The sequence below is a fragment of the Streptomyces sp. NPDC012835 genome, assembly GCF_042900885.1.
Taxonomy (GTDB): domain Bacteria; phylum Actinomycetota; class Actinomycetes; order Streptomycetales; family Streptomycetaceae; genus Streptomyces.
Genome location: NZ_JBIBBW010000001.1, coordinates 1339890 through 1397560, shown reverse-complemented (window position 1 = coordinate 1397560; position 57671 = coordinate 1339890). Strand labels below are relative to the sequence as shown.

Genomic DNA, 57671 nt, shown 5'->3' with positions numbered 1-57671 from the left:
CTCCTCGGCCAGCCGCCGCCGCACCGTACGGGACGCGTCGCGCCGTTCACGTTCGACCGCGATCAGCTGGGCCACCCCCTGGAGCAGGTCCAGCCGCTCGCCGGGCCAGTCCGCCGCGTCCGCCTCCACCGCGAGCAGCCAGTCGTTCAGGGCGCTCTCCCTTACGTCCCGGCCGCCCTGGTCCGCGCCGGTGACCGGGAACAGCGAGTAGACCGTGGAATCGACGGTGGTACGGGTCGGACCGCGGCGCCCCGCGCGTACGGCGGCCAGCTGCTCGCCGGCGAGCGCGGCGGCCCGCGCGGGCGTCAGCGACCCGGCGGCGCCCGCGATCCGGCGGCCGGTGGGGGAGAGCACCCAGGCCCGCAGATCGAGATCGGAACCGAGCAGGTCGAGAACCACCTCGGGGCCGCCGCCCGCCGGGCCCGAGGTCATCAGCCTGCGGTGCCGGTCCACCACCGCCGCGAGGTCCCCGGCCCGTTCGCCGGAGACCTGGCGCACCACATGCTCGGTGATGGTGGCGAAGGCGACGTTCTCGTGGACGGCGAACAGGGGCAGCCGGTGGCGTACGCACGCCTCGACCAGATCGTCCGGGATACCGGCGAGCTCCGCCTCGCCCGCCGCCAGCCCGGCGACCCCGGCGCTCGCCAGAATCCGTACGAACGGTTCCGACTCCTCGGCGGCCCGCCGCCAGGCGAGCCCCGACAGGACCAGTTCGCCGCCCGAGAGATAGCGGCTGGGATCACGCAGATCGGTGGTCATCACCCCGCGTACGGTCCGGTCCAGCTCGTCCGCGCCACCGAGCAGCCGCAGCCCCAGCGCGTCGGTCTCCAGCAGTGCGCGCAGCCGCATGTCGTCGCCGCCGATCTCTCTTGTGGTTTCCGGGCTCCGACGGGCCCTCGGACGGCGTACGGACGCCGCTGGTTTCGGCCGGAAGACGGTTCGGTTACCGGCACCTCGCCTTTCGTTCGAATCTACAAGACTCCGGAGGAGGGCGGCCAATCCCTTCATGGTTTTGGTGACTGCCCGGCACGGAATCACTGCTTGTGTACTTGTGAGAACCCGCCTTTTCCCGGCTCCCGGCGACCGCGACCGGTCGGGACAGCGGAATTCCGAGAATGAAGAGGGGCCGCTCATGGACTTCCTTCGCCCCGCCAGCTGGGAGGAGGCGCTCGCCGCCAAGGCAGCGCACCCCGCCGCCGTGCCCATCGCTGGCGGCACGGACATCATGGTCGAGATCAACTTCGATCACCGGCGGCCGGAACACCTGCTCGATCTGAACCGCATCGGGGAACTGCGCGACTGGACCGTCGGCGAGCACACCGTCCGACTCGGCGCCTGCGTCCCGTACTCCCACATCATGGAGCACCTCCGGGGCCCGCTGCCCGGTCTCGCGCTCGCCGCGCACACCGTCGCCTCGCCCCAGATCCGCAACCGGGGCGGCGTCGGGGGCAACCTCGGCACCGCCTCCCCGGCCGGCGACGCCCACCCGGCGCTCCTCGCCGCGGGCGCCGAGGTCGAGGCCGAGTCGGTGCGCGGCTCCCGGCTCATCCCGATCGACGCCTTCTACACCGGGGTGAAGCGCAACGCGCTCGCCCCCGACGAACTGATCAAAACCGTGCACATCAAGAAGGCCGGCGGACCGCAGCAGTTCTCCAAGGTCGGCACCCGCAACGCGATGGTCATCGCCGTCTGCGCCTTCGGGATCGCCCTGCACCCCGAGTCCAGGACCGTGCGGACCGGCATCGGCTCGGCCGCGCCCACCCCCGTACGGGCGCGCGACGCCGAGTCGTTCCTCACCGCCGCGCTCGACGAGGGCGGTCACTGGGACAACGGCGCGGCCATCGCGCCCTCGGTCGTCGCGCAGTTCGCCACCCTCGCCTCGGCCGCCTGCGCCCCCATCGACGATGTGCGCGGCACCGCCGACTACCGCCGCCACGCGGTCGGCGTCATGGCCCGCCGGCAGCTCGGCTGGGTCTGGGAGCAGTACCGGGGCGCCCGGCACGACGCGGAAGGAGTCGCGTGACCATGCGGGTGAATTTCACCGTCAACGGACGCCGGCACGAGGCCGACGATGTGTGGGAGGGCGAGAGCCTGCTGTACGTGCTGCGCGAACGCCTGGGGCTTCCCGGCTCCAAGAACGCCTGTGAGCAGGGCGAATGCGGTTCCTGCACGGTACGGCTCGACGGCGTCCCGGTCTGCGCCTGTCTGGTGGCGGCCGGACAGGCCGAGGGCCGCGAGGTCCTCACGGTGGAGGGGCTCGCCCAGTACGCCGGTGACCGCGCGGACGGCCGCGCCCAAGCCCGTCCGCAGAGCCCGGCCGGCGCGGGCACCGGCGCCGACCCCAGCGGCGAGGCGGGCGCGCTCTCCCCCGTGCAGCAGGCGTTCATCGACGCGGGGGCCGTGCAGTGCGGCTTCTGCACCCCCGGCCTGCTCGTCGCCGCCGACGAGATGCTGGAACGCAACCCGTCCCCCTCCGACGACGACATCCGCGAGGCGCTCTCCGGCAACCTCTGCCGCTGCACCGGCTACGAGAAGATCCTCGACGCGGTCCGCCTCGCCGCCGCCCGCCAGGACGAGGGGGCCTGACCCCATGACCGCTCCCCGCCCCGGCCCGCCCGCCCGCGCCACCACCCCCCGCGCCCCCGTCGGCACCCCTTCCCGGCTCACCCAGTCCGCCGTCACCAGGGGCGGCATCGGCGAGTCCACGCTGCGCCCCGACGGCATGCTCAAGGTCACCGGCGAGTTCGCGTACGGCTCGGACATGTGGCACGAGGACATGCTGTGGGGCCACACCCTGCGCTCCACCGAGGCCCACGCCGAGATCAGGTCCATCGACATCGCCGAGGCCCTCGCCACCCCCGGCGTCCACGCCGTACTCACCTACGACGACCTCCCCACCGCCGTCAGGAACTACGGTCTGGAGATCCGGGACACCCCGGTCCTCGCCCACGGCAAGGTCCGCCACCACGGCGAGCCGGTCGCCGTCGTCGCCGCCGACCACCCCGAGACCGCCCGCCGCGCCGCCGCGAAGATCCGCGTTGACTACGCCGGGCTGCCGCTCGTCACCGACGAGGCGTCGGCCACGGCTCCGGACGCGCCGCTGATCCACGCGGACCGCGCCGACCACCACAGCGGCCACGTCCCGCACCCCAATGTCCTCCACCGCCAGCCGGTCGTACGGGGCGACGCCGCGCGGGCCGCCGGGCGCGCCGACGTGATCGTCTCGGGCGACTACGTCTTCGGCATGCAGGACCAGGCGTTCCTCGGCCCGGAGTCCGGCCTCGCGGTGCCCGCCGACGACGGCGGCGTCGAGCTGTACGTCGCCACCCAGTGGCTCCACTCCGACCTGTGGCAGATCGCGCCCGTCCTCGGGCTGCCCGAGGACAAGGTCAGGATGACGCTCTCCGGAGTCGGCGGCGCCTTCGGCGGCCGGGAGGACCTCTCGATGCAGATCCACGCCTGCCTGCTGGCGCTGCGCACCGGCAAGCCCGTCAAAATGGTCTACAACCGGTTCGAGTCGTTCTTCGGCCATGTCCACCGCCACCCCGCCAGGCTCCACTACGAACACGGCGCGACCCGCGACGGCAGGCTCACCCACCTGAAGTGCCGGATCGTGCTGGACGGTGGCGCGTACGCCTCCTCCACCCCCGCCGTCGTCGGCAACGCCGCCTCCCTCGCGGCGGGCCCGTACGTCGTGGAGGACGTCGACATCGAGGCGGTCGGGCTCTACACCAACAACCCGCCCTGCGGCGCGATGCGTGGCTTCGGCGCCGTCCAGGCGTGCTTCGCCTACGAGGCGCAGATGGACAAGGTGGCGGCGGCGCTGGACATGGACCCGGTGGAGTTCCGCCGGCTCAACGCCATGGAACAGGGCTCGCGGCTGCCGACCGGCCAGGTGGTCGACTCCCCGGCGCCCGTCGCCGAACTGCTGCGCCGGGTGAAGGCCAGGCCGCTGCCGCCCGAGCGGCAGTGGCTCGCGGCGGGGGAGGCGGCGGACGTACGGGCGCTGCCGGGCGGCCTGTCCAACACCACCCACGGCGAGGGCGTCGTCCGGGGGGTCGGGTACGCGGTCGGCCTGAAGAACGTCGGCTTCTCCGAGGGGTTCGACGACTACTCCACCGCGCGGGTACGGCTCGAAGCGATCAACGGGGTGCCGGTCGCCGTCGTCCACACGGCGATGGCCGAGGTCGGCCAGGGCGGTGTCACCGTCCACGCGCAGATCGCCCGTACCGAACTCGGCGTCGCCCAGGTCACCATCCACCCGGCGGACACCCGGGTCGGCTCGGCGGGCGGCACCTCCGCCTCCCGCCAGACCTATGTGACGGGCGGCGCCGTGAAGCACACCTGCGAGAACGTCAGGGCGAAGGTGCTGGAGATCGGCCGGCGCAAGTTCGGCACCCACCACCCGGCCTGGGCCACCGCCGAACTGCTGCTGGAGGACGGCAAGGTCGTCACCGACGGCGGCGAGGTGCTGGCCGCCCTCGCGGACGTGCTGGAGGACGAGGCGGTGGATCTGGAGCTGGAGTGGCGCCACCGCCCGACCGAGGCGTTCGACCGCCGTACGGGACAGGGCAACGGCCACGTCCAGTACGCGTTCGCCGCGCACCGTGCCGTCGTGGAGGTCGACACGGAGCTGGGTCTGGTCAAGGTGGTCGAGCTGGCCGTCGCGCAGGACGTCGGCAAGGCGCTCAACCCGCTGTCCGTCGTCGGCCAGATCCAGGGGGGCACGACCCAGGGCCTCGGGGTGGCCGTCATGGAGGAGATCATCGTGGACCCCCGGACCGCGAAGGTCCGCAACCCGTCCTTCACCGACTATCTGATCCCCACCATCCTCGACACCCCGGCCATCCCCGTCGACCTGCTCGAACTCGCCGACCACCACGCGCCGTACGGTCTGCGCGGCGTCGGCGAGGCGCCGACGCTCTCGTCCACGCCCGCGGTCCTGGCCGCGATCAGGGACGCGACCGGCCTCGACCTGAACAGGACACCGGTGCGCCCCGAGCATCTGACCGGCACCGGCACCGGCACATGAGGAGGCGGGCATGCTGGACATCGCCGACCAGCTGAACCGGTGGGTCGCCGGGGGCCGTGACGTCGCCGTCGCCACCGTCGTGGCGGTCAGCGGCAGCGCCCCCCGGCTCCCGGGCGCCGCGCTCGCCGTCGACGGCGGGGGAGCGGTGATCGGCTCGGTCTCCGGGGGGTGCGTGGAGGGGGCCGTCTACGAGCTGTGCCGGCAGGCCCTGCGGGACGGCGGCACGGTGATCGAACGGTTCGGCTACAGCGACGACGACGCCTTCGCCGCCGGGCTGACCTGCGGCGGTGTGGTCGACATCCTCATCACACCGGTACGGGCCGGCTCACCCGACGGCGCGGTGGTCGCCGCCGCGCTCTCCGCCGCCGTGCACGGGCGCGCGGCGGCCCTCGTCCGGGTCGCCGAGGGGCCGGACGCACTGCGCGGCCGGGCGCTGCTGGTGCGCCCCGACGGTTCGTACGAGGGCGGGTTCGGCGGCCACCCGGAGCTGGACCGTACGGCGGCGGCCGAGGCACGCGCCCTGCTCGACGCGGGCCGCACCGGGACGGTCGTCATCGGGGAGCGCGGCTCGCGCTGCGGGCAGCCGCTGACGCTCCTGGTCGAGTCGAGCACCGAACCCCCGCGCATGATCGTCTTCGGGGCCGTCGACCACGCCGCCGCGCTGGTCAGCACGGGCAGGTTCCTCGGCTACCACGTGACGGTCTGCGACGCGCGACCCGTCTTCGCCACGCGCGAGCGCTTCCCGGACGCCGACGAGATCGTGGTCGACTGGCCGCACCGCTATCTGGAGTCGACCCGGACCGACGGCCGTACGGTGCTCTGCGTGCTCACGCACGACGCCAAGTTCGACGTACCGCTGCTGAAGCTGGCGCTGGGGCTGCCCGTCGCGTTCGTCGGCGCGATGGGCTCGCGCCGTACGCACCTGGAGCGTGCGGAACGGCTGCGCGAGATCGGTGTCACGGAGGCTCAACTCGCCAGGCTGCGCTCGCCGATCGGCCTGGACCTCGGCGCCCGTACGCCCGAGGAGACCGCCCTGTCGATCGCGGCGGAGATCGTGGCGGCCCGGCGGGGCGGCAGCGGCGCCTCGCTGACCGGGGCCGGGACGCCGATCCACCACGAGGCCACCGGTGACGGGCCCGGGGAGCCGGGGCGCGAGGGGGAGCGGGAACGGGCGGGGTCGCACGAGAGCGGGCGGACACGCGAGAGCGAGCGGACACGCGAGCGTGAGCGGCGCCGGACGGCGCGCTTCGGCCCGGCCCGGTGAAGCGGCGCGCCACCACGGTCCGCGGCCGGCGCGATGACCCCGGCACCGAGGCGTACGGAGCAGCCGCCACCGCCGGATGAGGCGCCGTTGTGTGCCGTGTCCCCCACGGATACGGCACACAACGGCGCCTTCGCCCGCCTCATGGGCGGGGGCGGCGCTCCCAGCGCCGAGTTGCGGCAGCCCGAGCGGGGCGGCGAATGGAAGGAGCCGCCTCCTCCGGCGTGGGAGCGCTCCCATGAGTCTTGTCGAGCGGCCCCGCCCGCGTCAAGGCCGGTGACGCCGCCTCATGTCCCCGTCCGGAGCGGCCCGTTGGTCCGGGAGTCAGCCCGAGGCGCGCTTGACCAGTTCCGTACGGAGCACCACGTGCTGCCAGGCCGCCGAGGAGTCGGACAGCGTCTCCAGCAGGACCCGCGCCATCGTCCGGCCCATCTCCGCCACGGGCTGGCGCACCGAGGTCAGCTGGGGGTCGGTGTGCCGGGAGATGGGGGAGTCGTCGAACCCCACCACGGCCACGTCCTCCGGCACCCGGCGGCCCAGGGACCGCAGGGTGTGCAGGGCGCCCACGGCCATCACGTCGGAGGCGGCGAAGACCGCGTCGAGGTCCGGGTTGCGGGTCAGCAGCTCTCCCATCGCGCGCCGCCCGCTCTCCTCGGTGAAGTCGCCGTGCGCGATCCAGGAACCGCCGCCGGGCGTGTCCCCGACCGCCTCCTGGTAGCCGCGCAGCCGGCACTGCGCCACATACATGTCCAGAGGACCGGTGATGGTCCCGATCGCGCGCCGTCCGGACTCCGAGAGATGGCGCACGGCCGCCCGCGCGCCGCCCACGTTGTCCGAGTCGACGTACGAGACGGACTCGTCCCCCGACCTCCGTCCGCTCAGCACCGTCGGCATCTCCATCTCCGCGAGGAGATCGGGCAGCGGGTCGCTGCCGTGCACGGAGACGAGGAGGACGCCGTCGACGCGGCGGGCGCGGGCGTACTGGAGGAAGCGCTGGCGCTCCTTGTCCGTTCGGACGAGGGTGAGCAGGAGTTGCAGATCGGTGTCGGCCAGCGCGTCGCCCACGCCGTGCACGATGTCGGAGAAGTACGGCTCCGCGAAGAACCGCTTCTCCGTCTCCGGTATCACCAGCGCCACGGCGTCGGAGCGACTGCCGGCGAGAGCCCGCGCGGCCCGGTTGGGTATGTAGCCGAGCTGCGCGATCGCCTGCTCGACCAGATGCCTCGTGGTGTCCTTCACCCGGGGCGAGTTGTTGATGACCCGCGACACCGTCCCCCGGCCGACCCCCGCGAGCGCGGCGACCTCCTCCAGGGTGGGCTGGGCCGTGCGCGCCTTCGTCACCTTCGCCACCATCGTGGGACCTCCAGTCGGCCTGCGCCCGGCCTGATGGGTGAGCGGCGTACGGGCTGTTCGCCATCCAACCACTGGGAGCGCTCCCATGAACAGAAAAGGCCGGTCAAGAGGGCCTGGTGGTGCAAGAGACCGAACGGGTGACCCGAATTCACCGGCACTCACCGCTCCGTTCGACGGCAACGGATTGACAGCAATGGAATTGACGAAGCGTCAGTTCTCGTTTGTTCCCGTGGGGCCGTTCTCATTATCATCCGGCGATGATCATAAGTAGACGGTCGGCAGCCGCCGTGTGCGGTCTGGTGGCCACCCTGGCCGTAGGGCTTTTCCCTCCCGCCGCAGCCGCCGCCGATGAACCCACCGGGAATCCGGCGCCGAAAGTCGATCTCGTCCTCGATGTCAGCGGCTCCATGCGGACCCGCGACATCGACGGCAAGTCCCGGATGACGGCGGCCAAGCAGGCGTTCAACGACGTACTGGACGCGGTGCCGCAGGAGGTGGAGCTGGGCATCCGCACCCTCGGGGCCGACTATCCGGGGAAGGACACCAAGGTCGGCTGCAAGGACACCAAGCAGCTCTACCCGGTGGGTCCCCTGGACCGCACGGAGGCGAAGACCGCGATCGCCACCCTCGTTCCCACGGGCTGGACGCCCATCGGCCCCGCGCTGCTCGGCGCCGCCGACGACCTCGGGGAGGACGGCGAGGCCAGCCGGCGCATCGTCCTCATCACCGACGGCGAGGACACCTGCGCCCCGCTCGACCCGTGCGAAGTGGCCCGCGAGATCGCCGCCAAGGGCATCCATCTCACCATCGACACCCTGGGTCTGGTGCCCGACGAGAAGACCCGGCGTCAGCTGACCTGCATCGCCGAGGCCACCGGCGGCACCTTCACCTCCGTCCAGCACACCGATGAACTCTCCCGCCGCGTGACCCAGTTGGTGGACCGTGCCGCCGACCCGGTGGTCAACCCGGTCGCCACCGAGGGCGCGTCGCGCTGCGCCGACGCCCCGCAGATCAAGCCCGGTCTCTACAGCGACCGCGAGAAGTTCTCCGAACACCGCTGGTACCGCGTGGACGTCCTCCCCGGTCAGGAACTGCGCGCCTCGGTGAGCGTGGGCGCCGACCGCGCCGTCGACCCGGACTACGGTGTGCTGCTGCGCGCCGTCACCCTCAGCGGCCGGGAGATCGTCCGCGGCTCGGAAGCGGGCGACGGACGTACGGACGTGATCTCGGCCGGGCTGCGCTACCCGAAGCCGGAGCAGGACGACGTGGACGGCGACGACAAGCCGGCCGCCGAGACGGTCTGCCTCCAGGTCTCCCATTCCTTCTCCGCGCCCGCCTCCGTCAAGACCACCCCCGGGCTGCCCGTCGAGCTGACCGTCGACCTCGTCGACGCGCCCGCCGCCGCCTCCGACGTCGCCTCGTTCGGCCTCGGCCGGGGCTGGTGGCTGCTCGGCGCGCTCGCCCTGACCGGGCTGATCGCCGGAGTCCTGTGGGGCTGGATCTCGCGCCTGCGTCTCGTCTGGAGCAACTGATGCGTATCACCGGCAAGTTCACGGGTTCCCTGCTCGCCGCCGTGCTGCTCATCGGTACGGCGGGCTCCGCCGCAGCCGATGAGAGCCCGGACCCCTCCGGTACGGCCACGGGCTCCTCGGACGCGTCCGCCGACGGGTCCGACGACGCGGAGGCACCGACCGAGGCCGGTACGTCGTTCCGTACGGCCACCGCCTTCCGGCCCGGCCAGCGGGCCACGGCCGGAGCCTCGACGGGTGACTACCTCTACTGGGTCTTCCCGGTCGACGTGGGCCAGCGGGCCACCGTCGAGGCGAAGATCGAGCTGCCCGACTCCACCGCCGCCCGCAAGGGGTCGACGACCTGGCAGCTCGACGTCTACGACGGGCTGCGGCGCCGCCAGGCGTGCGTGTACGGCGCGCAGACCAGGACGCTCGCGGCGGACCAGCAGTCGGTCGAGCTGCGCTGTGTGCTGCGTACCGTGCGGGCCTGGGCCGAGCCGTGGTCCGACGACCCGCTGCCGGGCAGTTACTTCGTACGGCTGACGGTCCTCGACGCCCAGGAGCAGGACCTCGGGCTGCCGGTCCGTACGGAGATCGAGGCACGGACGCCCTCCCGGGGCGGCGCGTACGCGGTCGACGGCAAGCTGTCCGTACCGCTCACCCCTGGCCGTACCACCGTCTCGCAGAGCGGCGGCGGCGCGTCGGGCGACGGGGCGCGGCTGGCCGCGTCCGGCGTCGAGCCCGAGGGCGGCTGGTCCACCGGCCGGTGGACGGACCGCTGGCTGTGGACCGCGGCCGGCGGGGTGCTCGCCGCGCTCGCGGGGATCGCGGGCTACTGCCTCGCCCGTCCCGCCCGCCGCGCCACGGCGCCCCGGATGTAGGCGGACTGACGGCACGTCGGGGGCCGGTGGTCCGGGGGAGCGCCCTGGACCACCGGCCCCCGCCCCTTCGACCGGCGCCCGAATCTCAGGGCAGCAGCCCCGCCCGGCGCGCCGCCACCACCGCCTCCAGCCGGGTGTGCGCGCCCAGCTTCCGCATCGCCGCGCGCAGATACCCCTTCACCGTCTCCGGCCGCAGCCCCAGCACTTCGGCCGCCCCGGCGTTGGTCGAGCCCGCCGCGACACAGGCCAGCACATCCACCTCGCGCGGCGCGAGCGCCACCGGAAGCCGGCGGAGCGGCCTCTCGCCGGCCGGCTCCACCGCACCCGCCAGCCGTCCGCAGACGGCGAGCAGCTCCTCGCGCAGCGCCGGGTCGGCGATCCGGGGCGCCAGCGCCCGCAACTCGCCGTGCGCCGCCCGTACCTCCTCCCAGGCGCCGGGGCCCGCCACCGGCTCCCGGGCCGCCGAGAGCAGCCGGCGCACCTCGTCCCGTACGACCAGGGCCTGCTCCACGTCGCGGGCCGCGCTCACCGCCGCGTCGAAGACCCGCTCCCCGATCGGCAGCGCGCTGCGCAGCGCGCCGTACAGCACCCCGCGCACCTCGCGCCGTACCACCACGGGCACCGCCACCACCGAGCGCAGCCCCTCGGCGGCCACGGCGCCGTCGTACTCGTGGCTGATGTGGCGCGCCACCGGATAGTCGGTCACCGAGCAGGGGCGGGCCAGCGCGATGGACTTGCCGCCCAGCCCGTTGCCCGAGGAGATCCCCAGACCGCGCAGCGCGCCGGTCACGGCCCCGGTCAGCTCGGCGATCCGCAGCCGCCCCGCCTCGTGCAGCAGTCCGCCGAAGGCCACCGGCAGCCCGGTCGTCCTGCGCAGCCCCAGCAGCGCCGCCCGCATCTCGGCCGCCCCGGCCGCTCCGGTCGCCTCGGCCACACCTCACCCCTCTGTCCGTGGTGCCACCACCCCCGTCCGGGGCTGGTGAGACCTGTGTCACTGATTACACGATGTCAGTGCACGGTCCCGCAACGAGGAGGACACATGACGTCAAGGAAGCCGAGCGGCCCGACCGACCCCACCGAGGGGTTCCGGACGGCCCGGGACTTCCTCCTGGCGCACCGGGAGGACTACGCGACGGCGTACGAGGGCTTCTCCTGGCCGCGCCCCGATCGGTTCAACTGGGCGCTGGACTGGTTCGACCGGATCGCGGAGGGCGAGGGCGGGCGGGCCGGGGACCGCGAGGCCCTGCACATCGTGGAGGAGGACGGCCGGCGCACCCGCGTCACCTTCGCCGAGATGTCCGCCCGCTCCAACCGCGTCGCGAACTGGCTGCGCGAGCGGGGCGTACGGGCCGAGGACCGCGTCCTCGTCATGCTCGGCAACCAGGTCGAGCTGTGGGAGACCGCGCTCGCCGCCATGAAGCTGCGGGCCGTCGTCATCCCCGCCACCCCGCTGCTGGGCCCCGCCGACCTGCGCGACCGGGTCGGGCGCGGCCGGGCGGGGCATGTCATCGTCCGCGCCGAGGACACGGCGAAGTTCGCCGAGGTCCCGGGCGGCTTCACCCGGATCGCGGTGGGCGAGGCGGTGGACGGCTGGCTGCCGTACGACGAGGCGTACGAGCGGCCCGACCGTTTCCGGCCCGACGGCGTCACCCATGCGGACGATCCGCTGCTGCTGTACTTCACCTCCGGCACGACCGCCCGCCCCAAGCTGGTCGAACACACCCATGTGTCGTATCCGGTCGGCCATCTCGCCACCATGTACTGGATCGGGCTCCGGCCCGGCGACGTCCATCTGAACATCGCCTCACCCGGCTGGGCCAAGCACGCCTGGTCGAACCTCTTCGCGCCCTGGAACGCCGAGGCGACCGTCTTCATCCACAACTACACGCGGTTCGACCCGGCCCGGCTGATGGCGGAGATGGACGACGCGGGCGTCACCAGTTTCTGCGCGCCGCCGACCGTCTGGCGGATGCTCATCCAGGCCGACCTCTCCCAGCTGCGCACCCCGCCGCGCGAGGCGGTCGCGGCGGGCGAACCGCTCAACCCCGAGGTGATCGAGACGGTGCGGCGCGAGTGGGGGGTGACGATCAGGGACGGCTTCGGCCAGACCGAGACGGCCGTTCAGGTGGCCAACGCGCCTGGCCAGCTCCTGAAGGCCGGCTCCATGGGGCGGCCGACGCCCGGCTACAAGGTCGAGCTGCTCGACCCGGTCACCGGGGCGCCCGGCGCGGCGGAGGGAGAGATCGCGCTCGACCTCTCGGCCCGGCCCGTCGGCCTGATGACCGGCTACCACGGAGATCCGGATCTGACGGCCGAGGTGATGGCGGGCGGCTACTACCGGACCGGTGACATCGGGGCACGGGACGCCGACGGATATGTCTTCTACATCGGTCGAACCGACGATGTTTTCAAGTCCTCCGACTACAAGATCTCGCCCTTCGAGCTGGAGAGCGTGCTCCTGGAGCACGAGGCGGTCGCCGAGGCGGCGGTCGTGCCCGCGCCCGATCCGCTGCGGCTGTCGGTGCCCAAGGCGTATGTCGTGCTGGCCGAGGGGTGGGAGCCGGGACCCGACACGGCGAAGCTGCTCTTCGCCCACTCCCGGGCGCTGCTGGCACCGTACAAACGCGTCCGGTGCCTGGAGTTCGCCGAGCTGCCCAAGACGGTGTCCGGGAAGATCCGCCGGATCGAGCTGCGGGAACGGACCGCGCGGGGCATCGGCGTGCAGTACGACGAGGGGGAGCTGCGGTGACGGAACGGGGCGCCTCGTCGTACACGCACGGCACCGGCACGACCCCGCTGCTCGGTGACACCATCGGCGGCGATCTCGACCGGGTCGTCGCCGCCTTCCCCGACCGGGAGGCCCTGGTCGACGTTCCCTCCGGACGGCGCTGGACCTACGCCGGGTTCGGGTCCGCCGTCGACGAGCTGGCGCGGGCGCTGCTCGGGAGCGGGGTGGCGAAGGGGGACCGGGTGGGGATCTGGGCGGTCAACTGCCCCGAGTGGGTCCTCACGCAGTACGCCACGGCCCGGATCGGCGCGATCCTGGTGAACGTCAACCCCGCCTACCGGAGCCACGAGTTGGAGTTCGTCCTCAACCAGTCGGGGACCTCGGTGCTGATCGCGTCCCTCGCGCACCGCACCAGCGACTACCGGGCCATGGTGGACCAGGTGCGCGACCGGTGTCCCGCACTGCGGGCCGTGCACTACATCGGTCACCCGAGCTGGGATGAACTCCTGTCGCTCAAAGCCGATGTGACGAGCGATCATCTGGCCTACCGAGCGGCCGAGTTGTCCTGCGACGACCCGATCAACATCCAGTACACCTCGGGCACCACCGGCTTCCCCAAGGGAGCCACCCTCTCCCATCACAACATTCTCAACAACGGCTATTTCGTGGGGGAGACGGTCGGCTACACGGAACGGGACCGGGTCTGTCTGCCCGTCCCCTTCTACCACTGCTTCGGCATGGTGATGGGCAACCTCGGCGCCGTCTCGCACGGCGCGTGCGTGGTCATCCCGGCGCCGTCCTTCGAGCCGGAGGCCACCCTCCGCGCGGTCCAGGACGAGCGCTGCACCTCGCTGTACGGCGTCCCCACGATGTTCATCGCCGAACTGGACCTCGCCGGCTTCGCCTCGTACGACCTCACCTCGCTGCGCACCGGCATCATGGCGGGCTCCCCCTGCCCGGTGGAGGTGATGAAACGGGTCGTCGCCGAGATGAACATGGCCGAGGTGTCGATCTGTTACGGCATGACCGAGACCTCGCCGGTCTCCACCCAGACCCGGCGCGACGACGACCTGGAACGCCGTACGGGCACGGTGGGCCGCGCGCTGCCGTACGTCGAGGTCAAGGTGATCGATCCGGCGACCGGGGTCACGCTGCCGCGCGGCGAGCCCGGCGAACTGTGCACCCGGGGCTACAGCGTGATGCTCGGCTACTGGAACGAACCGGAGCGCACCGCCGAGGTCATCGACGCCGGGCGCTGGATGCACACCGGTGACCTGGCGGTGATCGGCGAGGACGGATACGCGCGGATCGTGGGCCGTATCAAGGACATGATCATCCGGGGCGGCGAGAACATCTACCCCCGCGAGATCGAGGAGTTCCTGTACGGCCACCCCGGAGTCGCGGACGTCCAGGTGGTCGGCGTCCCCGATCCGAAGTACGGCGAGGAGATCCTCGCCTGCGTGATGCCGCGCGACCCGGCGGCGCCGCCGTCCCTGGAGGACATCGTCTCGTACTGCCGGGAGCGGCTCGCCCACTACAAGATCCCGCGCCGCGTGGAGATCGTGGACGCCTTCCCGATGACGGTGAGCGGCAAGGTCAGAAAGGTCGAACTGCGCGAACGGTTCGCCGGGCCGCCGCCGGGGTGAGGCCCTCGACGCCGGGGCCCTGGATCGCGGCCGGCTCCTCCGCCGCCGGAGCCGGACGTACGGTCAGGGGCCGGCCGAGACGAGTTCGTCCGCGTGGCCGTTGACGGGTTGGGGGGTACCGGTGAGGTCCAGGACGAAGAGGGGGAGCCCGAGGGCGTCGGCGCGGCTGCGCGCGTCCTCCGCGTATCCGGCCAGCGCGAAGTAGACGCTCGCGGTCGACGCGCTGAGCCCGTTGAGCCAGAGGCACTCGACGGCGCGCAGGGTCGCCGGGCCGGTGGTCGGGTCGACCTGGGCGACGACATCGGGACCGCACAGGTCGACGCCTGTCTCCGCCGGCCCGCCGGGGGAGGGCGCGCCCTCGGCCCGTACGACGCTCTTGAAGCCCAGCCAGCGCAGATAGAGCGCGGCGGCGGTCACCACGTCCTGGGCCGTGCGGATCGTCGTCGGCCGGAAGGGCGGGCGCGGCGTCCTGGCGGTACGGGGCAGCGGGATGTGCGCGGGCCGCCCGGCGCCGGGAGCCCGCGCGGCCTCCGGCGCGCCGGAGGGCGCCGGCCGCGCACGCGCGTCCTCCACCGCGATCCGCAGCGCCGTACCGCACGGGCAGCCCAACTCCGGGCGCGGCCAGTCGCCTTCACTCCCGCAGGCCGCGCAGCGGACCGTCACCCACTCGTCCGCCCAGGCGCGGTGCGCGACCGGCTCGGCGGACGCGTCCGCGCGCAGCGACGGTGTCACGGGCGCGCCGCACACGCACGGGTGGGCGGCGGCCCTGAAGACATGGCGGCTTCCGCAGGACGGACAGCACACCGAAACGCTCTCTTCCATCGCGCCTCGCCTCCTCCGGTCCTTCTCGCTGGAGTTCCCCCGCCCATGGTCCACCAGGACCGGGCCGTCCGGGTAGGGTTTCCCGCCCGGCCGCCCATCGCGCGCCGGATGGTTACGCTGAGTCCGGCAGCCCGCGCCCCCCGGTCGCGCGGGACGCGGGGCCGGAACGGTACGGGGAGGCACAGTGCGTTTGCGAGTGGAGTTCACGACCGAACCCTTCGACCTGGAGGAGGCGCCCGCCCACGCGGTGGTGGCCCGCCGGGTCGTGCAGGACGCCGCGCTGGACGCCGTGGACGTCGGCCCGTTCGGCAATACGGCGGAGGGCGGCGCCGACGCCGTGCTGGCGGCGGTGGACACGATGCTGCGCCGGTCGCTGGCCGTGGGCGCGACGCGGATCTCGCTCCAGGTCAATGTGGTCGGGGAAGCGGCCGGCGAGAGGCCGCGCGAGGCCGCCGGCGAAGACGCGGGCCCGGAGGCCGGCCGGTGACCCCGGCTCCCGACCATCCGTTCGTCGCGGCCGTCAAACCGCTCGTCGACGCCATGGGCGGCGAGTTGTTGGCCCCGGAGGCCGCCGAGCCCGACGATGTCCTCCTCGACTGGGAGGGCGAGGCGGTGCTCGCCGTGCGCCTGCCGCAGCTCTCGGACTCCCTGGACCACATCCTGGCGGCGCTGGAGCGCCGGCACGGCATGCCGCTCGCCGACCTGGACCGCAGGGCGAAGCAGTCGGTCGTACGGAATCTGGAGGCGCGCGGCGCCTTCTCCGTACGGCACGGCGTCGAGACGGTGGCGAGCGCCCTGGGGGTCAGCCGCTTCACCGTCTACAACTACATCAACTACGCCAACGAGCAGCGGGCCAAGGCGCAGGGGAGCGACGAGCGGCCGGCGCGGGACGGCTGACCCCCCGCGGCCGGCCCCGCGCGCCCGGCGACGGCTGACCCCGTGCGGCCGGCCCCGCGCCGGCCCGGTCTACCCGGGGTAACCGGGCAGTTCCAGCGCCGAGTTGGCGATCTTCCCCGCGTCACCGGATTCCAGGGAAGGACCGAGCAGCGCCCGGTCGCGCCGCGCCAGCTCCTCGGCGGTGCCCGGGGCGATGGCGGCGAGTCCGTGCAGGGCGAGCGCCTGGTTCGTCTCCACGAACGCGCGGGCCCGCTCCTCGTATCCGGCGAAGGCCGTCCGGTGGTCGGGGGCCGTGGCCAGTTCACCCGCCAGGACGTAGGCGCCGACCAGCGAGATGCTCGACCCCTGTCCGGAGAAGAACGACGGCGCGTGGGCCGCGTCTCCGGCGAGCGCGACCCGGCCCGTGGACCACCGGGGCAACTGGATCTGGCCGGCGGCGTCGAAGAAGATGTCGTCGGCGCCGCGCATCGCCTCGATCATGCGGGGAATCTCCCAGCCACCGTCGGCGAAGACCGAGGCCACCAGCTCGCGTTGGGCGGCCGGGTCGCGGAAGGTGCCGGAGGGCGGTTCGGGCGCCGCGAAGGCCATGAGGGCGAACAGCCGGTCGCTGTCCCCGGCGGCGTAGAGGGTCGCGGACCTGCCCGGAGTGTTCCAGAGGACGGCCTCGTGCGAGAGCCCCCGGTCGTTGGGCAGGGTGAATCCCATGAAGCAGTGGCCGAGATAGCGGTGGTACTTCTCCTCGGGGCCGAAGGCGAGGCCCCTGGTGTGCGAGTGGATGCCGTCGGCCCCGACGACCAGGTCGAAGGTGCGCCGTGATCCGCCCCGGAACGTGACATCGACCCCGGCGGCGTGGTCGTCCAGGGTGGCGATGGAGTCATCGAAGAGGAACTCGACCTCGTCACGGACGCTGTCGTACAGGGCGAACGCGAGGTCCCCGCGCGGGACTTCGATGTCACGGCCCTCCACACCGCCGGTCAGGGCCTCGGGCCTGACGGAGCCGACCGAGTGGCCTGCGGCGTCGACGAAGGTGATCTTCCGGCTGTCGATGTGGGCGTCCCGGAGCCGGGGGAGCAGGCCCATGCGGTCCACGACGTCCATCGCGGTGCCACGGATGTCGATGGGATATCCGCCGCCGCGCACCGTGGCGGCCTTCTCCACGACCGTCACCTCGAAGCCGTACCGGTGGAGCCAGTGGGCCAGCGCCGGTCCGGCGATGCTGGCGCCGGAGACAAGGACGCTTCGCCTGGGTGATCCGCTCATCGGTCTTCTCCTCGGGTCCGGTCGTCGGCCTCCGCCATGTACATACCTCAGTCAGGTATCTGTCCTGCGGAGACGGGTTGCTCCGTGTGAGCGACGACAGAGGCAACTGTATACCTGACTTAGGTATGTAAAGTGTGCGGGGTGTGGCGGCTCATCGCCATCGAGTCATTCAACAAACTGTTGACGCGGCGTCGTGGGGGGCGTTAGCTATGGGGTGTCGCGCACCTGGCGCCGTCCGCCCTTCGGCGGGGTCGGGTGCCGGACACGCTCCGCCCCGATGCGGGCCCCTGTTCCCGCGCGCCGCCGCCCCTCTGTACGTACAGCCACGGAGGCTCCCGTGACGTCGACACCGGCTCCGCCCCCGGGCCTCGCCCGCTTCAACGCCGCGCCCGACCGTACGGCCCTGGCCGCGCTGCGGGATGTCTGCGCGGCCTCCGCGTGGGGGAGCGCCCTGCTCGCCGGGCGCCCGTACGCCACCTCGGCCGGCCTCCTCGCCGCGAGCGACGCGGCGACGGCCGCGCTGGACGGCGCGGATCTGGACGAGGCGCTGGCCGGGCATCCGCCGATCGGCCGACCGACGCCCGGAGACCCGGTGTCGGCCGGTGAACAGCGCGGGATGGCGGGCGCCTCCGAGGCGCTCAGAGCCGAGATGCTCGAATTGAACCTGGCCTACCAGGAGCGTTTCGGGCATGTCTTCCTGATCTGCGCCACCGGGGCGAGCGCGGAGCGGATGCGCGACGCGCTGCGCACCCGGCTCGGCCGTACACCGGAGCAGGAGCGCGAGACGGCGCGCCGGGAACTCGGCAGGATCAACCACGTCCGGCTGGCCCGGCTCGCGGAGGGGACCGGCGCCGACGGTCCGGGACCCCCCGCCGCCTCGGTCTCCACCCACATCCTCGACACCAGCGCGGGGCGCCCCGCCGCCGGTGTGCCGGTGTCGCTCGCCGCTGCGGCCGGTACCGACGACGCGCGCTGGGTGACGCTCGGCGGCTCCAGGACCGACCGCGACGGACGGTGCGAGGACCTGCCCGCCCTGCCGGAGTCCGCCACACGGGTACGCCTGCACTTCGCGACCGAGGAGTATCTCGCGGCGGAACACACCACCACGGACACCACGACGCACGACATGGGGAACACCGCTACGCACATCACCCAGGACGCCGACGGAGACACCGGCGGCGGTGCGCCGTTCTTCCCGGAGGTGACGATCACGTTCCGCGTCAGCCCCGGCGAGCACTATCACGTACCGCTGCTGCTCAACCCCTTCGGCTACTCCGTCTACCGAGGGAGCTAGAGAAGGCCATGCCCACGATTCTCGGCCAGAACCAGTACGGCAAGGCGGAGACCCGCGTCGTCAAGGTCGTGCGCGACGGCGCCACCCACCACCTCAAGGACCTGAACGTCTCCGTCGCCCTCTCGGGCGACATGCACGACGTCCACCACTCCGGCTCCAACACCCATGTGCTGCCGACCGACACCACCAAGAACACGGTGTACGCCTTCGCCAAGCGGCACGGCATCGAGTCGGCCGAGCGGTTCGGCATCCTGCTGGCCCGGCACTTCGTGACCAGTCAGGAACCGATACACCTGGCGCGTGTCCGGATCGAGGAGTACACGTGGCAGCGGCTGGGCGGACACTCCTTCGCCCGCTCGGGCCAGGAGATCCGCGTCACCGAGATCACCTACGACGGGACGGCGTGGCAGGTGGTGTCCGGGCTGAAGGACCTGACCGTGCTCAACTCGACGGACTCCGAGTTCTGGGGGTACGCGAAGGACGAGTACACCACGCTCAAGGAGGCGTACGACCGTATCCTCGCGACCGACGTGTCCGCCCGCTGGCGGTACGCATGGTCGGGCGACGACGAGGCGGCGGAGCCCGACTGGGACCGGTCGTACGGGGAGGCCAGGCGCCATCTGCTCGAAGCCTTCGCCGACACCTACTCCTTCTCGCTCCAGCAGAGCCTGTACCGGATGGGCGCGCGCGTGATCGACCACTGCGAGGAGATCGAGGAGATCCGGTTCTCGCTGCCGAACAAACACCACTTCCTCGTCGATCTGGAGCCGTTCGGGCTGACGAACGACGTCGAGGACGGTGCCGTCTACTTCGCCGCCGACCGGCCCTACGGCCTGATCGAGGCCACCGTCCTGCGGGAGGGGGCCGAGCCGCGCATCCCGTCGACCTGAGCGCGGTCCGCAGGGGGAGAGCCGCAGCGGGCCGCGCCGAACCGGAGGCGTGTGCCGTGCCGACGAGAGAGCCGACGAGAGAAGAGGAAGGGAACCACCATGGCGGTATCGCGCATCGTCATCGAGAACTGCGCCATCGCGACGGTGGACGCGCACGACACCGAGTACGCCTCGGGCCATATCGTCGTCGCGGACCACCTGATCGAGTCCGTCGGCGCGGGCGGCGCCCCGGCCGGTCTGGAGAACGTGGTCCGCCGTGTCGACGGCACCGGCCACCTGCTGACCCCCGGTCTGGTCAACACGCACCACCACTTCTACCAGTGGATCACCCGGGGGCTCGCCACCGACCGTCACCTCTTCGACTGGCTCGTCGCGCTCTATCCCACCTGGGCGCGGATCGACGAGCCCATGGTCCGCGCGGCGGCGGCCGGTTCGCTCGCGATGATGGCCCGGGGCGGTGTCACCACCGCGATGGACCACCACTACGTCCATCCGCGGGGCGCGGGCGATCTGTCCGGCGCGATCATCGGCGCCGCGGTGGAGACGGGCGTACGGTTCACCCTCGCGAGAGGCTCCATGGACCGGGGCGAGTCGGACGGCGGCCTGCCGCCCGACTTCGCCGTCGAGACACTCGACGGCGCGCTCGCCGCGACCGAGGAGACCATCGACACCCACCACGACGCCTCGCCCGACGCGATGACGCGGATCGCCGTCGCGCCGTGCTCACCGTTCTCCGCGTCCACCGAACTCATGGTGCGGGCAGCGGAGTTGGCGCGTCGCAAGGGCGTGCGGCTGCACACCCACGGCAGCGAGACGGCGGAGGAGGAGCGGTTCTGCGAGGAACTGTTCGGGATGGGCCCGACCGACTACTTCGAGTCCACCGGCTGGCTCGGCCCCGATGTGTGGATGGCCCACTGCGTCCATATGAACGACTCCGATATCGCGGCCTTCGCCCGGACGGGCACCGGCGTCGCCCACTGCCCGTCCTCCAACGCCCGCCTGGCGGCGGGCATCGCGCGCGTCCCCGACATGCTCGCGGCCGGCGTCCCGGTCGGTCTGGGGGTGGACGGCACCGCCTCCAACGAGTCCGGCGAACTCCACACCGAGCTGCGCAACGCGCTGCTCGTCAACCGCCTCGGCCCGCACAGGGAACGAGCGCTGACAGTGCGTCAGGCGCTGCGGCTCGGTACGTACGGTGGCGCCCGGGTGCTGGGCAGGGCCGACCGCATCGGCTCCCTCGAAGCCGGTAAGCTCGCCGACCTCGTGCTGTGGAGACTGGACACCCTGGCCCACTCCTCCATCGCCGACCCGGTCGCCGCGCTGGTCCTGGGGGCGGCGGCGCCCGTCACGCTCTCCCTCGTCCACGGCCGGGCGCTGGTCGAGGACGGCCGGCTGACCACGGTGGACGAGGACGCCGTGGCCCGGGCCGCACGCCACGAGGCGCGCCGGCTCGCCCGGATCGCCGCACAGGGCTGAGCCGGAGCGGGACCGCGCGAGCGCTGCCCGCCGCCCGTGGATCACCGCGTCAGGACGCCTCCGCTGGGCAGGCGTCTCCGCCCCGTAGACGTCTCGGCTTGACAAAGGGTGTTGCCGGTATGGCAAATGGAACCATGGCAGACGACGAGCTCTCGACCGTCCTGACGGCGGTCGGCCCCAGGCTGCGGTCCCTGCGCAGGGACCGCGACACCACCCTGAACGAGCTGAGCGAGAAGACGGGGATCTCCGTCAGCACCCTCTCGCGGCTGGAGTCGGGGCAGCGCAAACCCACCCTGGAACTCCTCCTGCCGCTGGCCAAGGCGTACGGGGTGCAGCTGGACGAGCTGGTCGACGCACCGCCCACCGGGGACCCGCGGGTCCATCCCCGCCCCATCACCCGCCACGGCATGACGTTTCTGCCGCTGACCCGCCACCTCGGCGGAGTGCAGGCGTACAAGCAGATCATCCCGGCCGGGCGGCAGCGGGGCCCCGAGCCGGAGCAGCGGGTGCACGAGGGGTACGAGTGGATCTACGTGCTGTCCGGCCGGCTGCGGCTGCTCCTCGGCGAACACGACCTGGTCCTGACCCCGGGCGAGGTCGTCGAGTTCGACACCCGCACCCCGCACGCGTGGACCGGCGCGGGACCGGAAGCGGTCGAATTGCTCAGCCTCTTCGGCCCGCAGGGCGAGCGCATGCACGTACGGGCCCGGCCCGCCGGGAACTGACCCCCGCGTCCGGCGCGCCCGCTCCCGGCCGGGCGGGTGCCGGGACCGCTCAGCCGCGGAGCTGCCGGTAGGCCGGGAGGGTCAGGAAGTCCGCGTAGTCGTCGTCCAGCGCGACCGTCAGCAGGAGGTCGTGGGCCTGCTGCCAGCGGCCGGCGGCGAAGGCCGCCTCGCCGAGTTCGGCGCGGACGGCGGTGAGTTCCTCGGCGGCCAGCCGGCGGGTGAGAGCGGGGGTGACCCGCACGGTGGCGCCGTCGGGGGAGGGGAACTCGACGCCCGCGTTGATCCACTGCCAGATCTGGGAGCGGGAGATCTCGGCCGTGGCCGCGTCCTCCATCAGGTTGAAGATGGCGACCGCGCCCACGCCCCGGAGCCACGCCTCGATGTAGCGGATACCGACCCGCACGGCGTTGCGCAGCCCCTCGTACGTGGGGCGGGCGTCCAGCGAGTCGATGGCGGTGAGGTCCTCGGCGGCGACCCGGACGTCCTCGCGCAGCCGGTCCTTCTGGTTCGGGCGGTCGCCCAGCACCGCGTCGAAGGAGGCCATGGCGATCGGCACCAGATCCGGATGGGCGACCCACGAGCCGTCGAAGCCGTCGGCCGCCTCGCGGTCCTTGTCCGCCCTGACCTTCTCGAAGGCGACCCTGTTGACCTCGGCGTCGTGCCGCGAGGGGATGAAGGCCGCCATGCCGCCGATGGCGTGCGCGCCGCGCTTGTGGCAGGTGCGGACCAGGAGTTCGGTGTACGCGCGCATGAACGGCGCCGTCATCGTCACCGCGTTGCGGTCCGGCAGGACGAACCTGGCTCCGCCGTCACGGAAGTTCTTCACGATCGAGAAGAGATAGTCCCAGCGGCCCGCGTTGAGCCCGGAGGCGTGGTCGCGCAGCTCGTAGAGGATCTCCTCCATCTCGTAGGCGGCGGTGATCGTCTCGATCAGCACCGTCGCCCGCACGGTCCCCCGCGGGATGCCCAGGTACTCCTGCGCGAAGACGAAGACGTCGTTCCAGAGGCGCGCCTCCAGATACGACTCCGTCTTCGGCAGGTAGAAGTACGGGCCCTTGCCCAGCTCGATCAGCCGCTCGGCGTTGTGGAAGAAGTACAGCCCGAAGTCGACCAGCGCGCCGGGGATCTCCTCGCCGTCCAGCCGCAGATGGCGCTCCGCCAGGTGCCAGCCGCGCGGGCGCATCACGACCGTCGCCAGCTCGTCCGCCGGCTTGAGCGCGTACGACTTGCCGGAGCGCGGGTCGGTGAAATCGATGCGGCGGCGGAAGGCGTCGATCAGATTGAGCTGACCCAGGATCACGTTCTCCCAGGTGGGGGCGGAGGCATCCTCGAAGTCCGCGAGCCAGACCCGGGCACCGGAGTTCAGCGCGTTGACGGTCATCCTGCGGTCGGTGGGGCCGGTGATCTCCACACGGCGGTCGGCCAGCGCGGCGGGCGCCGGTGCGACGCGCCAGTTGTCGTCCTCGCGCACGGCGGCGGTCTCCGGCGGGAAGTCCAGGCGGGAGGTGCGGGCGATCTCCGCGCGCCGCCCGGCGCGGCGGGCGAGCAGCTCGTCACGGCGGGGGGTGAACCGCCGGTGCAGCTCCGCGACGAAGGCGAGCGCGGGGGCGGTGAGGACCTCGTCCTGCCGGGGCAGGGGTTCGGCGTCGACGATCGTCGGCGGTGAGGGCGCTGGTGCGGACATGAGCGGTCACTCCTTCACCGGCGGACGCGCACGCCGGACGGTTTCTGGTGCATGGATAGTAGTTTTCTCATGGTGGAAGTTCAATGAGGTGTCGCAGGGGGCGGCTCCTGCGCCGGGGAGGGTGGCGGCGGGGCCGGTGCCAGCCGCCACAGGTCCTCCTCGGTGTCGATGTCGTAGGCGCTCGCGAGGTCCCCGCACTCCACCGTGACGATCTCGTTCCGGTGCGCCTTCAGGTAGACACGTGCCCCCCGGTCGCCCTCCGCGTCCGCCGCCACCGCCGCCCAGTGGCCGCGCCCGAGCAGCACCGGATGGCCGCGTCCTCCCCCGTACGACGCCGTCGCGAGCGAACGCGGGTCGCGGTAGGCGGCCGCCACCCTGGCCACCGCCGCCGCACCGATGCCCGGCTGGTCCACCAGGAGCACCAGCGCCGCCGCGGCGCCCGTACCGGCCAGGGACTCCAGCCCGGCCCGCAGCGAGGTGCCCATGCCCCCCGGCCATCGCGGATTGCCGACCAGGACGCAGCCGGGCAGCGCGGCCAGGTCACGCACCTCCCGCTCCGCCGCGCCCAGCACCACGTGCACCGGAGCGCAGCCGCCTTCGCGCAGGGCGCGTGCCGCGTGCTCGATCAGCGGCCGGCCCCGGTACGGCAGGAGCGCCTTCGGGCGGCCGCCCAGCCGCCGTCCCCCGCCCGCGGCGAGCAGCAGCCCGGCCACGGGCCGCGCCGGGGCCGGGCCGGGCGGACGGCCTCCGTGCGGGAGCGGTGCGCCGTGGGCGTCTGTCGCGGGTGCGGCTGCCATGCGCCCTGCATACCATCCGGGCGCCCGTCCCGTACGCGTGCCGCCGCGGGCGCGGAGTGGCGCGTACGGCACGCGATGGCGTTAACTTGCGCGCGAACCTTGGCGCTTGACCACCGTCCAGGGGGGAATCGGTACAGCGGCACGGAGCCGTGTCCGGCACAACGGTGTGCCCGGGCGGAGGGGTGAGGGGGAGAGCTGTGTTGCGTAGCGTGGGACAGCCGCCGGTGACGGAGCGGGGCGAGGACCCGAGACTGGTGGGGCTGGGTGCGGCGGTGGCCCAGCTCCGGCGTGAACTGGCCGGATATCAGGTGGAGTTCAGGGACCGGGCGATCGCCGAGGACGAGCTGGCGGCGCTGGCCGCCATGGTGGCGGACGGCGCGCCCGAGACGGCCAGGATGCGCCGGTCGCTGCTGCTGGTCGTGGGCTCGATCGGTTCGGTCAGCGCGCTGCGGAAGCCGCTGATGGAGGTACGGAACGCCGTCGACCTGTTCGGCGACACCCTGCCGCCGCCCCGCTGAGCCGGCGGCAGTGCGGGGCCGGTGCGCCGTGCTCGGGCCGGGGCCGGCGCGGCCCCGGCCCCGCCGTCAGCTCGCCGCCGCGCTGCTCAGAGCCGTGGAGAGGTCCCGCGCCACCTCCTGGAGCACCGGGACGATCCGCTCCGTGGCCTCCTCCGTCACCCGGCCCGCCGGGCCCGAGATGGAGATGGCCGCCGCCGTGGGGGAGCCCGGCACCGTGACCGCCAGGCAGCGGACGCCGATCTCCTGCTCGTTGTCGTCGATCGCGTATCCGGCCCGCCGCACCACCTCCAGCGCGGACAGAAACCCCTCGGGCGTCGTGATCGTCCTCTCGGTGGCGGCCGGCATGCCGGTACGGGCCAGCAGCGCGCGCACCTCCTCCGGCGGGGTGTGCGCGAGCAGCGCCTTGCCCACCCCCGTGGAGTGCGGCAGCACCCGGCGGCCCACCTCGGTGAACATCCGCATCGAGTGCTTGGACGGGACCTGCGCGACATAGACGACCTCGTCGCCGTCGAGCAGCGCCATGTTCGCGGTCTCGCCGGTCTCCTCGACCAGCCGCGCCAGATACGGCCTGGCCCAGGTGCCCAGCAGCCGTGACGCCGATTCACCGAGCCGGATCAGCCGCGGCCCGAGCGCGTACCGCCGGTTGGCCTGCTGGCGCACGTACCCGCAGACGACCAGGGTGCGCATCAGCCGGTGGATGGTCGGCAGCGGCAGGCCGCTGCTGGCCGACAGCTCGCTCAGCCCCACCTCGCCGCCCGCGTCCGCCATCCGTTCGAGCAGGTCGAAGGCGCGCTCAAGGGACTGGACGCCCCCGCCGTGCGCGGATTTGGCGGAGTCGGTGGTGCTGGCGCTGGACGGCGGCACGGCAACGGTCCTTTCGGGACGGGCGAAGCGGACGCGGCGGGCGAGCGCGGGCGGGGGCGGGCGGCACACGACGGCGAGCGCGGGTCGGACGGGCAGGGCAGGCATGCAGCCTACCGGCCGTGTGCACCGGCCCCCCGGTGTGCGGCCCGGTCCGCGCACCGGCCCCGCTTCGGGGCGACCCACGGACGTCTCCGCCGGTCGGGCGCCCGGCGGAGCTCGCGCGCGCCGGGCAACACGCCCGTAACGCGGGGGGCGTCCAGGTGCCCTTGACTGGTCCTGTGTCCGGAGTGAAGACTCCTTCAACAGTTCGTTGAATTCGCTGATACGTCCGGAAGGGCTACGCGTGTCCGATGTGCGTCTGGTGCTGCGCTCCACCCGTGTCGTCACCCCCGAGGGTGTGCGCCCCGCCGCGATCGCGGTCACCGGCACCACGGTCGGGGCGGTCCTGCCGTACGCGTGCGAGATCCCGGCGGGCGCCCGGCTGGAGGATGTCGGCGACGACGCCGTACTCCCCGGTCTCGTCGACACCCACGTCCACGTCAACGACCCGGGACGCGCCGAGTGGGAGGGCTTCGGGACCGCCACCCGGGCCGCGGCGGCCGGCGGTATCACCACCCTCCTCGACATGCCCCTCAACTCGCTGCCGCCCACCACGACCCCCGCCCATCTGGAGACCAAGCGCGCGGCCGCGCGCGGCCGGGTCCATGTCGACGTCGGCTTCTGGGGCGGCGCGGTGCCGGACAACGTGAAGGACCTCCGGCCGCTGTACGACGCCGGGGTCTTCGGTTTCAAGTGCTTCCTGTCGCCGTCCGGGGTCGAGGAGTTCCCCGAGCTGGACCAGGAGCGGCTGGGCCGCTCCCTCACCGAGATCGCGGGCTTCGGCGGACTGCTGATCGTGCACGCCGAGGACCCGCACGCCCTGGAGTCCGCGCCCCGGCGCGGCGGGCCCGCCTACGCCGACTTCCTGGCGTCCCGGCCGCGCGGCGCGGAGAACGCGGCGATCGCCGCCCTCGTCGCCCAGGCCGAGCGGCTCGACGCCCGGGTGCACGTCCTGCATCTGTCCTCGTCCGACGCGCTCCCGCTGATCGCCGAGGCCAGGCGCGCCGGAGTGCGGATCAGCGCCGAGTCCTGTCCGCACTTCCTCACCCTCACGGCGGAGGAGGTCCCGGACGGCGCGACGGAGTTCAAGTGCTGCCCGCCGATCAGGGAGGCCGCGAACCGGGACGCGCTCTGGCGGGGGCTCATCGACGGCACGATCGACTGTGTCGTCTCCGACCACTCGCCCTGCACCTCCGACCTCAAGACCCCCGACTTCGCCACCGCCTGGGGCGGCATCTCCTCCCTCCAGCTGGGGCTTGCGGCCGTGTGGACCGAGGCGCGCGGGCGCGGCCTGCCGCTGGAGGACGTGGCCCGCTGGATGTCGACCGCCCCCGCCGCGCTCGCGGGCCTGGCACGCAAAGGCGCGATCGAGGCCGGACGCGACGCCGACTTCGCGGTCCTCGCGCCCGAGGAGACCTTTACCGTGGACCCGGCCGCACTGCACCACCGCAACCGGGTGACGGCGTACGCGGGCAGAACGCTGTACGGCGTGGTCAGGTCGACCTGGCTGCGCGGTGTTCCGGTCGTCCGCGACGGTGTCTTCACCGATCCCGCCGGACGACTGCTCGAAAGGAACGACTGAACGTGTCAGAGACCCGGTTCACCGGCGACGCCCGGCCGTACGGCGGCGGCGACCCGTACGCCGACTACCGCCACGCCGACTTCCCCTTCACCCACCTCACCGACCTCGCCGACCGCCGGCTCGGCGCCGGGGTGACCGCCGCCAACGACGAGTTCTTCGCCGAGCGCGAGAACATGCTCAGGCCGGGCCCCGCCGCGTTCGAACCGGAGCGCTTCGGCCACAAGGGCAAGATCATGGACGGCTGGGAGACCCGCCGCAGGCGCGGGACCGGCGCCGACCGCCCCCACCCCGCCGACACCGACCACGACTGGGCGCTGGTACGGCTCGGTGCCCCCGGCGTCATCCGGGGCATCGTCGTCGACACCGCGCACTTCCGGGGGAACCACCCCCGCGCGGTCTCCGTGGAGGCCACCGCACTGCCCGGCACCCCGTCCCCCGACGACCTGCTCGCCGACGGGGTGGAGTGGACGGTCCTCGTACCCCGTACGGAGATCGGCGGCCACGCCGCCAACGGCTTCGAGGTCGGCGCCCGGCGGCGCTTCACCCATCTGCGGATCAACCAGCACCCCGACGGCGGGATCGCCCGGCTGCGGGTGTACGGCGAGGTCGTGCCCGACCCGGCGTGGCTCGGTGTCCTCGGAACCTTCGACGTGGCCGCGCTGGAGAACGGCGGCCGGGTCGAGGACGCGTCGGACCGCTTCTACTCACCCGCCGACAACACCATCAGGCCCGGCCGCTCCGGCCGGATGGACGACGGCTGGGAGACGAGGCGCCGCCGCGACCGGGGCCACGACTGGATCCGCTACCGGCTGGCCGAGCAGGCCGAGATCCGCGCCGTCGAGATCGACACCGCTTACCTGAAGGGCAACGCCGCCGGCTGGGCCACGCTCCGGGTACGGGACGGCGGGCCGGAGCCGGATGCGAGGGCGGAGACAGGGACGGGCCCGGCGGCGGACGGCGGCTGGACCGAGGTGCTGCCCAGGACCGCGCTCCAGCCCGATACGAACCACCGCTACGTACTGCCCGCCGGCGTGGTCGCCTCCGAGGCGCGGATCGACATCTTCCCCGACGGCGGGATCTCCCGGCTGCGGCTGTTCGGCTCCCTGACGGAGACCGGCGCGGCGCGACTGGCGGCGCGCCACCGGGAGCTGGGCGGCTGAGCGCGGGAGGCGGACCGGACCGATCCGGCCGGATCGGTCCGCGAGCGCCGGGGCGCCCGGGGTGGGCCACGTAGGGTGATCCAATGGCTGTTATCGAACTGGCGGACTACGGACCGGACTTCAACGTCAACCCCCACCCGTACTACGCGAAGCTGCGGGAGACGGGACCCGTCCACGAGGTGATCTCCCCGGACGGCATGCCGTTCTGGCTGGTCGTCGGATACGAGGAGGGGCGCGAGGCGCTCGCCGACCCCCGGCTCTCCAAGGCGCTGGAGACCATGGGGTACGAGTCGAGCGACGAGGCGATCATGGGCCCGCACGTGCTCACCCTCGATCCGCCCGACCACACCCGGCTGCGCAAGCTCGTCGCCCCCGAGTTCACCGCGCGCCGGGTGGAGCGGATGCTGCCGCGCATCCAGCGGATCACCGACGAACTCCTCGACGCGATGGGCCCGTCGGGACACGGCGACCTGGTCGACGCACTGGCCTTCCCGCTGCCCATCATCGTCATCTGCGAGCTGCTCGGCATCCCGCACGCCGACCGTGACACCTTCCGCGCCTGGACCAACGAGATCGTCGCGCCCACCACCCCCGACGGGGCGCGCGTCAACACCATCGAGCTGTGCGGGTATCTCGACGAACTCATCGAGGACAAAAGGGCGTCCGGCCCCAGCGACGATCTGCTCTCCTCGCTGCTGCGCACCGAAGCGGAGGACGGCGATCGGCTCTCGGCGGCCGAACTGCGCGCGTGGGCCTACGTCCTGCTGATCGCCGGACACGAGACCACGGTCAACCTGATCGCCAACGCGGTCCGCTGTCTGCTCGCCCACCCGGACCAACTGGCCGCGCTGCGCGCCGATTTCGGGCTGATCGACGGCGTGATCGAGGAGACACTGCGGTTCGAGGGCCCGGTGGAGACCAGCACCGTACGCTTCACCCGCGAGCCGGTCTCGTACGGCGGGACGGAGATACCGGCGCTGCGCACTGTCCTGGTCTCGCTCGCCTCGGCCGACCGCGACCCGGCCCGCTTCCCCGATCCCGACACCTTCGACATCCGCCGGTCCACATCGGGGCGGGGCCCCGGCCATCTCGCCTTCGGCCACGGCATCCACTTCTGCGTGGGAGCCCCGCTGGCCCGGCTGGAGGCCCGGATCGCCCTCCGTACGCTGCTGGAACGCTGCCCCGATCTGGCGCTCGACCCGTCGGCCGGGGCGTGGGACTGGCTGCCGGGGCTGCTCATCCGCGGGGTGCGCACCCTCCCGGTGCGCTGGTAGCCCGCAGGGCTGTCCCGTCCGAGGCGGCCGGGGGCAAGGCGGACCGGTCGCCCCGGAGCGTGCCGGGTGCCTCCGGCCGGATCACGCCGAAGGCACCCGCACGCTCTCAGCCGCCCGGGATCTCCGCCAGCCCCACCGGGCGGCGCTCGCGCCGCGACAGCTCGCACGCCTCCGCGATCCGCAGCGCGTGCAGCGCCTCGCGGCCGTCGCAGGGGTTCGCCAGAGCGCCGGTGACCACCTGGAGGAAGGCGTCCAGCTCCGCCTCGTACGCCGGGGCGAACCGCTCCAGGAAGCCGGGCCACGGATGGTCGCAGGCCGGCGGGCCCTTGGGCTCGGTCGAGGTGATCGGCGTACGGTCGTCGAGTCCCACCGCGAACTGGTCCAGTTCACCGGCCAGTTCCATCCGTACGTCGTAACCCGCGCCGTTGCAGCGGGTCGCGGTGGCGGTGGCCAGCGTCCCGTCGTCCAGGGTGAGCACGGCAGCGGCGGTGTCGATGTCGCCCGCCTCGGCGAACATCGCTGGCCCCGCGTCCGACCCGGTCGCGTACACCTCCACCACCTCCCGACCGGTGACCCAGCGCATGATGTCGAAGTCGTGCACCAGACAGTCGCGGTACAGCCCACCCGACAGCGGCAGATACCCGGCGGGCGGCGGCGCCGGGTCGGACGTGACCGCCCGGACGGTGTGCAGCCGGCCGAGCCGCCCCGACCGCACGAGCGCGCGCGCCGCGCCGTACCCCGCGTCGAAGCGGCGCATGAACCCCAGCTGGAGCACCGTCCCGGCGGCCTCGACCGTGTCCACCGCGCTCAGCGTGCCCGGCAGGTCCAGCGCGATCGGCTTCTCGCAGAAGGCCGGCAGCCCGGCCCGCGCGGCGCGGCCGATCAGGTCGGCGTGGGCGGAGGTCGCGGAGGCGATCACCACGGCGTCCACGCCCCACGAGAAGACCTCGTCGACGGAGGGCGCCGCCGTCGCCCCCGTACGGTCGGCCACCCGCGCGGCCGCTGCCGCGTCGGTGTCCGCGACGACCAGGGAGCCCACCTCCCGGTGACGGCTGAGCACCCCCGCGTGGAAGGTGCCGATTCGGCCAGTGCCGATGAGTCCGATGCGCATGCGCCCCAAGGTGGCCGCAGGGCGCTCACCCTGTCAAGCAATTGTCCGGACAACCTGACGTCCCGGCTTCCCGTCCCCCTGGCATACGACTACGCTCGGCGCGTGCCCCATCAGCCGAGATCATCCCGACCCGGACCGGAGACGGCCGGAAGCGAGACGGTCGGGCCGGAGACCGCCGGACCCGGGACAGACGCCCCGCCGCCCCCGGCCCCGTCCCCGCCGCCCCCGCCCGCGCAGCTCCAGCTCGGTGTCGACCGCACCAGCCCCGTCCCGCTCTACTTCCAGCTGGCCCAGCAGCTGGAGGCCGCCATCGAACGGGGCCGCCTCGCGCCGGGCAGCCTGCTCGGCAACGAGATCGAACTCGCCGGCCGGCTCGGCCTCTCCCGCCCCACCGTCCGCCAGGCCATCCAGTCGCTCGTCGACAAGGGACTGCTGGTGCGCCGCCGGGGCGTCGGCACCCAGGTCGTACACAGCCAGGTCAAGCGCCCACTGGAGCTGAGCAGCCTCTACGACGACCTGGAGGCGGCCGGCCAGCGCCCCGCCACCCGCGTCCTGCGCAACACCGTCGAGCCGGCCACCGCCCGGGTCGCCGCCGCGCTCGGCGTGCCCGAGGGCGCCGAGGTGCTGCTCGTGGAGCGGCTGCGGTACGCCCACGACGAACCGATGGCGTTCCTGCGCAACCGGCTGCCGATCGGGCTGTTCGACTGCGACACCCACCGGCTGGAGTCCACCGGCCTCTACCGGATGATGCGGTCCGCCGGAATCACCCTGCACAGCGCCCGCCAGACGGTCGGCGCGCGGGCCGCCACCGCCGAGGAGGCCGAGCGGCTGACGGAACCGGACGGCGCCCCGCTGCTCACCATGGAGCGCACCACCTTCGACGACACCGGCCGGGCCGTCGAGTTCGGCTCGCACGTCTACCGCGCCTCGCGCTACTCCTTCGAGTTCCAGCTCCTCGTACGTTCCTAGGGTCCGTCCGGCGGAGAGCGCCGCCCCCGCCCCGGCGAGCCGCCCCGGCCGTCCTTCCGGGGACTTTCCCGTACCCGATGGGTCACGCCGGGATGTCCATGACCGATACTTGGGCGCCGGGCCGGGTCTGTACGAGCCCCCGGCCGCACCCAGGACTACTTCAAGAAGGGCACGGCGTCGTGGCAACGGTTCGGACAGGGGTACGCGCGATGCGCGCGGTACTGGCTGCGGCCCTCGGGGTATCGGTCCTCGCGGGATGCAGCAGCACCGGCGGCAAACGGGCCGAGGAACGGGCCCAGCGGGCCGCCGAGGGGCGGTCCGCGGTCGACACACCCCGCTGGACCGTGGCCATGATCACGCACTCGGGCGACGGCGACACCTTCTGGGACATCGTCAAGAGCGGCGCCAAGCAGGCGGCCGTCAAGGACAACATCAAGTTCCTGTACGCCAACAGCGACGAGGGCCAGCAGCAGGCCCAGCTCGTCCAGTCGTACATAGACAAGAAGGTCGACGGGCTGATCGTCACCCTCGCCAAGCCCGACGCCATGAAGGACGTCGTCACCAAGGCCGTCAAGGCCGGCATCCCGGTGATCACCGTGAACTCCGGCGCGGCCGAGTCCAAGAAGTACGGCGCGCTCACCCACATCGGCCAGGACGAGTCCATCGCGGGCGAGGCCGTCGGGGAGGAACTGGGCGAGCGCGGCAAAAAGAAGGCCCTCTGCGTCATCCACGAGCAGGGCAACGTCGGTCACGAGCAGCGCTGCGCCGGCGCCAAGAAGACCTTCGATGGCACCATGCAGAACCTCTACGTCGACGGCACGAACATGCCCGACGTCCAGGCGTCCATCGAGGCCAAGCTCCAGACCGACCGGAGCATCGACTCCATCGTCACCCTCGGCGCCCCCTTCGCGGACGCCGCCGTGAAGGCGAAGGAGAACGCGAACAGCAAGGCCGAGATCGACACCTTCGACCTCAACCCCAAGGTCGTCTCCTCCCTCAAGGCCGGCACCCTCGGCTTCGCCGTCGACCAGCAGCCCTACCTCCAGGGGTACGAGGCCGTCGACCTGATCTGGCTCTACCGCTACAACGGGGACGTCCTCGGCGGCGGGCGCTCCGTCCTGACCGGCCCGCAGATCATCACCGAGAAGGACGCCGACGCGCTCGCCGAGTACACCAGGCGGAGCACCCGGTGAGCACCACCGCACCCCCCGCCCACGACCGCCCCGGCGCCCCCGGCCGCGACGAACGCCTGCTGCGCACCTCACCGCTGCGCAGGCTGCTCGGCCGGCCCGAGCTGGGCTCGGTCGTCGGAGCGGCGGCCGTCTTCCTCTTCTTCGCGGTCATGGCGGACTCGTTCCTCCAGCTCTCCAGCTTCGGGACCGTCCTGTACGCGGCGTCCACGATCGGCATCATGGCCGTCCCGGTGGCCCTGCTGATGATCGGCGGCGAGTTCGACCTCTCCGCCGGGGTGATGGTCACCAGCTCCGCCCTGATCTCGTCGATGTTCAGCTACCAGATGACGGCGAACGTCTGGGTGGGCGTCGGGGTGTCGCTGCTGGTCACGCTGGCCTTCGGTGTCTTCAACGGATTCCTGCTGACCCGTACCAAGCTGCCCAGCTTCATCATCACGCTCGGTACGTTCCTGATGCTCACCGGCCTCAATCTCGGTGTGACGAAGCTGATCAGCGAATCGGTGTCGACCAAGACCATCGGCGACATGGAGGGCTTCCCCTCCGCCCGCGCGGTCTTCGCCTCCCAGCTGTCCCTCGGCGGCATCGACCTGAAGGTCACCATCCTGTGGTGGGCCGCCCTCGTCGCGCTCGCCACCTGGATCCTGCTGCGGACCCGCTTCGGCAACTGGATCTTCGCGGTGGGCGGCAACGACGACGCCGCCCGCGCGGTCGGCGTCCCGGTGGTGCGGACCAGGATCGGGCTGTACATGGGGGTGGCCTTCTGCGCCTGGATCTCCGGCCAGCACCTGCTGTTCTCGTTCGACGTCGTCCAGTCGGGCGAGGGCGTCGGCAACGAGCTGATCTACATCATCGCGGCCGTGATCGGCGGCTGTCTGATCACCGGCGGCTACGGCTCCGCCATCGGCTCGGCGGTCGGCGCGTTCATCTTCGGCATGACCAGCAAGGGCATCGTGTACGCGGAGTGGGACCCGGACTGGTTCAAGTTCTTCCTCGGAGCGATGCTCCTTCTGGCCACCCTGCTCAACGCCTGGGTGCGCAAGCGCGCGGAGGCTTCCCGATGACCCTGGTCGAGCTCGAGGACGTCAGTAAGTACTACGGCAATGTGCGGGCGCTGGAAGGCGTCTCGCTGGAGGTCCACGCCGGCGAGATCAGCTGTGTACTCGGTGACAACGGCGCCGGGAAATCCACCCTGATCAAGATCATCGCGGGGCTGCACCGGCACGACGCGGGCGACTTCCTGATCGACGGCGAGCCCACCTCCCTGGCCTCCCCGCGCGAGGCCCTGGACCGGGGCATCGCCACCGTCTACCAGGACCTCGCCGTCGTCCCGCTGATGCCGGTCTGGCGGAACTTCTTCCTCGGCTCCGAGCCGACGAAGGGCGTCGGCCCGTTCAAGCGGCTCGATGTGCCCCTGATGCGCGAGACCACCCGTACGGCGCTGCTGCGCATGGGGATCGACCTGCGCGACGTCGACCAGCCCATCGGCACCCTGTCGGGCGGTGAACGCCAGTGCGTGGCCATCGCCCGCGCCGTCCACTTCGGCGCGAAGGTGCTGGTCCTGGACGAGCCCACGGCGGCGCTCGGCGTCAAGCAGTCGGGTGTGGTGCTCAAATACGTGGCCGCCGCGCGGGACGCGGGACTCGGAGTGGTTCTCATCACGCACAACCCTCACCACGCGTATCTCGTCGGTGACCGCTTCGTCCTGCTCAAGCGCGGAGTGATGGCCGGCAGCCACACCAAGGACTCGATCACCCTGGACGAGCTGACGCGCCAGATGGCGGGCGGTTCCGAGCTGGAGGAGCTGAGCCACGAGCTGGAGCGCGCCCCCGCACCGCCCGTCCCCGGCGCTCCCGCGCCCGACGCGGCCGGCACGGGACCGGCGGACGGGGCGGGTGCCGAGCGGCCCGAGGGGAACGGCCCGCCGGCCGCCGACGGGAACCCCGAGCGCTGAACCGGCGTTCTGTTCTTCCGGAGGACCCGTTCTTCCGCAGGACCCGCTCTTCCGGGAAAGACCCTCCCGTACGGCCCCGCCGTACGACCCGCTGTGCGGCCCCCGCCGGGCCGCGCAGCGACCCCGCCCGCCCCGGATGGCACAATCTGGCAGGGCGGACACCGTCCGCCGCCGCTGCCCGTCCGGGCCAGCCGGCCCCCGACCCGCAGGGACGACACGACTCGTGCGAGCACCCAGCCGCCGCCCCACTCGGTACGGCAAGACTGAGCCGACGGCCACGAGGGGGACGCGCCGATGAGCACCTACCGCGACTTCGCCCACCGGGGCACCGCGCGCGCCACCGTGCTGCGGACCGTGGGCACCAGGGAGCGCCGCTCCCTGCTCACCGCGCCCCGGGTGCCGACCGTCGGCATCGACATCGGCGGTACGAAGGTGATGGCCGGCGTCGTCGACCCGGACGGCAACATCCTGGAGCAGCTCAGGACCGAGACGCCGGACAAGTCCAAGAGCCCCCGGGTCGTCGAGGACACCATCGTCGAGCTGGTCCTCGACCTCTCCGACCGGCACGACGTGCACGCCGTCGGCATCGGCGCGGCCGGCTGGGTCGACGCCGACCGCTCGAAGGTGCTGTTCGCCCCGCACCTCGCCTGGCGCGACGAGCCGCTCAGGGACGCGCTCTCCTCCCGGCTCGCCGTCCCGGTGATGGTCGACAACGACGCCAACACGGCGGCCTGGGCCGAGTGGCGCTTCGGCGCCGGACGCGGCGAGGACCATCTCGTCATGATCACGCTCGGTACCGGGATCGGCGGCGCCATACTGGAGGACGGCCAGGTCAAGCGCGGCAAGTTCGGCGTCGCCGGCGAGTTCGGCCATATGCAGGTGGTCCCCGGCGGCCACCGCTGCCCCTGCGGCAACCGGGGCTGCTGGGAGCAGTACAGCTCGGGCAACGCCCTCGTACGGGAGGCCAGGGAGCTGGCCGCCGCCGACTCCCCGGTCGCGTACAACATCATCGACCGGGTCAAGGGCAACGTCCACGAGATCACCGGACCGCTGATCACCGAGCTGGCCCGCGAGGGCGACGCCATGTGCGTCGAGCTGTTCCAGGACATCGGCCAGTGGCTCGGCGTCGGCATCGCCAATCTGGCCGCAGCGCTCGACCCGTCCTGCTTCGTCATCGGCGGCGGGGTCAGCGCGGCGGACGATCTGCTGATCGGGCCCGCCCGCGACGCCTTCCGCCGTAACCTCACCGGCCGCGGCTACCGCCCCGAGGCCCGGATCGCCAAGGCACAGCTCGGCCCCGAGGCGGGCATGGTCGGCGCCGCCGACCTCTCCCGGCTGGTGGCCAGACGCTTCCGCCGCGCCAAGCGCCGCCGTGTGGAGCGCTACGAGCGGTACGAGCGCTACGCGCAGGCCATCCGCAACCCGCGCACGCCCCAGGACCCGGCGTCATGACCCTCGGAAGCGTGCGCGACAGTGTCGTGGGAGGCGCCGGGGGACCGGGCGACGGCGGCCCCGGCGAGGTCCCCGGCCCGGGGTCCGGCGGCCGGCCGCCGGAGGACCGGCAGCACCGCAACCGGCGTCGCTGGCTGACGGCCGTCGTCATCGTGCTGCTCATCGGCATCCCGGCGGGCTATCTGCTGATCTCCGCCGGGCAGAGCCGCGACAGCGGACGCGACAAGGAGATGGAGTCGTCCGCCACCGGCCTCCAGCAGCTGCGGCCGTCCAAGATGAAGCGGCGTGTCTTCGAGGTGCCCGTTCCGGACGGCGCCACGGACGTGCGCTACTTCGAGACGAGCAACTGGCGCACCAGCCGGCTGTACGTGCAGTTCGATGTCACCTCGGGGCGGCTCGACACCTTCCTGACCGAGCTGGGGACCACCCGCTCCGCGCTCAAGGCGGGCTCCCTGAACATCACCCCCCGCGACCGGGACGTGGTGGGCTGGAACTTCCACATCCCCGGCCACGACTGGGCGGGCCTCAGCCACCGGCAGGAGGGCCCCCGGCCCAGCCAGGACATCGTGGTCGACCTGACCGACCCCGGCTTCCCCCGGGTGTTCGTCGTCTCCTCCACAACGCCCTGAACCACACGTCCGGACGACACCACACGTCCCGGGCGGCCGGGGTCTCAGGTGTCCGGGTGCAGGAGGACCTTCGTCCAGCCGTCCTCGCGGGCGTCGAAGTGCCGGTAGCCCGCGGGGGCTTCGGCGAGCGGCAGCTCGTGGGAGACGATCCAGGACGGGGTGGCCTTGCCCTGCTCGATCAGCCCGCACAGCTGCCGGTTGTACGCCTTGACGTTGCACTGGCCGGTGCCCATGGTCTGCCCCTTGAACCAGTGCAGACCGTAGTCGAAGGCGACCTCGCCGTCCTGGTACAGGCTGTCCGGGCTGTTGGGGTCCTGCGGGACGAACACACCGACGACACCGATCCCCCCGGTGAACTTGACGGAGTGCACGAGGTTGTTGAGCGTGGTGTTGGGGTGTTCGTTTCCCTCGGCGTCGTGGGCCTGGTAGCCCACACACTCACAACCACGGTCCGCGCCCGCGCCGTTGGTGATCTCGTTGACCCGGTCGATCACCGAGCCCTCGCGGTCGTCGATGGGAGTGGCACCGATCTGTTCCGCCAGCGCCAGCCGGTCCGGGTGGCGGTCGACGACCATCACCCGGCCGGCGCCCTTCAGCGTCGCCGCGAGCGCGGCCATCAGACCCACCGGGCCGGCCCCGTAGATCACCACCGACTCGCCGGGCCGGAGACCGGCCAGTTCGGTGGCGTGCCAGCCGGTCGGGAAGACATCGGAGAGCATGACGTAGTCGCTCTGCCTCTCGCGTGCCTCTTCCGGCAGCACCAGACAGTTGTGGTCGCCGTACGGCACGCGCAGCAGCTCGGCCTGACCGCCGTTGTGCGGCCCCATGCCCGCGAATCCGTAGGCGGCGCCCGCCATGGTCGGGTCGGGGTTGGTGGTCAGGCAGTACGCCGTCTTGCCCGCCTCGCAGTTGCGGCAGAACCCGCAGGAGATATTGAACGGGAGACAGACCAGGTCGCCGACGCGTACCCGGTCGACGCCGTCCCCGACCGCGATCACCTCGCCCATGTTCTCGTGGCCCAGGACCCGTCCGGTCTCCATCTCGGTACGGCCCTCGTACATGTGGAGGTCCGAACCGCAGATGTTCGTCGTGGTGATCCTCACCAGCACATCGGTGGGGCGTTCGATGCGGGCGTCCGGAACATCCTTCACGCTGACACTGTGCGCACCGTCGTAGACCAGAGCCTTCATGACGTCGTACCTGCCTTCCGGCGCGCCCGGCGAGCGGAAAGGGGCGCCGGTGCGCGCGGTGGTCGGGCGGTGCCGCGTGGACACTCCGCCCGGGGCGGTTCATCCGTTGAATCAACACTCCCATCTCTCACCGAGCTGTCAAACGGCAGGTGAAACACCACGTCACCGGCGCGATGGCGGGCCCGGACGCGGTCGGCGGTGTTTGTCGGCCCGCTCTCCGGGCACCTGACCGTACGAACCGTACGACCCGATTTGTCACCCTCCGGAGTCGAACGTGAGCGTCGCCCGCGAGCCGGGCAGGCCCGGCTCGCCCCCACTCCGGCGGCTGCGGGGGTCCCCGGCGCACTCGGGCCGGCGCACTGCGGAAGGAGCGGTACATGAACAGCGAAGAACTCACCGAACTGGCACAGCAGCTGAGGGTCGACTCGGTGCGCGTCGCCGACACGGCGGGGTCGGGACATCCCACCTCCTCGATGTCCGCCGCCGATCTCATGGCGGCTCTCCTCGCCAACCACCTGCGCTACGACTTCGACCGCCCCGACCATCCGGGCAACGACCGGCTGATCTTCTCCAAGGGCCACGCCTCGCCCCTGCTGTACTCCATGTACCTGGCGGCGGGCGCGATCGACGAGGAGGAGTTCCGCACCTACCGGACACTGGGCAGCCGGCTGGAGGGCCATCCCACCCCGCGGCTCCCCTGGGTCGACGTGGCCACCGGCTCGCTCGGCCAGGGACTGCCCGTCGGTGTCGGTATGGCTCTCGCCGGGCAGCGGCTCGGCCACACCCCGTACCGCGTGTGGGTGCTCTCCGGCGACAGCGAGATGGCCGAGGGGTCCGTCTGGGAGGCGATCGAGCACGCGGGGGACCAGCATCTCGACTCGGTGACCCTCGTCATCGACGTCAACCGGCTCGGCCAGCGCGGGCCCACCCGCCATCAGCGGGACCTGGACGCGTACGGCCGCCGGCTGCGCGCGTTCGGCTGGCACACCGTCGAGATCGACGGACACGACATGGACGCGGTGGACGCCGCCTTCGACGAGGCGAAGTCCACCCTGCGCAAGCCGACCGCCATCATCGCGGGCACCCGCAAGGGGCGCGGTGTGCACACGGTCGAGGACCGCGAAGGCATGCACGGCAAGCCGCTGCCGGACGCCGCGAGCGCCATCGAGGAACTGGGCGGACGGCGCTCGATCCGGGTACCGGTGGCCAGGCCCGCCGAACCGGAGACCGCCCCCCGCACCCGGCACGGAAGCGACACCGTCGAACTGCCCCGCTACGACGTGGGCGACGAGGTCGCCACCCGTGACGCGTTCGGCAAGGCGCTCGCCGCCCTCGGCACGGCCCGCGAGGACGTCGTCGTGCTGGACGGCGAGGTCGGCGACTCCACCCGCGCGGAGTTCTTCGCCAAGGAGCACCCCGAGCGCTACTTCGAGTGCTACATCGCCGAACAGCAGATGGTGGCCGCCGCCGTCGGGATGCAGGCGCTGGGCCTGTCCCCGTACGCGTCGACCTTCGCGGCGTTCCTGACCCGCGCCCACGACTTCGTGCGCATGGCGGCCGTCAGCAGGGCCTCGCTCACCCTCGTGGGCTCGCACGCGGGCGTCGCGATCGGCCAGGACGGCCCCTCCCAGATGGGCCTGGAGGACCTCGCGATGTTCCGCGCCATACCCGGCAGCACGGTGCTGCACCCCTGCGACGCCAACCAGGCGGCCCAACTGGTCGCGACCACCCACGAGTTGTCCGGCGTCCGCTATCTGCGCACCCTCCGGGGGAAGACGCCGGTCATCTACGGTCCCGACGAGCGCTTCCCCATCGGCGGCAGCAGGACACTGCGCCGTTCCGACGCGGACCGGGTGACGCTCATCGGTGCCGGGACCACCGTCCACGAGTGTGTCGCGGCGGCCGACGCCCTCGCCCGCGAGGGCATCGCCGTGCGCGTCATCGACCTCTACTCGGTCAAGCCCGCCGACGAAACCGCGCTCGCGGCAGCCGCCGCCGACACGGACTGTCTGATCACGGTGGAGGACCACCACCCCGAAGGCGGGGTCGGGGACGCGGTGGCCGAGGTCTTCGCGGACGGCCGCCCCGCACCGAAGCGCCTCGTCCGGCTGGCCGTGGGGAACGTGCCGGGCTCGGCGACGCCGGAGGAACAACTGCGGTCCGCCGGTATCGACGCGGAGTCCGTCGCGGCGGCGGTCCGGCTGCTGGTGGACAGGATCATGGTCTGACGGCGGGGGAGGGGCCGCCCGCCGTCGGACCGTTCACCGCACCCGCTCACCGGCCGTCGCGCCCGGCCCCGGCGCGCTCGCCCCGCACCGTGTCGACCAACGCCACCGGATCACAGGGCAGTTCGTCGCCGCGCCACGCCACATGGCCGTCCGGGCGGACCAGCACGAAGGCCCGCTCGTAGAGCTTGGCGACCTCCTCGTCGCCCCCGCCCCGCACGGTCAGCGGCACGCCCCGCTCGGCGAACGCGCGCTCCACGCCCGCGAGTCCGTCGTCGCCGCCGAAGCGCAGCAGGACGAAACCGCGGCCGAAGAGGTCGAGCGTGGAGGTGGTGGCGTCCCACCACGCGTGCGCGGCGCGGTAGCCGGGCTCGCTGCCGGGACGCCAGCCGGCGTCCGGTGTCCCGGTGCGCACCGGTACACCGGGGTCCTCGATGACGGCGGGGGAGCGGTAGCGCAGCCCGAAATGGATCGCCGGGGCGTCGAACTCCCGCTGCGCGCCGCTGTCCGCCAGCCGCTTCGCCATCTCCCTGCGGGCCTGTTCGCCCTCGGGCCCGTCGAGATGGATCTCCGGTGGCACGGTCCTGCGCAGGGTGCGTTGCAGGTTGACGTTGGCCTCCTCGACGCTCGCCACCGCGATCGGCCTGCGCTCGGTCTCGTAGGTGTCCAGCAGCCCCTGACCGGCCCAGCCGTCCAGTGCGGCGGCGAGTTTCCAGCTCAGGTCGGCGGCGTCGCCGATGCCGGTGTTGAGGCCGAAGCCGCCGGCGGGCGCCAGGGTGTGCGCCGCGTCGCCGGCGAGGAAGACGCGTCCGGCCCGGTACCGGTCGGCGACCCGGTGGGTGAGATGCCAGGTGCTGTCGCTCAGCAGCTCCACCGGGGTGTCGAGGGCGAGTGCGTCCCGGATGAGTGCCATGGCGTCGGCGCCGCCGGTCTCGTCGTCGTCCGCCCCCACGACCAGGTTGTAGAGGTCGCTGCCGTTCAGCGAGCGCATGGGGAAGCGCACGGTGGACGACAGCATGAGGAAGTAGAGAAGGGCGGCGCGGCCCCCGAGCCGCTCCTTCAGCTCGGGGGCGCGGAAGAGGATGTTGCGGAAGACCTGCGCACGGTGACGGGCCGGCGCCTCGATCCCGCAGGCGCGCCGGATGGGGGAGGAGGCGCCGTCGCAGGCGACCACGAACCGCGCCCGGACGGTGCCGGTCCTGCCGGTGGCGTGGTCGGTGAGGTCGGCGTCGACGTGGTCACGGGCCTGACGCACCTGGCCGACGGTCGTGAGGAGCCGGAGCGGGCCCTCCGGGTGGACGCCCACGGCCCGGGTCAGCACCGGGTTGAGCCAGTGCGCCGGGCACACCTGGTCCGGCTCGGGGGTGTGCGCGAAGGCCGGACGGTTCCGGGCCGTTCCACGGCGGTACCGGTGGATCTCGTGGCCGCCGACCCGGGTGACCCAGGCGATGTCCAGGGGATGGTCGGCGGGCCATCCGGCGTCCCGGACGGCGTCCGCGACACCCCAGCGGCGCAGCAGCTCCATCGAGCGCGGGCCGATCGTGCTCACCTTGGGATGCCGGACCTGCCCGTCCCCGGCGTCCGCGACGACGCAGTCGATCCCGCGGTACGTCAGGTCCAGCGCCATGGCCATCCCGACCGGACCGCCGCCCACGATCAGCACGTCGGTCCGTTCACCGGACGGTGTCATCCCGTCCCGCCTTTCGTCTCCGGCCCCGCTCACGGGCGTTCCGCGATGACCAGGAGGCAGCCGAAGTCGTCGACTCCCGCCAGGTCGGACGGGCGGAAGGCGTCGTCGGCGAAGTCGAAGTTGCCCTCGTTCATGGCCGCGGGGCGGTCCTCCGCCGCCGCGACCTTCCCCAGTTCCTCGGCGAGACGCAGCGTGGTCTGCTCCGTGATGTCGAGGATGCCGCGCAGCCGCAGGCCGGAGCGGTGGAGCAGGGCGACGTAGTCGTCGATGTCCGCCGTGGTGGACATCAGGTCGCGGCAGAACTTGTCGATGCCCGGGTGCCGTACCTCCTTGCGCGGGTGGCGCTCGAACACGTCGGTCAGGACGAGCCTGCCGCCCGGGACGAGGACCCGGGCGACATCGGTGAGCACCTGCTGCCGGTCGGGCATGTGGCAGAGCGACTCCAGCGCCATCACGGCGTCGAACGCCCCGTCGGCGAAGGGGAGTTTCATCGCGTCGCCGTGCTGGAAGACGGCCCGCTCGGCGAGCCCGGCCTCGGCCGCCAGCCGGTTGGCTGTCCTGATCTGCTCCTCGCTGATGCTGATGCCGGTGACGCGGGCCCCGGTGTGCCGGACGAGCCGCAGGCCGGGGCCGCCGACCCCGCAGCCCAGATCGAGGACATGGGACGAACCGTCCACCTTCAGCCAGTCGGTGAACACGTCGGTGAGCCGGTCCATCGCCTCCTCGATCGTGGCCTTGGAGTCCGGTGTGTCCCAGTAGCCGATGTGCACGTTGGTGTTGAAGGTGCCGTCGCGCATCGCGCTCAGCGTCAGCCGGTCGTACAGCTCTCCGACGGCTCCGGGTACGGGCAGGATACGGGCGGATTCGGTCATGGCAACGGCCTTTCGGTTCGGGTGTCGGGAGGGTGGTGCGGCGCCGGCTCCGGCGCACGCGTGGCGCGGGTGTGCGCGCGGTGGTCGGTCGCGGTGGTCGGTCGCTGTGGTGGTTCGCGGTGGTCGGTCGCGCTGTGGTCGGGAGGGGCGGCGGTCCGTGCGGGTCAGGCGTCGGCGATCACCGCGCCGTCCGGGGCCCACCCCCGCTCGATCTCCTGGCAGCGCGCGTAGTCCGGCAGCAGCCCCCGCTCCCACGCCTCGGCCAGCGTGGGCGCCGCCCGGTCCCGGTCGGAGAGGATCGGCTCGCGGCCGGTGAGCGGCAGCCCGAGGGCCGGATCGAGGACGGACAGGGCGAGTTCGTGCTCCGGTACGTAACTCCCGGAGAGCATGTACGACATGACGGTGTCGTCCTCCAGCGCCACGAACGCGTGGCCCACCCCCACGGGGAAGTAGCTGGTCCGGTGGTCCTCCTGGTCCATCAGCACCGTGTCCCACCGGCCGAACGTCGGCGAGCCGGTCCTGATGTCGACCACGATGTCCAGGGCCTTCCCGCGTGCGCAGTAGACGTACTTCGCGGTACCGGGCGGTGTCGAGGTGAAGTGGATGCCTCGTACCACGCCCCGCCGGGACACACTGTGGTTGGTCTGCGCGACGCGGAAGAACGGGGCACCGTGCGCCTCGGCGAAGGCGTCCCCCTGGAACGGCGAGATGAACAGGCCCCGGTCGTCGGGGAAGACGCGGGGGGTGAACTCCAGTGCGCCCTCGACGGCGAGTTCGCGTGCTTTCACAACTGCTCCCATGGCTGGACGGACGGACAGACGGTCGGGTGGCCGGACGGCTCGAACGGCTCGGCGGAACGGGCCGGGTCGGCGGGGTGTTCAGAGCGTGGTCAGCACCTCGCGCACGGAGTGGATGACCTTGTCCTGGAGGTCGCGGGAGAGCGAGGGGTACATCGGCAGCGAGAAGATCTCGCCGGCCAGCGCCTCGGTGACCGGCAGCGAGCCCTCCGCGTAGCCGAGATGGGCGAATCCGGACATGGTGTGCACCGGCCACGGATAGCTGATGTTGAGGTGGATGTCGTAGACCTTGAGGCGCTCGATGATGTCGTCCCGGCGGGGGTGGCGCACCACGTACACGTAGTACACGTGCTCGTTGCCCCGAGCCGTGCGCGGAAGTCCGAGACCGGTGCCGGCGAGGCCGTCGGCGTAGCGCCGTGCGACGGCCCGGCGTCCGGCGACATAGGTGTCGAGCCGCCTGAGCTTGCGCCGCAGGATCTCGGCCTGGACCTCGTCCAGACGGCTGTTGTGGGCGGGCGTCTCCAGCGTGTAGTAGCGGTCGTCCATGCCGTAGTACCGCAGCCGTCGCAGCCGGCGTGCCACGGCCTGGTCCGAGGTGAGCGTCGCGCCGCCGTCGCCGTACGCGCCGAGGACCTTGGTCGGGTAGAAGGAGAAAGCGGCCGCGTCACCGGTGGCGCCCGCGAGGGTGCCGTCCTGCCGGGCCCCATGCGCCTGGGCGCAGTCCTCCAGAACGGCCAGCCCGTGCCGGTCGGCCAGCTCCTTCAGGGGGGCCATGTCCACACACTGCCCGTACAGATGCACCGGAAGGAGGCACCGGGTGCGTTCGGTGATCGCCGCCGCGACCTGGCCGGTGTCCATCAGGAAGTCGTCCGCGCGGACGTCGACGAAGACGGGGGTGGCGCCCGTGGAGTCGATGGCGACCACGGTCGGCGCCGCGGTGTTCGACACCGTGATCACCTCGTCGCCCGGTCCGACGCCCAGCGCCTGGAGCCCGAGCTTGATCGCGTTCGTACCGTTGTCGACACCGACGCAGTGGCCCACGCCGTGGTAGGCGGCGAACTCCGTCTCGAAGCCGCGCAGGCTCTCGCCGAGCACGAGCTGCCCCGAATCGAAGACCGTCTCTACGGCGTCGAGGATGTCCTGACGCTCGGCGTCGTACTCCGCCAGGTAGTCCCATACACGCGTGGTCATGTACCAGCCTTTCCGGAACGGTGACGAACGGCCGTGCACCGGCCGGACGTTCGCGGTGGGTGTGTGCGCATCGCAGGGGTTTCCCTCACCGGCCCCCGTCCGACTGCCGGGCCAGTGCGGCGACCGTGCGGCGCACCCCGTCCGGCAGCGATGTCGTGGGATGCCAGCCGGTGGCCGCCCGGAACGGGGCGGAGTCGATGGTCACGCTCCGGAAGTCCGTCACGGGAGCGTGCGAGGGGGGAGTCACGGACACGACCGGGACCGGGGGCCGGCCCGTGTGGTCGGACACGGTCCTGGCGACGAGCCGGAAGACGTCGCCGAGCGCGTCGCCCCGGCCGGCGCCGATCAGCCAGTGGCCGCCCACCAGGGCGTCCGGCCGGTCGAGCGCCGCCGTGAACGCCGCCGCCACATCGTCGACATGGACCAGATCGCGCCGTACCGTGCCGTCGTGCCACATGGTGAGCGGCTCGCCGGCGAGCGCCCGCCGCATCATGGCGGACACGACACCGCGGTCGGCGGCGCCGGGCGCCGCACCCGCACCGAACACCGTGGGCAGACGCAGACTGATGCCGCGCACCCGCCCCTCGGATGTGGCCTTCAGCAGCAGGTGTTCCGCCGTCAGCTTCTGCCGGTCGTACGCGGTCTCCGGGCGATCGGGCTCGCTGCCGTCGAGGGGCTCCCGCGGCGGTGTGCCGACCTGCGAGGCGGCGCCGCCGTACACCACCAGCGGCGGCACACCGCCCCCGGTGTCCGGCGGCAGCACCGCGACGAGGTCCCGCATCACCCCCACGTTCACACGCTCGGCCCCCGGCTCGCTCTCGGCCGCCCGCCACCCGCCGTCCGCCAGCAGCAGATGCACCACCGCGTCCGATCCCGCGACCGCCTCGGCCAGCGCCGCCCGGTCGGTGAGATCGGCGGTGACGACGCTCGTCTCGGCCGGCCCCGGATCGGGCGCGCTCGGCCTGCGCGCCACCACCCGCAGCCGGACCGGGCGGCGCGCCAGCGCCCGGGCCACGGCCGAACCCACGAATCCCGAGGCGCCCAGCACGGTGATCAGCGGCCGGTCCGCCGACGCTACGCGCTCCATGTCACACCCCTTCCCGGAGCCGCGCCGCCCCGGCGTTCAGACAGGCCAGCAGGGTGCGGGCCTCCACGTTGAGATAGTGACCGTGCCGGGTCAGGGCGCTGAGCTGCGCCGGGGTCGCCCACGCGTAACCCGGGGGCGGATCGAGCGCGGCCTCGGCCCCGACGGCGTCCACGGCGAGATAACGGTTCCTGGCGTTCAGGAACCGCCCGCCCTCCTCGGAGTGCACGGCCTGGTAACGGATGCGCGACGAGGGGGCGTTGAGTACGGCGTCGAGAAAGAGCGGCCGGTTCTCCAGGGGCAGGTGGGCGTAGTTGCCGGGAGTGCACTGCACGGTAGGGGCCAGCTCGACCGTGTCCAGACAGCCGCCCTCGGCCCGCGCGTGCACCAGCACATGCCGTACCCCACCGATGTCGCGCACCAGGAACGCCGCGATCCCCACCCCGACGGGTTCGAGCAACGGCTGTGTCCAGCTGACCACTTCACGGTTCCCGGCCCGTACGGAGACGGCGGCGATCCTGAAGTAGCGGCCGTACTCGTGCTCGATCGCCCCGGTGCCCCGCCGCCAGCCGCGCACGTCGGCGAGCGGGATGCGGTGGGCGCGCACGTCGTGCCGGGAGCGCTCGCCGGTGAACCACGACAAGAGCTGGAGATCGGAGAGCAGCGCGCCGGGTGTCCGGTCCCGGTACGGCAGACAGGACAGCACGGTCCTGGCATTCATGTTGATCAGGTCGTCCACATGCAGCAGTTCGGCGATCTGCCCGAGGGTGAGCCAGCAGAAGTCGTCCGGCGCCGGCACCTCGTCGCGGGTCTCGACGACCATGTTGCGATTGGACTTGTGGAAGAACCACGAGCCCTGCTCCGACTGGAGGACATCGACGAGCACACGGTCCCGGTCGGGCCGGAAGAAACGGTCGATGAGCTTCACGTCCGTGCCCCGGTGGGCCCTGGTGTAGTTGCTGCGGGTGGCCTGCACGGTCGGCGAGAGCTGCAACAGATTGGGGGTGCCCGGCTCCATCTTGGCCTGCATCAGGAAGTGCAGCACCCCGTCGAACTCCTTGGCCAGGATGCCCAGGATGCCCACCTCGGGCTGTCTGATGACCGGCTGCTGCCACTCCCGGCGGGGGCCGTCGCCGTGCGGCCCGTCGCGTTCCACCACATGCATGCCCTCGACGGTGAAGAACCGCCCGCTGCGGTGGGCGAGATTGCCGGTGCCGTCCTCGAAGCACCACTCGTCCAGCGCCGCGAACGGCACCCGTTCCACGTGGAAGACATGGGCCCGGCGGCGCTCGGCCAGCCAGTCGCGGACCTCCTCGGTCCGCAGCTGCGCCCCGTGACCGGTCGCGGCCGACACGGCGATTCGGTCGGCCTGTTCGCGGTCCGCGCGCGGACGCACCGCGGCACGGTGCGCCGCGGCCGGCGGTGGGATGAGGCTGGACGACATCGGGGGCTCCCTGTCTGCGGGACATCGAGAACGGAAACGGTGTGTTCGCCGGCCGTCGCACGCCCGGCCGGCCACGGTCGCCGGATCAGGACCGCCGCGCGGTGATCAGTACGTAGCCGGTGTACGGGTGCTTCCCGAACGCCTCCATCAGGTCGGCCGCCGCGCCGATCCGCTCCGCCCCCGACGGGTCGAGGGAAGCGGCCAGTTCACGGAAGGCGGCGGCGACATGCCCGTAGCTGGGCCGGACCCGTTCGCCGACGTCCGTCAGCTCCAGCAGCTCCCAGCCGGCTTCGGCCAGCCGCGCGCGGTGCTCGTCCGGCGTGTTGATACCGGCGATCTCGTAGACACGCAGCATGTCGTCCAGCAGCGCCCGGTCGGCACCGGTGAACGGCCGGCGTTGGCACTGGTCGGCGATGACCAGCCGGCCGTCGGGGCGGACCACACGGTGGATCTGTGCCAGGCCGGCGGCCTGGTCGGGCAGATGCAGCAGCGACTCGATGGCCAGCGCCCCGTCGAACGAGCCGTCCTCGAAGGGCAGGTCCATGGCGTCCGCGAGCAGGAACGAGACCCGGTCGCGCACCTCGGAACCGGCCGCCAGCTCCGACGCCTGGGCGAGCTGCTGCCGGCTGACGGTGATGCCGGTCACGCGCACCTCGTGCGCCGCCGCGAGGCGCAGCGCCGGATCGCCGTTGCCGCAGCCCACGTCCAGCAGCCGCTGACCGGGCGCCGGGGCGAGACGGCCGGCGACGAGATCGGTGAGGCGGTCGGTGGCCTCGGCGATCGGCGCTTCGTCGTCGCCGTCCCAGTAGCCCACATGGATGTTGCCGCCGAGGGCGGTGGTGGCACCGGCGTCGGCGAACGTGTCGTACGCCCGGCCGACGGAATCGGTGGCGGTGTCGGACTGCTGTGTCATGGGTGTCTGCCTTTCGTGCGGTGCCGGTGGGCCACCGCGGGTCACGGGAGGTCGGGCGGGGTGAGGACCAGACGCGTCGGCCCGTGGAAGACCATGTCGTCGGCGTACTCCACCTGGTGGCCGCCCCGGCTCAGCCCGGGAAGGCCGTGCAGCAGCGCGGTGAGCCCGATCTCGGCCTCGGCACGGGCCAGCGTCGCGCCGAGGCAGTAGTGGATGCCGAGCCCGAACCCCAGATGCCGGTCGGCGGGACGGTGCGGGTCCAGGTCGTCGGGGCGCGGAAAGCGCGCCGGGTCCCGGTTCGCCGAACCCAGCAGGGCCACCACCCGGCTGCCCCGCTCCACCGCGTACCCGCCGAGCCGGGTGTCCCGGTACACCCAGCGCGTCACCGCCTGCACCGGCGGATCGTGGCGCAGCAGCTCCTCGACCGCCGCCGGGATCAGCTCGGGAGCGCCGCGCAGCTCGTCCAGGACCGCGGGGTGCGCCCGCAGTGCCAGCACCGCCTTCGCCAGGAAATTGGTGGTGGTCTCGTGTCCGGCGGTGAGCAGGTGGACGCAGGTCCCCACGATCCCGTCCACGGTCAGCGGCGCACCACCGTCCCGGGCACGTACGAGAAGCGTGAGCAGGTCCCCGCGGTCGTCCCCGCGCCGCCGGCGCACCTCCCGCCGGAAGTAGCCGGCGAACTCCCGGGAAGCCGCCTCGGCGCGCGCGTAGCCGCCCGTACCGCCCCGCGACCGGCTGGTACTGGCCTCCTGGAGGGCCATCGCGTTGACCCGCAGCCAGGTGTGGTCCTCCGGGGGAATGCCGAGCAGCTCGGAGATGACGAGGATGGGGAACGGCGCCGCGAACCCCTCGACCAGATCGGCCCCCCGGCACGGCCCGAGCCGCTCCAGCAGCTCCTGCGCGATCCGTGCGATCCGGGGCCGCAGACCGGTGACGACCGAGGGCGAGAACTCCCTGCCGAGCAGGGAGCGCAGCTCGGTGTGGCGCGGCGGGTCCAGGAAGACCAGCCAGTTCTCGACGATGGCCCGCAGCGCCCGGTACTCGGCGGGAACGGGCACGGGGACCACATCGGCGTCGTCGGCCGCCACCCGCGCGTCCCGGCCGAAACCGGAGCCGGTCAGCACCCGCACGACCTCGTCGTGGGAGAAGACGTAGAAGGTCCCCGGCCCGCCCGCGCCCGAGGCCCCGCGATGGACGGGCGCGCTCTCCCGGTAGCGCCGGTACACCGGGTACGGGTGCGCGATGTCCCTCTTGTCCCAGCCTGTGAGGTCGAACCGCGGCAGCGTCGCGGATGGCATGCGGTCTCCTTCGGTTGGCGGTGTGGCGTCGCCGCTCCGGGCATTACGGGACAGCCCTTAGCGGCGCGGCAGCCGGAAGTGGTCGGCCCAGAACGCGCTCATCTCCCCCACCCGGTCGGGCACCAGGGGATGCTTGCCGCACGCCGCCGCCAGATGGTCGAGGCGCAGCGCGATCCCGCGCCGGGCCACGTCCGGGCGGGACACCGGCGCGGGCTGCTCGGCCAGTTCGAACGACGGCCCGGCGGTCGTGCCCCGGCGCCCCGACGGCAGGGTCACCAGCAGCTCCGCCAGCGGGCGCATCAGGCCCGTCATCATGTCGATCGCCGCGTTCATCAGGTCGGACCGCCGCAGGCTCCCGTCCGGCCGCTCACCGAAGTGCTGGGCCATGAGCTGGAGCGCCATGAAGTACGAGCGGTTGAACAGCTCCATGACCGACCGGGCGTCCGGATCGGTGACCGTCCCGGTCGCCGGGTTCCCCCGCGTGAGCGTCGGGTTCCGCAGGACGGGATAGGCCGGATTCCACCGTTCGCCGCCCGGCCGCGTCCGCGCGGCCGGCGCGCCGCGCAGCAGATCGGAGATCCGCAGGAACGACGCGTAGTGCGAGTCCTCGGCGACGCGGGGCCCGAGCACCCCTCCCTCTCCCTGCTCGGCGATGACGTCGATCGCGTACAGCGCGCTGGAGAGGTCGTCGACCTCCAACTGGTAGTCGGGATGGCGCCGGTTGATCGACTCCCGCAGGAAGAGGTGGTGCTCGCCGCCTCCTCTGCCCTGGTCCACCAGGAACAGATCGGGGACGCGCCGCAGCCCTTCCCTGATCTCCGCGTACAGCTCGCTCAGCGACGCGTAGGGGTGCCGCTCGTCGTCGGACGCGGGGGCCGGTGCCGTACCGCCCCGCCGGACCTCGCCGACGAGGTCCGCCGGCCGTTCGATCAGGACGAACCGCTCCACACTGCCCGGACCCAGCCCCTCCAGGGCGAAGTCCAGCGGCACCGGCAGTTCGTGGTTGACGGTGCCGAAGTCGATCCGGGGCACGTGGAACGGCTCGCCCACCGCGATGATGATGTTGTTGACGAGGAGGAAGTGGATCATCTCCTCGCGGGCGATGGTCAGCAGCATGCTGCGGATGCCCTCGTCGAGGGTCTCCCCGCCGTCGCCGCAGGCCAGCCGGAGCTGCTCGGGCGTCCACACGCCCCGCCGCACGTACTCCAGACCCGCGCCGTGCGTGGGCACCGAGTAGGCCGCGTACAAGTACTGGAGCATGACGGCCAGTTCGATCGCCGCCGCGTCGCGCAGCGCCTCGACGAGGTGGCCGCGGGTGGTGATCCGCCCGCTCGCCCGGCCGGCCGCCGGGACCGTCAGGAGGACCTCGTCCGGCACCTGCTGGGCCCGCAGGTACGTCAGCAGGAGGCGCGCCCTCGGCTCGGACAGATCCCGGGTCGGCGGCATGTAGTAGGTCTTCGCCTTGTTGCGCGGGTCGCACATCTGCCAGATCAGCTTCGCGTACGTCTCCACCTTGCACCGGTCCGCCAGGCTGAAGACCTCCGCCTTCATGAAGGAGTACAGCTGCTCGTAATACGCAAAGACCTCCGTGTACACCAGGTCGAAGGTCACCTCGTCCCGGCCGATCCCGGCCAGCCGCCAGTCGTCGGGCAGCACCCGCAGTGACACGTACCCGGCGCCGGACCAGTAGCCGAGCGCGTCGTCGTGGTCGTGGCCGGCGGCGGCGGAGCCGGGCAGGTCCGGGTCGCAGGGCAGGTCGTCGGCGCCGGTGGACAGCAGCACCCGGGCGGTGCCGGCCGACGCGCCCCGCACGGTGAACCACCCGCGGCCCGCGCGGTCCGTCGCCACGACGCAGGCGCTCGACCAGGCGCCGCCCGCGTCCCGGCGGCCCGCGCGCAGCCGGACGATGTCGATGTCGGAGCACCGCGCGCCGGGGGCGCGCGCGGACGGATGGCGCGGCAGGGCACCGGGGTTGAAGAACTGCCGTACGCCGATCTCGCCGACGGCGCCGGGCCGGCCCCGTACGAAGGACCGCACCGGCACCTCCACATCGTGGTCCGCGTCGTCCGCGTCCCGGGGATGCTCCAGGAAGAGGCAGGCGTCGTCGACCTGCACGTTGATCTCCTTCTCGCGCAGACGCGTCACCGGGCGGCCGGGGCCGGTGCCCACCAGGCACAGCGCCTCCCCGGCCGCCGCGCTCGCCGGCAGCTCGGCGGGAACCGTCACCAGGCCGCAGGTCAGCGCGTACTCCGCCCCGAGGTACGCCTGCCGGGGCACCCGGGCCACCAGCCGGTCGCTGTCCGCCGTGCGCAGTTCGAGATCGCCGAGGTCGACCGGCGTGGGGGGAGCGGCCGGGGCCCCGCTCCCGCGCTCGCCCGCCGGGCCGGAGACGGGCAGCGCGGTGATCATGTTCAGGGTGACGTGTTCGTCCGTCAGCTCGACGGAGAGGTTGTGCGCCCCGCGAACGGGCCGGCCGGCCACCCGGCGGTCCGGGACGAGCAGCCGGCCGGCCGGGTAGGTGCGCGGCTCCCACGGGCGCCAGGGGGCGATCGTCCCGCGCAGCTGCCACCGGCTCGGCCGGTCGGGCACGTCCGGGGCGGACATGTGGCTGAGCGCGAACTGCACCACCAGGCCGCCGGACCCCGCTGCGCCGACGGCGGCCCGCAGCCGCCGCACCGCCGCGGAGCCGTCCACCCCGTCCAGCCAGGTCAGTTCCCCGCGCTCGGTGACGAACTGGTGCACCACGGAACGGCTCAGCCGCTTCGCCGGCCACCGCCCGCCGACGCCGCCGACATGGCCGGCGTTGTGCCACCTCGGGGGGTGGAAGCCGTGGACGGCTCCGGTGGCCGCGTACCCCACGTCGTGGGAGCGGCCGGCGCGCCCGAAGCAGAACTGTCCGACCATCAGCGTCGTGGTCCAGTCGGAGGACGGATCGACATCGAAGACCCGGGCCCGGTTGACCGTGGTGGCGAGGTACTCGTTGTAGTGCCCCCACATGTCGACGCCGCGCCCGACCACCGGGTCGGCGGTGTCGACGGCGCCGGCGCGGCCCTCGACGCTGACGATCCGCGCGTCGATCGAGAAATGCCCGTTGCCGGCGAAGTCCTCGCCCTTGGCCGCGCTGAACGGCCCGTCGGGCGCCGGGCGGCCCTTGCTGTCGAAGCGGGGCCCCGACCAGTCGAGGTAGTCGTGGTACTCGGCGGGCGGACGGTCCGCCGGGAAGGGCGCCCCGTCCGCCGTCAACGCCGTGTTCGTCGCCAGGTCGACGAGACCGCTGCGCGGGCCGGTGGGCAGATGGGTCGTCGCCACGCCGCGGAAGTGCAGCCGGGGCAGGTCGAAGACGCTCACGCGGACTCCTCGGACCGGCACGGCCGGGTGGCGGCGAACACATGGTTCGCGCGCGGCTCGTACCACTCGATCTCGTGCGCGGCGTCGATCGCCGACTCGATCGCGCCCTCGATCCACGCGGGCTTCGACGAGCAGTGCTCACCGGCGAAGGAGAGCCCCCGCTGCGGCCGGGCCGCCTCCCGTCGCTCCGCCTCGCGGAGAGCGGCCTCCTGGTTCCAGCGGACCGTCGCCGCCCCGCGGGACCACCGGCGCGTCCCCCAGTCCAGGCCCGCCATGCTCAGGACCATGCCCGGCCGGCGCAACTCGGGGTGCATGACGCTCAGTTCCTTGATGATGAGCGCGTTCCGGTCGGTCTCGGTCAGCCGGCTGAGCGTGTCGGCGTCCGGTCCGATGCTGTAGCTCGCGAGCAGCACCGCACCGTGCGCGGGATCCCCGACGGCGGGCGGGTAGTAGGTCTGCCGCACATGGCCGCCGGTGAAGGACGCGCCCCCGCTGATCCCGTCCTTCTCCCAGAACGCCTCGCGGCAGTGGAACGCTATCTTCGTCGCGGCCCAGTACTTCGTCTGGTGGACGATGTCCAGCTTCTCCTGGTCGAAGCCGGTCAGCCGCATCTTCCTGAGCACCGTGAACGGGATGGTGCACACCACGTAGTCGCAGCTCTTGGTGAACTCCCTGACGCCCCGGCGGATCCGCAGGATCACCGCCTCGTCCCGGACGTCGATGCCCACCACCTCGCGGCCGGTCAGGATCTCCCCCCGGATACGCGAGGCGAGCCGCCGGGGAAGGGCGTCCATCCCGTCCCGCAGCCGTACGATCGTGGAGCTGGTCTCGTCCAGCACATCGTCGAGGAACCGTTCGAGGCGCGGCGGGCAGAACGACCGCACCTGCGGATGGTCGGCGAAGAAGGCGTGCAGATCGATTCGGTTTCCCGCGTTGCCGCACCGGTACGGCGTCAAGTCGATGTGATCGACGAGGTTGAGCAGTTCCACTCCTATCTCGTCGTGCAACCCGTCGTAGAACTGACGCGGCGCGATGGCCCGCAGACTGGCGTCCAGCCAGGCGCCGAAAAGCAGGGTGTTGTCGTGGTACCGCCGGTCGGGCAGTCCGGCGGCGAATTCCTGGACGAGCGTTTCGTGCGCGTCGCGCACCCGTAGATATCCCGAGGAACTCGGCAGGTAGGCGGCGTCGTCCGAGAACAGCGTCCGGAATTCCCGTACCTGGTTCTGCAGTCCCAGTTCGGCGATGTAATGCATGGTCAGCCGGTGCCCGGCGGGGATGCGCATCGCGCCCAGCTCGGCGATTGGACCCGGTCGGCCGCCACCGGGAAAGCGATGGGTGTGAATGCGGCCGCCGATCTCGTGGCTTCCTTCGATGACCTGGACGTGATGTCCGAGGCGCTCCAGTTCGTATGCCGCGACCAGTCCGGCGATACCGGCGCCCAGGACGGTGATCCTTTTCGGTCCGCCGGGGGCGCTGTCCGGCCCGTCGATGTCGATCTCCTGTAAGGGTGCCGTCACAGATTTCCTCCAGTACGCGAATTCTGAGGCCGGGAGCATGTCCTGGATGACGCCAGCGCCTTTTCCGGTCCCGGAAGGGCGATGCCGGGGATTGCCTGTCCGTCATTGTCCGCGCGGCGGCCGGACGCCCGTATCACCCGGTGGGCCCTTACTCGGGTGGTTCGGTCAGGGATCCGCCGGCGCGATCGAGGCGTCGTCGCCGCGTCATCCCACGCGAACGCGCGGGCTTTTCCCGGCACCGGCGCGCGGCGGCCGGAGCGGGGCGATGCTGGCGGGCGTGGCCGCACCGACCGTCGCCACGGGTACGGACGGAGTGCGCGGACCGAGCCGTGACTGTCCGGACCGATCGGCGTGAACGGTGACACGAGAACCCGAGGGAGGCGACGTTGACACGCGTGTTGATCGCTACCACACCGGCACCGGGGCACATCGTCAGCATGCTCGAGGTCGCACGCGAACTGGCCCGGCGCGGCCACGAGGTGCGCTGGTACACGGGCCGGGCCTTCCAGGCGCAGGTGGAGCGGACCGGAGCGTCGTTCGAACCGATGGACGCCGGGCTCGACTTCGGCGGCAGGAGCAGGGAGGAGGCTTTCCCCGCCCACGCCGGGCTGACCGGGATCCTCAGCTTCAAGATCGGCGTCCGGGACATCTTCTACCGGACCGCACCGGGCCAGATGGAGGACCTGCTGGCCGTGCTGGAACGGTTCCCGGCGGACTGCCTGCTCGCCGACGACATGTGCTACGGAGCGTGCTTCGCCGCCGAGCGCACCGGCATTCCGCTGGCCTGGCTGAGCAATTCGGTCTACATCCTCGGCAGCAGGGACACCGCCCCGCTCGGCCGGGGGTTCCAGCCGAGTTCGACGCCGCTCGGGCGGGTGCGCAACGCGCTGCTCGCGTTCCTGGGGAACCAGGTGGCGATGCGGGACCTGCGGCTGGAGGCCGACCGGACCCGGGCTCTGGTGTCACTGGAGCGGCTGAGTACGGGCGCCATGGACAACATCGCGCGCCCACCGGCCCTCTATCTGATGAGCACCGTGCCGTCCTTCGAGTTCCCCCGCAGCGATCTGCTCCCGGGCACCCACTTCGTGGGCGGGCTTCTCGGACTTCGCCCGGAGGACTTCGAACCGCCCGACTGGTGGGGGGAGTTGGACGGCAGCCGGCCGGTGGTGCTGATCACCCAGGGCACCACAGCCAACGACGTCGACTGGCTGCTCGTCCCCGCCGTCCGGGCGCTGGCCGACCGGAACGTGCTCGTGGTGGTCACCACCGGGAGCGATCCGGCCGTCGAGCGGCTGCGGCCACTGCCGGACAACGTCCGGCTGGAGCGGTTCGTCCCCTACCACCATCTGCTGCCGCACGTGGACGTGATGGTGACCAACGGTGGCTACAACGGGGTCAACGCGGCCCTCGCCCAGGGGGTGCCCCTGGTCGTCGCGCCGCGCTCGGAGGAGAACCCCGACGTGGCCGCGCGGGTCAAGTGGGCCGGGGCCGGTGTGGTCCTCGGACGGCGGGCCGTGTCGGAGGCCGGCCTGCGCGACGCGGTGACCACCGTACTGAACGACGGGCGTTACCTGCGGCGGGCCCGCGCGCTCGCCGAGGAGCACCGAAGCCGCGACGCCCCGCGACGGGCCGCCGAACTCATCGAGTCCCTGGCCGACTTTCAGGGCCAGATTCCCACCGGAGGTGTCACACGTTGAACGTCACGACGAAGACCGGCCTGGCAGTACCCCCCGAGACGACCATGCCGACGGACCCGGGCCCCTTCGACTGCATGCCGCAACTGCTGGCGGCGGCACGGGTGGCGCCGGTCGTCCGGATTCCCTACCTCGACCACCACGCCTGGGTCGTGTGCGACCCGGAGCTGGTGCGTGCCGCGCTCACCCACCCGCAGCTGGACAAGGACGTCTCGCTGGTCCCCGACTGGATGCGCCGGCCGGGCCTGATGGTGGGATCGCAGCCGGACCCCGAATACGCCCGTGCCATGATCATGAGCGATGGTGAGCACCACGCGCGGATCCGGCGGCTGCACGCGCCGGTCCTGAGCCCGCGCAACACCGAGAGGTGGGGCGCGCGGGTCAGTGTGAAGGTCGACGGATTCCTGGACGAGCTGGCGCGCTCCCGTTCCGGTGAGTCCGCCGAGGTCAATGTGGTGACGGACTACACCCACCGGATTCCGCTGGCGTTCATCTCCGAGATGCTCGGCCTGCCCCCCGAGGCGGAACGGCAGTTGCGCGCCATCACCGACGTCATGCTCTACTCCTCCGACTATCCGGCGCGCACCGAGGCGGTCGGGGCGCTGTACGGGGCGGTCGAGGGCTGGGTGCGCGACCCGGCTCCGCTGGACGACGGGGTGATCACGGGTCTGCTGGCCTCCTCCGACGGACCGGACGCGGCCGTCACCGAGGGCGAGGTCATCGTCTGGACACTGGGGATGATCATCACCGGCTACGAGACGACCGGGAGCCTGATCTCCGCGTCGCTCTACGAGGCGCTGCGCAGGCCGCCGGAGGAACGGCCGCGGACCGAGGAGGAGATCAAGGCGTGGGTCGAGGAGACCCTCCGGGTGCACCCGCCGTTTCCGCATCCGACCTGGCGCTTCGCCACCACGGACATCGATCTCGGCGGCTATCTGATTCCCAAGGGCGCCCCGGTGCAGGTCAGCATCGCGGCGGCGAACCGGAACCCGGGCGAGGAGGCCGACAGCTTCGCCGCGGACCGCCAGGGGCACGGGCACCTCACGTTCGGCCTCGGCATGCACTACTGCATCGGCGCCTCGCTGGTCCGGCTGGAGGCACAGATCGCGGTGCGCGGGTTCCTGCGCCGGTTCCCGGAGGCGCGACTGAGCACGGGGACCGCCGTCGAGTGGGAGTCGGAGTGGATGATCCGCCGGATGAGCGTCCTGCCCGCCACGCTGTTCTGAGGACGGCGGCCGTGCGGGAGAGGGGCGCGGAGCAAGGAGAGCCGGAAGGAGGGCGGGGCGGGGCGGGCCGGGGCAGGGGTACGGCGCGGACGGACAGGTCCGGCAGCCGAGCGGCGCCCGGTC

At 72.4% G+C, this 57671-nt stretch carries 46 protein-coding genes and 1 pseudogene (1 of these 47 only partly in view); 27 read left to right on the top strand and 20 right to left on the bottom strand.

All coding sequences use genetic code 11. The annotated features are described in order from the left end of the window. Nucleotides 1-849: the 5' portion of a PucR family transcriptional regulator gene (locus ACFY6S_RS05725; RefSeq protein ID WP_388823212.1), read on the bottom strand. The gene continues 921 nt to the left of window position 1, outside the view; 849 of the gene's 1770 nt are visible here — the first part of the coding sequence; the start codon lies at nt 847-849; the stop codon falls past the left edge of the window. A gap of 283 nt (nt 850-1132) precedes the next feature. On the opposite strand from ACFY6S_RS05725, the gene ACFY6S_RS05720 reads away from it, so the two are divergent. The 4 genes and pseudogenes from ACFY6S_RS05720 to ACFY6S_RS05705 form a co-directional block, all read left to right on the top strand. Then, nucleotides 1133-2023 carry an FAD binding domain-containing protein gene (locus tag ACFY6S_RS05720; RefSeq protein WP_388823210.1) on the top strand — a complete coding sequence of 297 codons (891 nt, stop codon included), beginning with the start codon at nt 1133-1135 and terminating at the stop codon, nt 2021-2023. A gap of 2 nt (nt 2024-2025) precedes the next feature. After that, a complete protein-coding gene (locus ACFY6S_RS05715; RefSeq protein ID WP_388823208.1) occupies nt 2026-2586 on the top strand; it encodes a (2Fe-2S)-binding protein in 561 nt (186 codons plus the stop codon). A 4-nt stretch (nt 2587-2590) separates the two neighbouring features. Continuing rightward, the gene (locus ACFY6S_RS05710) at nt 2591-5032 is read left to right on the top strand and encodes a xanthine dehydrogenase family protein molybdopterin-binding subunit (RefSeq protein WP_388823206.1); all 2442 of its coding nucleotides are present in this window, start codon (nt 2591-2593) and stop codon (nt 5030-5032) included. Nucleotides 5033-5042: 10 nt separating this feature from the next. Continuing rightward, nucleotides 5043-6182: pseudogene (locus ACFY6S_RS05705) on the top strand (XdhC family protein); the annotation flags it as partial. A gap of 435 nt (nt 6183-6617) precedes the next feature. Here ACFY6S_RS05705 and ACFY6S_RS05700 read toward each other — a convergent pair. Further along, entirely contained in the window at nt 6618-7646 is a 1029-nt protein-coding gene (locus ACFY6S_RS05700; RefSeq protein ID WP_388823204.1) for a LacI family DNA-binding transcriptional regulator, read from the bottom strand. 257 nt (nt 7647-7903) lie between these two features. On the opposite strand from ACFY6S_RS05700, the gene ACFY6S_RS05695 reads away from it, so the two are divergent. Then, entirely contained in the window at nt 7904-9178 is a 1275-nt protein-coding gene (locus ACFY6S_RS05695) for a VWA domain-containing protein (RefSeq protein ID WP_388823202.1), read from the top strand. Continuing rightward, on the top strand, nt 9178-10038 hold the full coding sequence (locus tag ACFY6S_RS05690; RefSeq protein ID WP_388823200.1) for a hypothetical protein: 861 nt from the start codon (nt 9178-9180) through the stop codon (nt 10036-10038). Before ACFY6S_RS05695 ends, ACFY6S_RS05690 begins: the two co-directional genes overlap by 1 nt. An 85-nt stretch (nt 10039-10123) precedes the next feature. Here ACFY6S_RS05690 and ACFY6S_RS05685 read toward each other — a convergent pair whose 3' ends face one another. Next, a complete protein-coding gene (locus ACFY6S_RS05685; protein WP_388823868.1) occupies nt 10124-10936 on the bottom strand; it encodes a response regulator transcription factor in 813 nt (270 codons plus the stop codon). 141 nt (nt 10937-11077) lie between these two features. On the opposite strand from ACFY6S_RS05685, the gene ACFY6S_RS05680 reads away from it, so the two are divergent. Next, on the top strand, nt 11078-12787 hold the full coding sequence (locus tag ACFY6S_RS05680; RefSeq protein ID WP_388823198.1) for an AMP-binding protein: 1710 nt from the start codon (nt 11078-11080) through the stop codon (nt 12785-12787). Then, nucleotides 12784-14412 carry an AMP-binding protein gene (locus ACFY6S_RS05675; protein WP_388823196.1) on the top strand — a complete coding sequence of 543 codons (1629 nt, stop codon included), beginning with the start codon at nt 12784-12786 and terminating at the stop codon, nt 14410-14412. The genes ACFY6S_RS05680 and ACFY6S_RS05675 overlap by 4 nt, the downstream gene beginning before the upstream one ends. Nucleotides 14413-14475: 63 nt before the next feature. On the opposite strand, the gene ACFY6S_RS05670 is transcribed toward ACFY6S_RS05675, so the two are convergent. Beyond that, nucleotides 14476-15234: a hypothetical protein gene (locus ACFY6S_RS05670; RefSeq protein ID WP_388823194.1), complete on the bottom strand. Its 759-nt coding sequence runs from the start codon at nt 15232-15234 to the stop codon at nt 14476-14478. A 184-nt stretch (nt 15235-15418) separates the two neighbouring features. On the opposite strand from ACFY6S_RS05670, the gene ACFY6S_RS05665 reads away from it, so the two are divergent. Together ACFY6S_RS05665 and ACFY6S_RS05660 are read left to right on the top strand one after the other, a co-directional pair. Then, a complete protein-coding gene (locus tag ACFY6S_RS05665; RefSeq protein WP_388823192.1) occupies nt 15419-15721 on the top strand; it encodes a hypothetical protein in 303 nt (100 codons plus the stop codon). 53 nt (nt 15722-15774) lie between these two features. Further along, nucleotides 15775-16131 carry a helix-turn-helix domain-containing protein gene (locus ACFY6S_RS05660; RefSeq protein ID WP_388823866.1) on the top strand — a complete coding sequence of 119 codons (357 nt, stop codon included), beginning with the start codon at nt 15775-15777 and terminating at the stop codon, nt 16129-16131. 69 nt (nt 16132-16200) lie between these two features. Here ACFY6S_RS05660 and ACFY6S_RS05655 read toward each other — a convergent pair whose 3' ends face one another. After that, nucleotides 16201-17391, bottom strand: coding sequence for an FAD-dependent monooxygenase (locus tag ACFY6S_RS05655; protein ID WP_388823190.1), 1191 nt, complete (start codon nt 17389-17391; stop codon nt 16201-16203). A gap of 337 nt (nt 17392-17728) precedes the next feature. Here ACFY6S_RS05655 and uraD point away from each other — a divergent pair, with 337 nt between their 5' ends. The 4 genes from uraD to ACFY6S_RS05635 all read left to right on the top strand — a co-directional run bounded on the left by uraD (nt 17729) and on the right by ACFY6S_RS05635 (nt 21776). Further along, nucleotides 17729-18685 (top strand): 2-oxo-4-hydroxy-4-carboxy-5-ureidoimidazoline decarboxylase, encoded by a 957-nt coding sequence (uraD, locus tag ACFY6S_RS05650; RefSeq protein WP_388823188.1) that lies wholly within the window; start codon nt 17729-17731, stop codon nt 18683-18685. Nucleotides 18686-18693: 8 nt separating this feature from the next. Next, nucleotides 18694-19575, top strand: a complete 882-nt coding sequence (pucL, locus tag ACFY6S_RS05645) for a factor-independent urate hydroxylase (RefSeq protein ID WP_388823186.1) — start codon at nt 18694-18696, stop codon at nt 19573-19575. A 99-nt stretch (nt 19576-19674) separates the two neighbouring features. Next, nucleotides 19675-21051 carry an 8-oxoguanine deaminase gene (locus ACFY6S_RS05640; RefSeq protein ID WP_388823184.1) on the top strand — a complete coding sequence of 459 codons (1377 nt, stop codon included), beginning with the start codon at nt 19675-19677 and terminating at the stop codon, nt 21049-21051. Between the two features lie 134 nt (nt 21052-21185). Further along, nucleotides 21186-21776 (top strand): helix-turn-helix domain-containing protein, encoded by a 591-nt coding sequence (locus ACFY6S_RS05635; protein ID WP_388823182.1) that lies wholly within the window; start codon nt 21186-21188, stop codon nt 21774-21776. A 49-nt stretch (nt 21777-21825) separates the two neighbouring features. Here ACFY6S_RS05635 and aceB read toward each other — a convergent pair whose 3' ends face one another. Next, nucleotides 21826-23460 (bottom strand): malate synthase A, encoded by a 1635-nt coding sequence (aceB, locus tag ACFY6S_RS05630; protein ID WP_388823180.1) that lies wholly within the window; start codon nt 23458-23460, stop codon nt 21826-21828. 80 nt (nt 23461-23540) lie between these two features. Then, nucleotides 23541-24257, bottom strand: a complete 717-nt coding sequence (locus ACFY6S_RS05625) for an NTP transferase domain-containing protein (protein WP_388823178.1) — start codon at nt 24255-24257, stop codon at nt 23541-23543. 197 nt (nt 24258-24454) lie between these two features. On the opposite strand from ACFY6S_RS05625, the gene ACFY6S_RS05620 reads away from it, so the two are divergent. Next, the gene (locus ACFY6S_RS05620; RefSeq protein WP_388823176.1) at nt 24455-24775 is read left to right on the top strand and encodes a DUF5955 family protein; all 321 of its coding nucleotides are present in this window, start codon (nt 24455-24457) and stop codon (nt 24773-24775) included. 66 nt (nt 24776-24841) lie between these two features. Here the strand turns inward: ACFY6S_RS05620 and ACFY6S_RS05615 are convergent, their stop codons facing one another. Next, nucleotides 24842-25639, bottom strand: a complete 798-nt coding sequence (locus tag ACFY6S_RS05615; protein WP_388823174.1) for an IclR family transcriptional regulator — start codon at nt 25637-25639, stop codon at nt 24842-24844. Between the two features lie 343 nt (nt 25640-25982). Here ACFY6S_RS05615 and allB point away from each other — a divergent pair, with 343 nt between their 5' ends. The 3 genes from allB to ACFY6S_RS05600 all read left to right on the top strand — a co-directional run bounded on the left by allB (nt 25983) and on the right by ACFY6S_RS05600 (nt 29754). Further along, nucleotides 25983-27320, top strand: coding sequence for an allantoinase AllB (gene allB, locus ACFY6S_RS05610; RefSeq protein ID WP_388823171.1), 1338 nt, complete (start codon nt 25983-25985; stop codon nt 27318-27320). Nucleotides 27321-27322: 2 nt separating this feature from the next. Further along, nucleotides 27323-28480, top strand: coding sequence for an allantoicase (gene alc, locus ACFY6S_RS05605; protein ID WP_388823169.1), 1158 nt, complete (start codon nt 27323-27325; stop codon nt 28478-28480). 83 nt (nt 28481-28563) lie between these two features. Continuing rightward, the gene (locus ACFY6S_RS05600; protein WP_388823167.1) at nt 28564-29754 is read left to right on the top strand and encodes a cytochrome P450; all 1191 of its coding nucleotides are present in this window, start codon (nt 28564-28566) and stop codon (nt 29752-29754) included. 106 nt (nt 29755-29860) lie between these two features. Here ACFY6S_RS05600 and ACFY6S_RS05595 read toward each other — a convergent pair whose 3' ends face one another. Further along, complete coding sequence (locus ACFY6S_RS05595; RefSeq protein WP_388823165.1) at nt 29861-30865, bottom strand: Gfo/Idh/MocA family oxidoreductase; 1005 nt, start codon at nt 30863-30865, stop codon at nt 29861-29863. A gap of 285 nt (nt 30866-31150) precedes the next feature. Here ACFY6S_RS05595 and ACFY6S_RS05590 point away from each other — a divergent pair, with 285 nt between their 5' ends. The 6 genes from ACFY6S_RS05590 (at nt 31151) to ACFY6S_RS05565 (ending at nt 37059) form a co-directional block, all read left to right on the top strand. Beyond that, complete coding sequence (locus ACFY6S_RS05590; protein WP_388823864.1) at nt 31151-31834, top strand: GntR family transcriptional regulator; 684 nt, start codon at nt 31151-31153, stop codon at nt 31832-31834. A gap of 209 nt (nt 31835-32043) precedes the next feature. Continuing rightward, the gene (locus ACFY6S_RS05585) at nt 32044-33027 is read left to right on the top strand and encodes a sugar ABC transporter substrate-binding protein (protein WP_388823862.1); all 984 of its coding nucleotides are present in this window, start codon (nt 32044-32046) and stop codon (nt 33025-33027) included. Further along, on the top strand, nt 33024-34088 hold the full coding sequence (locus ACFY6S_RS05580) for an ABC transporter permease (protein ID WP_388823163.1): 1065 nt from the start codon (nt 33024-33026) through the stop codon (nt 34086-34088). The genes ACFY6S_RS05585 and ACFY6S_RS05580 overlap by 4 nt, the downstream gene beginning before the upstream one ends. After that, complete coding sequence (locus tag ACFY6S_RS05575) at nt 34085-34978, top strand: ATP-binding cassette domain-containing protein (protein WP_388823161.1); 894 nt, start codon at nt 34085-34087, stop codon at nt 34976-34978. The genes ACFY6S_RS05580 and ACFY6S_RS05575 overlap by 4 nt, the downstream gene beginning before the upstream one ends. A 294-nt stretch (nt 34979-35272) precedes the next feature. Beyond that, nucleotides 35273-36430 carry an ROK family glucokinase gene (locus tag ACFY6S_RS05570; RefSeq protein ID WP_388823158.1) on the top strand — a complete coding sequence of 386 codons (1158 nt, stop codon included), beginning with the start codon at nt 35273-35275 and terminating at the stop codon, nt 36428-36430. Continuing rightward, the gene (locus ACFY6S_RS05565) at nt 36427-37059 is read left to right on the top strand and encodes a hypothetical protein (RefSeq protein ID WP_388823156.1); all 633 of its coding nucleotides are present in this window, start codon (nt 36427-36429) and stop codon (nt 37057-37059) included. The genes ACFY6S_RS05570 and ACFY6S_RS05565 overlap by 4 nt, the downstream gene beginning before the upstream one ends. 44 nt (nt 37060-37103) lie before the next feature. Here ACFY6S_RS05565 and ACFY6S_RS05560 read toward each other — a convergent pair whose 3' ends face one another. After that, complete coding sequence (locus ACFY6S_RS05560; RefSeq protein ID WP_388823154.1) at nt 37104-38249, bottom strand: glutathione-independent formaldehyde dehydrogenase; 1146 nt, start codon at nt 38247-38249, stop codon at nt 37104-37106. A 377-nt stretch (nt 38250-38626) separates the two neighbouring features. Here ACFY6S_RS05560 and ACFY6S_RS05555 point away from each other — a divergent pair, with 377 nt between their 5' ends. Next, nucleotides 38627-40477, top strand: a complete 1851-nt coding sequence (locus tag ACFY6S_RS05555; RefSeq protein WP_388823152.1) for a transketolase — start codon at nt 38627-38629, stop codon at nt 40475-40477. A gap of 46 nt (nt 40478-40523) precedes the next feature. On the opposite strand, the gene ACFY6S_RS05550 is transcribed toward ACFY6S_RS05555, so the two are convergent. The 10 genes from ACFY6S_RS05550 to ACFY6S_RS05505 all read right to left on the bottom strand — a co-directional run bounded on the left by ACFY6S_RS05550 (nt 40524) and on the right by ACFY6S_RS05505 (nt 54628). Further along, entirely contained in the window at nt 40524-42164 is a 1641-nt protein-coding gene (locus ACFY6S_RS05550) for an FAD-dependent monooxygenase (protein ID WP_388823150.1), read from the bottom strand. Nucleotides 42165-42193: 29 nt separating this feature from the next. Then, complete coding sequence (locus ACFY6S_RS05545) at nt 42194-43036, bottom strand: SAM-dependent methyltransferase (RefSeq protein ID WP_388823148.1); 843 nt, start codon at nt 43034-43036, stop codon at nt 42194-42196. A gap of 164 nt (nt 43037-43200) precedes the next feature. Beyond that, on the bottom strand, nt 43201-43836 hold the full coding sequence (locus ACFY6S_RS05540; RefSeq protein WP_389461518.1) for a dTDP-4-dehydrorhamnose 3,5-epimerase family protein: 636 nt from the start codon (nt 43834-43836) through the stop codon (nt 43201-43203). Nucleotides 43837-43914: 78 nt separating this feature from the next. Then, on the bottom strand, nt 43915-45024 hold the full coding sequence (locus tag ACFY6S_RS05535) for a DegT/DnrJ/EryC1/StrS family aminotransferase (RefSeq protein WP_388823144.1): 1110 nt from the start codon (nt 45022-45024) through the stop codon (nt 43915-43917). Nucleotides 45025-45109: 85 nt separating this feature from the next. Continuing rightward, nucleotides 45110-46111, bottom strand: coding sequence for an NAD-dependent epimerase/dehydratase family protein (locus ACFY6S_RS05530; RefSeq protein WP_388823142.1), 1002 nt, complete (start codon nt 46109-46111; stop codon nt 45110-45112). 1 nt (nt 46112) lies between these two features. After that, nucleotides 46113-47552: an NDP-hexose 2,3-dehydratase family protein gene (locus ACFY6S_RS05525; RefSeq protein WP_388823140.1), complete on the bottom strand. Its 1440-nt coding sequence runs from the start codon at nt 47550-47552 to the stop codon at nt 46113-46115. 85 nt (nt 47553-47637) lie between these two features. Continuing rightward, nucleotides 47638-48465 (bottom strand): methyltransferase domain-containing protein, encoded by an 828-nt coding sequence (locus tag ACFY6S_RS05520; RefSeq protein WP_388823138.1) that lies wholly within the window; start codon nt 48463-48465, stop codon nt 47638-47640. Nucleotides 48466-48506: 41 nt separating this feature from the next. Then, nucleotides 48507-49763 carry a cytochrome P450 gene (locus ACFY6S_RS05515; protein WP_388823136.1) on the bottom strand — a complete coding sequence of 419 codons (1257 nt, stop codon included), beginning with the start codon at nt 49761-49763 and terminating at the stop codon, nt 48507-48509. Between the two features lie 57 nt (nt 49764-49820). Continuing rightward, the gene (locus ACFY6S_RS05510) at nt 49821-53111 is read right to left on the bottom strand and encodes a ferritin-like domain-containing protein (protein WP_388823134.1); all 3291 of its coding nucleotides are present in this window, start codon (nt 53109-53111) and stop codon (nt 49821-49823) included. After that, nucleotides 53108-54628, bottom strand: coding sequence for a flavin monoamine oxidase family protein (locus ACFY6S_RS05505; protein ID WP_388823132.1), 1521 nt, complete (start codon nt 54626-54628; stop codon nt 53108-53110). The genes ACFY6S_RS05510 and ACFY6S_RS05505 overlap by 4 nt, the downstream gene beginning before the upstream one ends. A 437-nt stretch (nt 54629-55065) precedes the next feature. On the opposite strand from ACFY6S_RS05505, the gene ACFY6S_RS05500 reads away from it, so the two are divergent. After that, nucleotides 55066-56325, top strand: coding sequence for a glycosyltransferase (locus ACFY6S_RS05500; RefSeq protein ID WP_388823130.1), 1260 nt, complete (start codon nt 55066-55068; stop codon nt 56323-56325). Beyond that, entirely contained in the window at nt 56322-57548 is a 1227-nt protein-coding gene (locus tag ACFY6S_RS05495; RefSeq protein WP_388823128.1) for a cytochrome P450, read from the top strand. The genes ACFY6S_RS05500 and ACFY6S_RS05495 overlap by 4 nt, the downstream gene beginning before the upstream one ends. Nucleotides 57549-57671: the final 123 nt, after the last annotated feature.

Coding starts and splice junctions, on each gene's coding strand:
- ACFY6S_RS05720 (WP_388823210.1), top strand. CDS start 1,133: ATGGACTTCCTTCGCCCCGCCAGCTGGGAGGAGGCGCTCGCCGCCAAG.
- ACFY6S_RS05715 (WP_388823208.1), top strand. CDS start 2,026: ATGCGGGTGAATTTCACCGTCAACGGACGCCGGCACGAGGCCGACGAT.
- ACFY6S_RS05710 (WP_388823206.1), top strand. CDS start 2,591: ATGACCGCTCCCCGCCCCGGCCCGCCCGCCCGCGCCACCACCCCCCGC.
- ACFY6S_RS05700 (WP_388823204.1), bottom strand. CDS start 7,646: ATGGTGGCGAAGGTGACGAAGGCGCGCACGGCCCAGCCCACCCTGGAG.
- ACFY6S_RS05695 (WP_388823202.1), top strand. CDS start 7,904: ATGATCATAAGTAGACGGTCGGCAGCCGCCGTGTGCGGTCTGGTGGCC.
- ACFY6S_RS05690 (WP_388823200.1), top strand. CDS start 9,178: ATGCGTATCACCGGCAAGTTCACGGGTTCCCTGCTCGCCGCCGTGCTG.
- ACFY6S_RS05685 (WP_388823868.1), bottom strand. CDS start 10,936: ATGCGGGCGGCGCTGCTGGGGCTGCGCAGGACGACCGGGCTGCCGGTG.
- ACFY6S_RS05680 (WP_388823198.1), top strand. CDS start 11,078: ATGACGTCAAGGAAGCCGAGCGGCCCGACCGACCCCACCGAGGGGTTC.
- ACFY6S_RS05670 (WP_388823194.1), bottom strand. CDS start 15,234: ATGGAAGAGAGCGTTTCGGTGTGCTGTCCGTCCTGCGGAAGCCGCCAT.
- ACFY6S_RS05660 (WP_388823866.1), top strand. CDS start 15,775: ATGGGCGGCGAGTTGTTGGCCCCGGAGGCCGCCGAGCCCGACGATGTC.
- ACFY6S_RS05655 (WP_388823190.1), bottom strand. CDS start 17,391: ATGAGCGGATCACCCAGGCGAAGCGTCCTTGTCTCCGGCGCCAGCATC.
- pucL (WP_388823186.1), top strand. CDS start 18,694: ATGCCCACGATTCTCGGCCAGAACCAGTACGGCAAGGCGGAGACCCGC.
- ACFY6S_RS05640 (WP_388823184.1), top strand. CDS start 19,675: ATGGCGGTATCGCGCATCGTCATCGAGAACTGCGCCATCGCGACGGTG.
- ACFY6S_RS05635 (WP_388823182.1), top strand. CDS start 21,186: ATGGCAGACGACGAGCTCTCGACCGTCCTGACGGCGGTCGGCCCCAGG.
- aceB (WP_388823180.1), bottom strand. CDS start 23,460: ATGTCCGCACCAGCGCCCTCACCGCCGACGATCGTCGACGCCGAACCC.
- ACFY6S_RS05625 (WP_388823178.1), bottom strand. CDS start 24,257: ATGGCAGCCGCACCCGCGACAGACGCCCACGGCGCACCGCTCCCGCAC.
- ACFY6S_RS05600 (WP_388823167.1), top strand. CDS start 28,564: ATGGCTGTTATCGAACTGGCGGACTACGGACCGGACTTCAACGTCAAC.
- ACFY6S_RS05595 (WP_388823165.1), bottom strand. CDS start 30,865: ATGCGCATCGGACTCATCGGCACTGGCCGAATCGGCACCTTCCACGCG.
- ACFY6S_RS05585 (WP_388823862.1), top strand. CDS start 32,044: ATGCGCGCGGTACTGGCTGCGGCCCTCGGGGTATCGGTCCTCGCGGGA.
- ACFY6S_RS05575 (WP_388823161.1), top strand. CDS start 34,085: ATGACCCTGGTCGAGCTCGAGGACGTCAGTAAGTACTACGGCAATGTG.
- ACFY6S_RS05570 (WP_388823158.1), top strand. CDS start 35,273: ATGAGCACCTACCGCGACTTCGCCCACCGGGGCACCGCGCGCGCCACC.
- ACFY6S_RS05565 (WP_388823156.1), top strand. CDS start 36,427: ATGACCCTCGGAAGCGTGCGCGACAGTGTCGTGGGAGGCGCCGGGGGA.
- ACFY6S_RS05560 (WP_388823154.1), bottom strand. CDS start 38,249: ATGAAGGCTCTGGTCTACGACGGTGCGCACAGTGTCAGCGTGAAGGAT.
- ACFY6S_RS05555 (WP_388823152.1), top strand. CDS start 38,627: ATGAACAGCGAAGAACTCACCGAACTGGCACAGCAGCTGAGGGTCGAC.
- ACFY6S_RS05550 (WP_388823150.1), bottom strand. CDS start 42,164: ATGACACCGTCCGGTGAACGGACCGACGTGCTGATCGTGGGCGGCGGT.
- ACFY6S_RS05545 (WP_388823148.1), bottom strand. CDS start 43,036: ATGACCGAATCCGCCCGTATCCTGCCCGTACCCGGAGCCGTCGGAGAG.
- ACFY6S_RS05540 (WP_389461518.1), bottom strand. CDS start 43,836: ATGGGAGCAGTTGTGAAAGCACGCGAACTCGCCGTCGAGGGCGCACTG.
- ACFY6S_RS05535 (WP_388823144.1), bottom strand. CDS start 45,024: ATGACCACGCGTGTATGGGACTACCTGGCGGAGTACGACGCCGAGCGT.
- ACFY6S_RS05530 (WP_388823142.1), bottom strand. CDS start 46,111: ATGGAGCGCGTAGCGTCGGCGGACCGGCCGCTGATCACCGTGCTGGGC.
- ACFY6S_RS05525 (WP_388823140.1), bottom strand. CDS start 47,552: ATGTCGTCCAGCCTCATCCCACCGCCGGCCGCGGCGCACCGTGCCGCG.
- ACFY6S_RS05520 (WP_388823138.1), bottom strand. CDS start 48,465: ATGACACAGCAGTCCGACACCGCCACCGATTCCGTCGGCCGGGCGTAC.
- ACFY6S_RS05515 (WP_388823136.1), bottom strand. CDS start 49,763: ATGCCATCCGCGACGCTGCCGCGGTTCGACCTCACAGGCTGGGACAAG.
- ACFY6S_RS05500 (WP_388823130.1), top strand. CDS start 55,066: ATGCTCGAGGTCGCACGCGAACTGGCCCGGCGCGGCCACGAGGTGCGC.